52 protein-coding genes, 1 tRNA gene and 2 riboswitches (2 of these 55 cut by a window edge) are annotated in these 57671 nt (G+C 43.4%); of the genes, 9 read left to right on the top strand and 44 right to left on the bottom strand.

Annotated elements, in window-relative coordinates; translation table 11 throughout:
- The 13 genes from mgtA to purC all read right to left on the bottom strand — a co-directional run.
- Nucleotides 1-1452 carry the 5' portion of a magnesium-translocating P-type ATPase gene (gene mgtA / locus A5877_RS16105; RefSeq protein WP_005236382.1) on the bottom strand. The gene continues 1140 nt to the left of window position 1, outside the view, so 1452 of the gene's 2592 nt are visible here — the first part of the coding sequence; its start codon is at nucleotides 1450-1452; its stop codon lies beyond the left edge, outside the window.
- 187 nt (nucleotides 1453-1639) lie between these two features.
- Nucleotides 1640-1811: riboswitch (M-box (ykoK) riboswitch) on the bottom strand.
- A gap of 398 nt (nucleotides 1812-2209) precedes the next feature.
- A complete protein-coding gene (gene wecB / locus A5877_RS16100; protein WP_042890118.1) occupies nucleotides 2210-3310 on the bottom strand; it encodes a non-hydrolyzing UDP-N-acetylglucosamine 2-epimerase in 1101 nt (366 codons plus the stop codon).
- A 122-nt stretch (nucleotides 3311-3432) separates the two neighbouring features.
- Nucleotides 3433-4410 (bottom strand): GMP reductase, encoded by a 978-nt coding sequence (guaC, locus tag A5877_RS16095; protein WP_086317478.1) that lies wholly within the window; start codon nucleotides 4408-4410, stop codon nucleotides 3433-3435.
- Nucleotides 4411-4620: 210 nt separating this feature from the next.
- Nucleotides 4621-5535, bottom strand: a complete 915-nt coding sequence (locus A5877_RS16090) for an aldo/keto reductase family oxidoreductase (RefSeq protein WP_086317297.1) — start codon at nucleotides 5533-5535, stop codon at nucleotides 4621-4623.
- A 168-nt stretch (nucleotides 5536-5703) separates the two neighbouring features.
- Nucleotides 5704-6990, bottom strand: a complete 1287-nt coding sequence (gene purD / locus A5877_RS16085; RefSeq protein WP_086317295.1) for a phosphoribosylamine--glycine ligase — start codon at nucleotides 6988-6990, stop codon at nucleotides 5704-5706.
- A 16-nt stretch (nucleotides 6991-7006) separates the two neighbouring features.
- Nucleotides 7007-8542: a bifunctional phosphoribosylaminoimidazolecarboxamide formyltransferase/IMP cyclohydrolase gene (gene purH, locus A5877_RS16080; RefSeq protein WP_086317293.1), complete on the bottom strand. Its 1536-nt coding sequence runs from the start codon at nucleotides 8540-8542 to the stop codon at nucleotides 7007-7009.
- The gene (gene purN / locus A5877_RS16075; RefSeq protein ID WP_086317291.1) at nucleotides 8535-9119 is read right to left on the bottom strand and encodes a phosphoribosylglycinamide formyltransferase; all 585 of its coding nucleotides are present in this window, start codon (nucleotides 9117-9119) and stop codon (nucleotides 8535-8537) included. Before purN ends, purH begins: the two co-directional genes overlap by 8 nt.
- Nucleotides 9116-10162 carry a phosphoribosylformylglycinamidine cyclo-ligase gene (gene purM, locus A5877_RS16070; protein WP_005236392.1) on the bottom strand — a complete coding sequence of 349 codons (1047 nt, stop codon included), beginning with the start codon at nucleotides 10160-10162 and terminating at the stop codon, nucleotides 9116-9118. Before purM ends, purN begins: the two co-directional genes overlap by 4 nt.
- Before the next feature lie 124 nt (nucleotides 10163-10286).
- On the bottom strand, nucleotides 10287-11711 hold the full coding sequence (gene purF / locus A5877_RS16065) for an amidophosphoribosyltransferase (protein ID WP_016613330.1): 1425 nt from the start codon (nucleotides 11709-11711) through the stop codon (nucleotides 10287-10289).
- The gene (gene purL, locus A5877_RS16060; RefSeq protein WP_176273496.1) at nucleotides 11696-13924 is read right to left on the bottom strand and encodes a phosphoribosylformylglycinamidine synthase subunit PurL; all 2229 of its coding nucleotides are present in this window, start codon (nucleotides 13922-13924) and stop codon (nucleotides 11696-11698) included. Before purL ends, purF begins: the two co-directional genes overlap by 16 nt.
- Complete coding sequence (purQ, locus tag A5877_RS16055; RefSeq protein ID WP_086317288.1) at nucleotides 13917-14594, bottom strand: phosphoribosylformylglycinamidine synthase subunit PurQ; 678 nt, start codon at nucleotides 14592-14594, stop codon at nucleotides 13917-13919. The genes purL and purQ overlap by 8 nt, the downstream gene beginning before the upstream one ends.
- Nucleotides 14591-14863 carry a phosphoribosylformylglycinamidine synthase subunit PurS gene (gene purS, locus A5877_RS16050; RefSeq protein ID WP_005230018.1) on the bottom strand — a complete coding sequence of 91 codons (273 nt, stop codon included), beginning with the start codon at nucleotides 14861-14863 and terminating at the stop codon, nucleotides 14591-14593. The genes purQ and purS overlap by 4 nt, the downstream gene beginning before the upstream one ends.
- Complete coding sequence (gene purC, locus A5877_RS16045) at nucleotides 14854-15579, bottom strand: phosphoribosylaminoimidazolesuccinocarboxamide synthase (RefSeq protein ID WP_086317286.1); 726 nt, start codon at nucleotides 15577-15579, stop codon at nucleotides 14854-14856. Before purC ends, purS begins: the two co-directional genes overlap by 10 nt.
- Before the next feature lie 214 nt (nucleotides 15580-15793).
- On the opposite strand from purC, the gene A5877_RS16040 reads away from it, so the two are divergent.
- The 3 genes from A5877_RS16040 (at nucleotide 15794) to A5877_RS16030 (ending at nucleotide 18985) form a co-directional block, all read left to right on the top strand.
- A complete protein-coding gene (locus tag A5877_RS16040) occupies nucleotides 15794-16228 on the top strand; it encodes a hypothetical protein (protein ID WP_081118538.1) in 435 nt (144 codons plus the stop codon).
- A 101-nt stretch (nucleotides 16229-16329) separates the two neighbouring features.
- A complete protein-coding gene (locus A5877_RS16035) occupies nucleotides 16330-16935 on the top strand; it encodes a DUF1054 domain-containing protein (RefSeq protein WP_086317284.1) in 606 nt (201 codons plus the stop codon).
- Between the two features lies 1 nt (nucleotide 16936).
- Nucleotides 16937-18985, top strand: coding sequence for a penicillin-binding transpeptidase domain-containing protein (locus tag A5877_RS16030; protein WP_016620874.1), 2049 nt, complete (start codon nucleotides 16937-16939; stop codon nucleotides 18983-18985).
- A gap of 45 nt (nucleotides 18986-19030) precedes the next feature.
- On the opposite strand, the gene purB is transcribed toward A5877_RS16030, so the two are convergent.
- The 9 genes from purB to A5877_RS15985 form a co-directional block, all read right to left on the bottom strand.
- Complete coding sequence (gene purB / locus A5877_RS16025) at nucleotides 19031-20329, bottom strand: adenylosuccinate lyase (protein ID WP_086317282.1); 1299 nt, start codon at nucleotides 20327-20329, stop codon at nucleotides 19031-19033.
- Nucleotides 20330-20342: 13 nt separating this feature from the next.
- The gene (gene purK / locus A5877_RS16020) at nucleotides 20343-21461 is read right to left on the bottom strand and encodes a 5-(carboxyamino)imidazole ribonucleotide synthase (protein ID WP_172634721.1); all 1119 of its coding nucleotides are present in this window, start codon (nucleotides 21459-21461) and stop codon (nucleotides 20343-20345) included.
- Nucleotides 21454-21942, bottom strand: a complete 489-nt coding sequence (gene purE / locus A5877_RS16015; protein WP_016620876.1) for a 5-(carboxyamino)imidazole ribonucleotide mutase — start codon at nucleotides 21940-21942, stop codon at nucleotides 21454-21456. Before purE ends, purK begins: the two co-directional genes overlap by 8 nt.
- Before the next feature lie 331 nt (nucleotides 21943-22273).
- Nucleotides 22274-23578: a nucleobase:cation symporter-2 family protein gene (locus A5877_RS16010; RefSeq protein WP_016613324.1), complete on the bottom strand. Its 1305-nt coding sequence runs from the start codon at nucleotides 23576-23578 to the stop codon at nucleotides 22274-22276.
- Complete coding sequence (locus tag A5877_RS16005; RefSeq protein ID WP_016613323.1) at nucleotides 23578-24159, bottom strand: xanthine phosphoribosyltransferase; 582 nt, start codon at nucleotides 24157-24159, stop codon at nucleotides 23578-23580. Before A5877_RS16005 ends, A5877_RS16010 begins: the two co-directional genes overlap by 1 nt.
- Before the next feature lie 76 nt (nucleotides 24160-24235).
- A riboswitch (purine riboswitch) is annotated at nucleotides 24236-24333 on the bottom strand.
- An 82-nt stretch (nucleotides 24334-24415) separates the two neighbouring features.
- Nucleotides 24416-25093: a hydrolase gene (locus tag A5877_RS16000; protein WP_008381475.1), complete on the bottom strand. Its 678-nt coding sequence runs from the start codon at nucleotides 25091-25093 to the stop codon at nucleotides 24416-24418.
- A 20-nt stretch (nucleotides 25094-25113) separates the two neighbouring features.
- Nucleotides 25114-25719 carry a glycoside hydrolase family 73 protein gene (locus tag A5877_RS15995; RefSeq protein WP_005236425.1) on the bottom strand — a complete coding sequence of 202 codons (606 nt, stop codon included), beginning with the start codon at nucleotides 25717-25719 and terminating at the stop codon, nucleotides 25114-25116.
- Entirely contained in the window at nucleotides 25716-26726 is a 1011-nt protein-coding gene (locus tag A5877_RS15990; protein WP_086317476.1) for a M15 family metallopeptidase, read from the bottom strand. The genes A5877_RS15995 and A5877_RS15990 overlap by 4 nt, the downstream gene beginning before the upstream one ends.
- A 32-nt stretch (nucleotides 26727-26758) precedes the next feature.
- Nucleotides 26759-27262 (bottom strand): hypothetical protein, encoded by a 504-nt coding sequence (locus A5877_RS15985; RefSeq protein WP_086317279.1) that lies wholly within the window; start codon nucleotides 27260-27262, stop codon nucleotides 26759-26761.
- A 123-nt stretch (nucleotides 27263-27385) separates the two neighbouring features.
- Here A5877_RS15985 and A5877_RS15980 point away from each other — a divergent pair, with 123 nt between their 5' ends.
- Nucleotides 27386-28342 (top strand): Gfo/Idh/MocA family protein, encoded by a 957-nt coding sequence (locus tag A5877_RS15980; protein ID WP_086317277.1) that lies wholly within the window; start codon nucleotides 27386-27388, stop codon nucleotides 28340-28342.
- Nucleotides 28343-28375: 33 nt separating this feature from the next.
- Here the strand turns inward: A5877_RS15980 and A5877_RS15975 are convergent, their stop codons facing one another.
- Nucleotides 28376-29338 carry an aromatic acid exporter family protein gene (locus A5877_RS15975; protein ID WP_086317276.1) on the bottom strand — a complete coding sequence of 321 codons (963 nt, stop codon included), beginning with the start codon at nucleotides 29336-29338 and terminating at the stop codon, nucleotides 28376-28378.
- A 98-nt stretch (nucleotides 29339-29436) separates the two neighbouring features.
- Between A5877_RS15975 and A5877_RS15970 the strand changes: the two genes are divergently transcribed.
- Nucleotides 29437-30036 carry an aromatic acid exporter family protein gene (locus A5877_RS15970; protein ID WP_005231932.1) on the top strand — a complete coding sequence of 200 codons (600 nt, stop codon included), beginning with the start codon at nucleotides 29437-29439 and terminating at the stop codon, nucleotides 30034-30036.
- A gap of 44 nt (nucleotides 30037-30080) precedes the next feature.
- On the opposite strand, the gene A5877_RS15965 is transcribed toward A5877_RS15970, so the two are convergent.
- The 5 genes from A5877_RS15965 to A5877_RS15945 form a co-directional block, all read right to left on the bottom strand.
- Entirely contained in the window at nucleotides 30081-33503 is a 3423-nt protein-coding gene (locus tag A5877_RS15965) for an FtsX-like permease family protein (RefSeq protein WP_086317274.1), read from the bottom strand.
- Entirely contained in the window at nucleotides 33504-34205 is a 702-nt protein-coding gene (locus A5877_RS15960; protein WP_086317272.1) for an ABC transporter ATP-binding protein, read from the bottom strand.
- Between the two features lie 160 nt (nucleotides 34206-34365).
- A complete protein-coding gene (locus A5877_RS15955) occupies nucleotides 34366-35205 on the bottom strand; it encodes an SDR family oxidoreductase (RefSeq protein WP_086317269.1) in 840 nt (279 codons plus the stop codon).
- Nucleotides 35206-35327: 122 nt separating this feature from the next.
- Nucleotides 35328-36473 (bottom strand): N-acetylglucosamine-6-phosphate deacetylase, encoded by a 1146-nt coding sequence (nagA, locus tag A5877_RS15950; RefSeq protein WP_005236444.1) that lies wholly within the window; start codon nucleotides 36471-36473, stop codon nucleotides 35328-35330.
- Between the two features lie 68 nt (nucleotides 36474-36541).
- Nucleotides 36542-37387 carry a helix-turn-helix transcriptional regulator gene (locus A5877_RS15945; protein ID WP_086317267.1) on the bottom strand — a complete coding sequence of 282 codons (846 nt, stop codon included), beginning with the start codon at nucleotides 37385-37387 and terminating at the stop codon, nucleotides 36542-36544.
- A 160-nt stretch (nucleotides 37388-37547) separates the two neighbouring features.
- Here A5877_RS15945 and A5877_RS15940 point away from each other — a divergent pair, with 160 nt between their 5' ends.
- A complete protein-coding gene (locus A5877_RS15940) occupies nucleotides 37548-37727 on the top strand; it encodes a hypothetical protein (protein WP_005236448.1) in 180 nt (59 codons plus the stop codon).
- Nucleotides 37728-37782: 55 nt separating this feature from the next.
- Here the strand turns inward: A5877_RS15940 and A5877_RS15935 are convergent, their stop codons facing one another.
- The 4 genes from A5877_RS15935 to A5877_RS15920 all read right to left on the bottom strand — a co-directional run bounded on the left by A5877_RS15935 (nucleotide 37783) and on the right by A5877_RS15920 (nucleotide 42378).
- Nucleotides 37783-39000, bottom strand: a complete 1218-nt coding sequence (locus tag A5877_RS15935) for a pyridoxal phosphate-dependent aminotransferase (RefSeq protein WP_086317265.1) — start codon at nucleotides 38998-39000, stop codon at nucleotides 37783-37785.
- A gap of 168 nt (nucleotides 39001-39168) precedes the next feature.
- Nucleotides 39169-40044, bottom strand: a complete 876-nt coding sequence (locus A5877_RS15930; protein ID WP_086317263.1) for an ABC transporter ATP-binding protein — start codon at nucleotides 40042-40044, stop codon at nucleotides 39169-39171.
- A 10-nt stretch (nucleotides 40045-40054) separates the two neighbouring features.
- On the bottom strand, nucleotides 40055-41269 hold the full coding sequence (locus tag A5877_RS15925) for an ABC transporter permease subunit (RefSeq protein ID WP_005236453.1): 1215 nt from the start codon (nucleotides 41267-41269) through the stop codon (nucleotides 40055-40057).
- The gene (locus A5877_RS15920) at nucleotides 41266-42378 is read right to left on the bottom strand and encodes a hypothetical protein (protein WP_016621170.1); all 1113 of its coding nucleotides are present in this window, start codon (nucleotides 42376-42378) and stop codon (nucleotides 41266-41268) included. Before A5877_RS15920 ends, A5877_RS15925 begins: the two co-directional genes overlap by 4 nt.
- A 196-nt stretch (nucleotides 42379-42574) precedes the next feature.
- Between A5877_RS15920 and A5877_RS15915 the strand changes: the two genes are divergently transcribed.
- The 3 genes from A5877_RS15915 (at nucleotide 42575) to A5877_RS15900 (ending at nucleotide 45769) form a co-directional block, all read left to right on the top strand.
- Nucleotides 42575-42657 (top strand) — tRNA-Leu (locus tag A5877_RS15915).
- A gap of 404 nt (nucleotides 42658-43061) precedes the next feature.
- Entirely contained in the window at nucleotides 43062-44297 is a 1236-nt protein-coding gene (locus A5877_RS15905; RefSeq protein WP_086317261.1) for an Ltp family lipoprotein, read from the top strand.
- 200 nt (nucleotides 44298-44497) lie between these two features.
- On the top strand, nucleotides 44498-45769 hold the full coding sequence (locus A5877_RS15900) for a hypothetical protein (protein WP_086317259.1): 1272 nt from the start codon (nucleotides 44498-44500) through the stop codon (nucleotides 45767-45769).
- A 92-nt stretch (nucleotides 45770-45861) separates the two neighbouring features.
- Here A5877_RS15900 and A5877_RS15895 read toward each other — a convergent pair whose 3' ends face one another.
- From A5877_RS15895 to A5877_RS15840, 12 genes are all read right to left on the bottom strand, one after another.
- Nucleotides 45862-46089: a hypothetical protein gene (locus A5877_RS15895; RefSeq protein WP_005229963.1), complete on the bottom strand. Its 228-nt coding sequence runs from the start codon at nucleotides 46087-46089 to the stop codon at nucleotides 45862-45864.
- A 64-nt stretch (nucleotides 46090-46153) separates the two neighbouring features.
- Complete coding sequence (locus A5877_RS15890; protein WP_086317257.1) at nucleotides 46154-47026, bottom strand: VOC family protein; 873 nt, start codon at nucleotides 47024-47026, stop codon at nucleotides 46154-46156.
- Between the two features lie 165 nt (nucleotides 47027-47191).
- Nucleotides 47192-48025, bottom strand: coding sequence for a sugar phosphate isomerase/epimerase (locus A5877_RS15885; RefSeq protein ID WP_176273494.1), 834 nt, complete (start codon nucleotides 48023-48025; stop codon nucleotides 47192-47194).
- A gap of 149 nt (nucleotides 48026-48174) precedes the next feature.
- Nucleotides 48175-49668, bottom strand: a complete 1494-nt coding sequence (locus tag A5877_RS15880) for an extracellular solute-binding protein (protein WP_086317253.1) — start codon at nucleotides 49666-49668, stop codon at nucleotides 48175-48177.
- 3 nt (nucleotides 49669-49671) lie between these two features.
- Nucleotides 49672-51264, bottom strand: coding sequence for a glycoside hydrolase family 43 protein (locus tag A5877_RS15875; RefSeq protein WP_086317251.1), 1593 nt, complete (start codon nucleotides 51262-51264; stop codon nucleotides 49672-49674).
- Entirely contained in the window at nucleotides 51261-51707 is a 447-nt protein-coding gene (locus A5877_RS15870) for a DUF4064 domain-containing protein (protein WP_086317248.1), read from the bottom strand. The genes A5877_RS15875 and A5877_RS15870 overlap by 4 nt, the downstream gene beginning before the upstream one ends.
- Nucleotides 51704-52621, bottom strand: a complete 918-nt coding sequence (locus A5877_RS15865; RefSeq protein WP_086317246.1) for a pectinesterase family protein — start codon at nucleotides 52619-52621, stop codon at nucleotides 51704-51706. The genes A5877_RS15870 and A5877_RS15865 overlap by 4 nt, the downstream gene beginning before the upstream one ends.
- A complete protein-coding gene (locus A5877_RS15860; protein WP_086317244.1) occupies nucleotides 52582-53472 on the bottom strand; it encodes a dienelactone hydrolase family protein in 891 nt (296 codons plus the stop codon). The genes A5877_RS15865 and A5877_RS15860 overlap by 40 nt, the downstream gene beginning before the upstream one ends.
- Nucleotides 53469-54785, bottom strand: a complete 1317-nt coding sequence (locus tag A5877_RS15855; protein WP_016613304.1) for a glycoside hydrolase family 28 protein — start codon at nucleotides 54783-54785, stop codon at nucleotides 53469-53471. The genes A5877_RS15860 and A5877_RS15855 overlap by 4 nt, the downstream gene beginning before the upstream one ends.
- On the bottom strand, nucleotides 54782-55903 hold the full coding sequence (locus A5877_RS15850) for a glycoside hydrolase family 105 protein (protein WP_016613303.1): 1122 nt from the start codon (nucleotides 55901-55903) through the stop codon (nucleotides 54782-54784). Before A5877_RS15850 ends, A5877_RS15855 begins: the two co-directional genes overlap by 4 nt.
- A 166-nt stretch (nucleotides 55904-56069) precedes the next feature.
- The gene (locus A5877_RS15845; protein WP_086317242.1) at nucleotides 56070-56747 is read right to left on the bottom strand and encodes a YesL family protein; all 678 of its coding nucleotides are present in this window, start codon (nucleotides 56745-56747) and stop codon (nucleotides 56070-56072) included.
- Nucleotides 56748-56762: 15 nt separating this feature from the next.
- Nucleotides 56763-57671, bottom strand: the 3' portion of a protein-coding gene (locus A5877_RS15840) for a sugar ABC transporter permease (protein WP_008381525.1). It continues 60 nt past the right edge of the window; 909 of the gene's 969 nt are visible here — the last part of the coding sequence; the start codon falls outside the window, past its right edge; its stop codon occupies nucleotides 56763-56765.

Raw genomic sequence — 57671 nt, 5'->3', positions numbered from 1 at the left:
ATCTCGTTTTACAGCAACAGTCAACACGCGCATTCCTTGTTTATTCAAGCGCAAATTCACTTGACGCAATTGTTTTCTCAATTGAGGAGTCAATTCCATCACTTTGCCATCAACTTCTACGTACTTGCAGACTTGTTCCATTTCCTCGGCGGCACCTTTAGTGACCATCAGTTGATGACCATCTGCATTGACAACAACCGTCAAGCGGCGACGTGAGAAGTCAAACGGAATCTCATCGATTTTTGTCACATCGTTAAATGGCGCTGCCAAGCCTTCTTCTTCATAGTAGTTTAAGACAGCAATATCCATCAGGTTTTTCCACCCTGTTTGATAGTAAGAATTTAAATACGTCATATCAAGGACTTGTTTATCTTCTACGCCAAATGGGTTTAAATGCTGTACCAGTACAACACGATCTTCGGTGATCGTACCCGTTTTATCGGTACATAGTACATCCATTGCACCTAAGTTTTGAATCGAAGGCAATTCTTTGACGATCACTTTTTCTTTTGATAAAGAGATCGCCCCTTTGGCTAAGTTACTGGTGACGATCATTGGTAGCATTTCTGGCGTCAAACCAACTGCTACTGCAATCGCGAAGAACAACGCTTCGCCCCAATCACCCTTGGTCAAACCATTGATCAATAAAACGATTGGGAAAAGAACCATGACCATTCGCAACAATAGCTTGCTAACTTTTGTTAAGCCATCTTCAAAGGTTGTTTTGCCCCGTTTCGTGGTCGCATTTTTGGCAATATCACCGAAGAAAGTACTTTGACCGGTTTTCAAAATAATGGCTTTTCCTTGACCACTTAAGACATCGGTACCCATGAAAACAAGATCTTGCATATCTAGTGCAGAAATTTGTTCATCGCTTTCTTTGATCCCAGCATCGACAAATTTTTCAACTGGCATTGATTCGCCTGTTAATGAAGATTGATTGATAAATAAATCTTTGGTCCAAATCAAGATCGCATCCGCAGGAATCATGTCGCCGGTTGCTAAGGTGACGATGTCTCCTGGAACGACTTCATCCATCGGAATTTCTCTCGTGATTCCATCTCGGGTTACGGAACAAGTATTTTCAATAAGTTCTTTTAACGCTAAGCTTGCTTTTTGGGAACGGTATTCTTGGACGAAAGTAATCATGACACTGGCTAAAATCATGATTCCCATCACGATCACTGCTTCAATATCGCCTGTTACAAAAGAAATAACCATTAATAATGCCAAAACTAACACAAAAGGATCTTTGAAAGCACCTAGGATCATCAACCAAGCAGGTGTTGGTTTTTGCGCATCCACTTTGTTTGGACCGTACTCTGCCAAACGTTCTGCAGCATCTTCTTCCGATAGCCCTTGGAAGGATGTCCGCATTTCCATCAGCAGTTCTCTTTCGGTCAATTTTGCCAGTAATTTTAGTTCTTGATCTTTCGATAGTTTTTTTAACATCTTTTTTTCCTCCTAGCACTTAGGAGTTGCTTACGCCACCCCTAGCGATTCGATAATTACTCCGCTGTTTCATCTGGGGACTGGGGTATTCCATGTGAATCTTCCTTTCTTTTTATTAGGTAAGTCACTGTGGAACATGCGTAAAAGACACAAAAAAACGCACGCTCCCAATAAGCATGCGTAAAAAACTCATGATCATTGTAGAGCTTTAGCACTATAGGGCGTAGATAGCAAATCTGCTATCAGCTACTTTGGGTTTAACCTTCACGATTAGACCTGTCCTACCAACTAAGTATCTCTCGATACTTTTGCGGCAGCAGCTTGTGTCCATATAGGAGCCTCACCTAACAATTATTTGTATAAAATGTCAGTTCGCCGGAAGTCTATCTTCCAACTACCCACATAATAACTGCTATCCTAGCCAATGTCAACCGCAACAATGGAAAATAGCACCCTTTTTTCATAGATTTTCGTTGGTTTTCAAATGAAAGGTCTTACAATAAAATAACAACGTTAAAGAACTGCTGTGATTTTATATGTGACAAAACTTCTTTTACACGAATAGATAGAGAGAAATCCTCTCAGGGCAAAACCCAGAATCCATCAAGTCACTTCGGCTATCTCATTGAAGGAGAGAATGTAATAAATTTCCAAACTCGAATAAAAAATAGACAGCCATTTAAATAAACAGCTGCCTATTTCTCTTTCATATCCGATTCTGAAAAATGATTTTTTCTATATTCTTTCGATCCAGCTCTCACGAAAAATGATCTGCTAAAATTTTCAAGATTCGCCGACTAGCTTTCCCATCGCCATAGGGATTTTCTGCATGTGCCATGGCATTGTAAGCTTCTGGATCCTCTAGTAGTCGCTTCGTTTCTTGATAAACCGCAGCTTCAGACGTACCGATCAGTTTTAACGTACCTGCAGCAATTCCTTCTGGGCGCTCTGTTGTATCTCGCAAGACCAAAACAGGAACGCCTAACGACGGTGCTTCTTCTTGGACACCACCAGAATCCGTCAAAATCAATGTGCTTTGATTGGCAACATTGTGAAAATCAATGACATCTAAAGGCTCAATCAGCGTGACATTTTCTAGTTCCCCAAGTATCTCCATAGCAATCCCTCGGACTTGAGGATTTTTATGCATAGGAAAAACCACTTTGATGGTTGGTTTCTCCTTAGCGATCTTCGCTAAAGCGCGGAAGACTTGCTTCATCGGAACACCTAAGTTCTCGCGACGGTGCATTGTCAGAAGAATCATGGTTTGATCTGCTGCAGAAAGTTCTGGATGCTGATAGTCCTCCGAGATCGTATAACGCATCGCATCAATGGCGGTATTTCCCGTTACAAAAATTGCAGCTTTATTGCGATTTTCCGCTAATAAATTTTCTTTGCTTTGGACAGTTGGCGCAAAATAAAAATCCGCTAATACATCGATCAGCTGACGATTGGCTTCCTCCGGATAAGGAGATTTTTTGTTCCATGTACGCAAACCGGCTTCCACATGCCCCACAGGAATCTGCTGATAGAAAGCTGCCGTCGCGGCTGCATAAGCTGTGGTCGTATCCCCGTGAACGAGTACGATATCAGGGGTTTCTTTTTGCAAGATAGGTTCCAGATCCAGCAAAACTTTGGTAGTGATTCCTGTCAAAGTTTGCCCTAAAGTCATAATATCCAGATCATAATCTGGTATGATTTCAAAAACCGTTAAAACTTGATCCAACATTTCTCGATGCTGCGCCGTCACCACAACGATCGATTCAAAACGCGGGTCGTTTTCCAATTCCTTTACTAGTGGCGCCATTTTGATGGCTTCCGGTCTGGTACCGAACACAGACATCACTTTGATTGTCATTTGGTCACCCGCTCCTCTACTTCTCATTGCTTCTATTATAACGAAGAAAACAGAAAAACAAAATGGTTGTTCCAACAAAAAAAAGAAACGACCGCTAAAAGGCCGTTTCTTCAGTATCCAGCTTAAATAGTATCTCCATTGAAAATCGAATTTTTCACGATTACGTAATCCACTTTACGAATCGATTCTAAATCTTTTCCACCTGCATAAGAGATCGATGACTGCAAGTCTTGCTGCATTTCAACTAACGTATCTTTTAAAGAACCTTTGTATTGAATCCAAATTTTCTTTCCTTCTACGTTTTTCTTTTCACCTTTTTGAAATTCTGATGCAGAACCAAAGTATTCTTTCATTACAACGCCATTTTCTACCTTGGTTTCTCCTGGTGATTCTTCATGCCCAGCAAACAATGAACCGATCATGACCATGGTTGCACCAAAGCGGACAGATTTAGCGATATCGCCGTGTGTCCGAATGCCACCATCTGCAATGATTGGTTTGCGAGCAGCTTTGGCACACCAGCGTAATGCTGCCAATTGCCATCCTCCAGTCCCGAAACCAGTTTTGATTTTTGTGATACAAACTTTCCCTGGTCCAATACCGACTTTTGTTGCATCGGCGCCAGCGTTTTCCAATTCACGAACTGCTTCTGGCGTTCCAACATTTCCAGCGATCACAAACGTTTCTGGTAAATGCTTCTTGATGTGTTGAATCATATTGATCACGGCGTTTGAGTGACCATGGGCAATATCGATCGTGATAAAATCAGGAACAAGCTCTTTCTCAGCTAGTTCTTCTACAAAGGCATATTCATTTTCTTTGACACCCACGCTGATTGAACTAATCAAGCCGCGGCTTTTCATTTTTTTGATGAATGGAATCCGTGCTTCTTCATCAAAGCGGTGCATAATATAAAAATAGCCATTTTCAGCTAAAAATTCTGCGATTGAATCATCAATAATTGTTTGCATATTTGCAGGAACAACAGGCATTTTAAACGAGTGTCCGCCTAATGTCACCGTGGTATCACATTCTGAACGGCTGTTCACGATACACTTGTTAGGAATCAGTTGTATATCTTCGTAATCAAAAACTTTCATGTCAAACATAAAAATATCCTCCAAATCTTACTAAGAGTGAAGCAAGCATCAAATGGCATCAGCCTATTTTTAACGCCCACAACAATTTAAACCACCTGGAAATGAAATACAAGCTTTTTAGAAATACTTTTTGAAAAAAAAGGATGAATGTTCGTCTTTTACGAACATTCATCCTTATAAGTACTGAAAAAAACGGAATTTACGTATAAATTACGGCAAGATGTTCCCTGCTGCTTTATACACCTCATACCATTCATGGCGGGTCAATACGATCGAAGATGCTTGCGCGATTTCTTCGATCCGATGTGGGGTCATCGTTCCAGCAATCACTTGCATGTTTGCAGGGTGACGTAAGATCCACGCAGAAGCAATACCTGTCGGTGTCGTTTGATACTTGTCCGCTAGTTCGGTCAATTTTTCGTTCAACTCTGGGAATTTCTCGTTACCGATAAAGACCCCTTCAAAGAAACCATACTGATACGGAGACCAAGCTTGGATCGTCATCTCATGCAAGCGAGAATATTCTAGAATTTCTCCATCATGATCGACACTACCAGCATCCGTCATGTTGACATGAATTCCTTGATCGATCATTCCCGTATGCATGATCCCGAATTGCAGCTGATTCGCTACTAAAGGTTGGGAAACATATTTTTTCAACAATTCGATTTGACCAGGTTTTTGATTGCTGACACCGAAGTATTTCACTTTACCGTCTTTTTCTAATTGGTCAAAGGCTGCTGCCACTTCTTCTGGTTCAAACAAAGTGTCAGGGCGATGCAATAATAACGCATCTAAATGATCAGTTTTCAATCGTTGCAAACTACCTTCCACAGAAGAGATAATATGCTCTTTCGAAAAATCAAACATTTCACCTGGAACGATGCCGCATTTTGATTGAATAAATAAATCTTCTCTTTTAGCTGCCGTTTTTGCTAACGCTTCTGCAAAAATCGTTTCACATTCACCGCGACCATAAATATCCGCATGGTCAAAGAAGGTAATGTCATTTTCAATCGCAGTCGTCAAGACCTTCACAGGATCTTTGGCATTGTTGATGCGCATCAAGCCTAAAATCACGCTGGATACTTCTAAATCAGTGGGACCGAATTTAATTTTTTTCACGTAAAGTTCCTCCTTATTTAAACTACATTCCTATTTTATCACAACAAGATGAAAACGCTATACAAACGTCAAAAAAACCTCCCATAAAACGAAAACCACCAGCACAACCGATTGGTTCTACTGGCAGCCCTCCTTTTTTTCAGGTTGTGTTATGCACAGAAATATTCTTTACTTCATCGCCTTTGATGAGTTGCTATATTGCAAGGCTTTATCGCCGATATCGTTTCGGTAATATAAGCCAGATAAAGACAACCTGCTGATTGCTTCATAGACGTTCTTTTGTGCAGCAGCTAAATTCTCAGCTGATGCTTCCACAAGAAAAACGCGCCCACCAGCTGCCGTCAAACCACCTTGGTCGGCAGCTTCATCCACTCCTGCATAAAAGAATTGCGTTCCTTCTCCTTCTGGGCTTGGGACAGGCATTCCTTGCTGATACTTGCCTGGATATCCTTGAGAGGCAATCACGACACCGATCGAAGCCGATTGATTCCATTGGATCGTAGGTACTTGGTCCTGTAAGAGATCATCAATGATCTGGGCTAGACTGCTTTCTAAGCGACTTAGCACGACTTGTGTTTCTGGATCGCCAAAACGCGCATTGAATTCGATGACTTTCGGTCCATCATTGGTAGCAATCAGACCTGCATAGAGAATCCCCGTAAACGGTGTATTGTTGCGAATCATCCCTTTTGCTGCAGGAAGTAAAACTTCTGCTACCGCTTGATCGACCATTTCTTGCGGAATCTGCGGTACCGGCGTATAAGCCCCCATACCTCCTGTATTCGGACCTAAATCGCCATCGAAGGCACGTTTATGGTCTTGGGCAATGACCATTGGATAGACGGCTTCGCCCTTCACAAATGCCAATAGCGAAAACTCCTCGCCAGCCAAAAACTCTTCGATCACCACTTTTGCACCACTTTCACCGAAAGCATTTTGCTCCAGCATCGCTTCGACTGCTGCGTTTGCTTCTTCAATGGTTTCCGCGACAACCACGCCTTTGCCCGCCGCTAAACCATCTGCTTTGATGACGATTGGCGCACCTTTACGTTGGATATAGGCTTTTGCCTGGGCACTATCTGTAAAGCTTTGATAGTCTGCTGTTGGAATGTGATTGGTTCGCATCAATTCTTTGGCAAACTCTTTTGATCCTTCAATCATCGCTGCTTGGCGATTGGGGCCAAAAATTTCCAAGCCCGCCCCCTGAAAATCATCTACGATGCCATTTAGCAACGGAACTTCCGGACCAACGAAGGTCCAATCAACCTCCTGCTCTTGAGCAAAAGCAATTAGACTTTCATGATCGGACTCTTCAATTGCGACTGTCTTGATCCCGTCTTTTCGCATACCGGGATTGCCCTTCGCACAAAAGACTGTTTCCACTTGAGGATCCTGCAGAAACTTTTTTGCGACGGCATGCTCTCTACCGCCACTACCAATAACAAGTATTTTCATCGTCTTCTCCTATTTCTTAGTGTTTAAAATGACGAACACCAGTAAAGACCATCGCCACACCGTATTTATCTGCCATGTCGATCGACTCTTGATCTTTGATACTGCCACCAGGTTGAATAATCGCTTTGATTCCTTGTTGCGCTGCATATTCAACACTGTCATCCATTGGGAAAAAGGCGTCGCTTGCCAGCACTGAACCAGCCAGTTTATTGTTTTCACGGGCTTGTTCGACGGCGATTTTCACCGAACCCACGCGGTTCATTTGACCAGCGCCGATCCCGACGGTTTGCTGTTGATTGGCTAAAACGATGGCATTAGATTTCACGTGTTTCACCGCTTTCCAAGCAAAAACCAAAGCTGCGCTTTCTTCTGTTGTTGGCTTTCTCTTTGTCACCACGGTCCAATCTTCTGGTGTTTCCATTTGATCATCTGGTTCTTGCACCAATAAGCCCCCAAGGACAGAGACAACTTCTGGCTGTTTGGCTGCTTTTTCGAAATCAACAACCAGCAGGCGCAGATTTTTTTTCTTCGTTAAGATTTCTAGTGCTTCTTCTTCAAATGCAGGTGCAATGATGATCTCAAGAAAAATCCGCTGCAGTTGCTCCGCAGTTGCCACTTCAACTGGACGATTCAAAACAATGATCCCGCCAAAAATCGACACTGGGTCTGCTTCGTAAGCTTCTTGGAAAGCTTCAGCAATCGTTGCTCCACTTCCGATTCCACAGGGATTCATGTGCTTTAGGGCTACCGCAGTTGGCTCTGTAAATTCTTCTGCGATCCGCAAGGCAGCGTCAGCATCTTTAATGTTGTTGTAAGACAATTCTTTGCCGTGGATTTGTTTTGCGCTGGCAATCGAATAGGGCACGGGTAATGCATCTTGATAGAAGGAAGCTTTCTGATGACTATTTTCACCATAACGCAATGTTTGTTTCAAAACATAAGTTTTCGTCAAGGTCTCTGTTTCTGTTTCAGCCACCGCTTTGGTCAAGTATTCACCAATCAAGGCATCGTAAGCGGCGGTATGGCGGAAGACTTTGGCAGCTAATTTCTTTCTTGATGCCAACGTCGTATTGCCTTCCTTCAGCTCAGCTAAAACCCAGTCGTAATCGTTGGGATCAACGACAACAGTTACTGAGGCATGATTTTTCGCCGCAGAACGTAGCATGCTTGGTCCGCCGATGTCGATATTTTCGATTGCGTCGGCTTCTGTGACGTCAAGCTTACTGATGGTTTCTTTAAATGGATAAAGATTGACGACAACAAGGTCGATCGGTAAAATGCCATGCTCAGCCATTGCCTCCATATGAGAAGGCAGATCACGCCGTCCTAACAGACCACCATGCACCCTTGGATGTAGCGTCTTGACCCTACCATCCATCATTTCAGGAAATTCTGTGACCGCTTCGATGCCGATCGGTTGAAGCCCCGCTTGTTCCAAGGCCGTTTTTGTCCCGCCAGTTGAGATAATCTCAAATCCTAAATTGGTCAATTCTTGGACAAATGGTACGACTCCTTCTTTGTCAGACACACTGATTAATGCACGTTTATTCACGATTCGATAGCCCCTTTTCCACGATTTCAGCTAAAACAGCTGGATAGATTTGATGTTCTACTTGATGAATTTTTTCTGTCACATTTGCTAATGTATCGTCGGTGTCGATCCGAACGATTTCTTGGGCAATGATTGGCCCTGTGTCAATGCCGGCATCGACATAATGAACCGTCACTCCCGTCACTTTCACGCCGTAAGCGAAGGCATCGGCGATCCCAGATTTACCTGGGAAACTCGGCAACAAGGAGGGATGGATATTGATGACTCTGCCTTCATAAGCGGATAATAGAGTGTTGCCGATGATTCGCATATACCCTGCTAAAACAATAAAATCGATGGCATGATCCTGCAATTCTTCGATCAATTTATTTTCAAAGGCTGCTTTTGATGCAAATGCCGCTGGCTCTATGACAAGCGTTTCATAGTCTCTCGCGCGGGCTTTTTCTATTACTGGCGCTGTAGGTTTATCGGAAAAGACCAACCCGATCTGCGCTCCTTTGATTTTATTTGCTTGGATCGCATCGGCGATTGCTGTAAAATTGCTGCCCGTTCCAGAAGCAAAGACGGCGATCCTCATCGGACTGCCTCTTTGAAGCAAACGGCTTCGTTGTTACGTTTGGTCACTTTACCGATCCGGTATGCTTGTTCTTCATTGGCGGATAGAAGTGCCATCACAGCCGCAACATTTTCTGGCGCAACGGCTAAGACCATACCGATACCCATATTGAAAATCTCGAACATTTCTTGATGAGGAATCGCGCCATGAGTAGCGATCATATCAAATATTGGCAACTGCGGCCAAGTGTCTAAGGCGATTTCTGCCGCCAGACCTTCAGGCAGCATCCGTGGGATATTTTCAACAAAGCCGCCACCAGTGATATGAGAAATTCCAGCTAACAATCCTTCTGTCAATAAAGGTTTCAGTGCATCAACGTAAATTCTCGTTGGCGTCAATAAACTTTCTGCAAGCGTTTGGTTACCAAGTTCCGCAAACGTTTCTGCTCCTGTATAGCCATGCTGTTCAAAAAAGATTTTTCTGACTAAAGAGTACCCATTGGAGTGAATGCCTGAAGAAGGCAAACCAATCAGCTCATCGCCTTCTTTAATGGTTTCTCCAGTGATCAAGCGACTTTTTTCGACGATCCCTACGGCGAAACCAGCAAGATCATATTCTTCTGGCTGATACATCCCCGGCATCTCAGCGGTTTCCCCACCAATCAGGGCAGCCCCCGCTTGCACACAGCCCTCTGCGACACCAGCAATGATTTGTTCGATCTTTGCCGGATCGTTTTTACCAACTGCAACATAGTCAAGGAAGTAGATAGGTTCTGCCCCTTGAGCGACGATATCATTCACGCACATCGCGACGCAATCAATGCCGATCGTTGTGTGCTGTTCTTGTTGGATCGCCAACAAAAGCTTGGTTCCTACACCATCTGTCCCAGAAACGAGTACCGGTTCTTTCAATTGGTACGATGATAAGTCAAAACAGCCACCAAAGCCCCCGATTGCCCCCATCACGCCTAGCCGTTCTGTTCGTTTCACATGCTTTTTGATCCGTTCGACTACTTCATAACCGGCTTCGACATCGACACCGGCTTTTGCATATGCATTTGCCACGTTCGTTCCTCCTCAATCATTCATCCGCTTTTCTTCATTCAGCTCATTCGTCGTTAACGCAAGTAAACCAGCGGTCCTTCACTGCTTCGTTTGAAAAACCATTTTTGCCTACTATTTATTCAGCTTATTCAGCTAAAGACGCGAGATAGTTTTCTTCATAATCATACAAAGGGGTTGGATAATCGCCATTGAAATAGGCCATACACAATCCTGAGTAAGGTGCGTCGAAATCTAAACCGATCGCTTCGATCAACCCGTCTTCACTTAAAAAGGCCAAAGAATCTGCTTCGATTTTTTCACAAATCTCAGCTTCCGTATATTTGGCTGCGATCAATTCTTTTCTCGTTTGAATGTCGATCCCGTAAAAACATGGATAGCGCAAAGGCGGCGAACCGATACGCACATGAACTTCTTTGGCACCTGCCTCTTTTAGCAGTTGCACGATACGGCGGCTGGTGGTTCCTCGGACGATCGAATCGTCGACTAGAATCACTCGTTTGCCTTCGACTACGCCACGAACAGCTGAGAGCTTCATTCGCACGCCTTGCTCTCTTAACTCCTGTGTCGGTTGAATAAACGTTCGTGCAATGTATTGATTTTTTACTAAGCCCAATTCATAAGGAATACCTGAAGCTTCTGCGTACCCGCTGGCAGCAGATAAGGATGAATTCGGTACACCAATGACCATATCCGCTTCGATCGGCGCCTCTTTTGCCAAGCGACGGCCCATATTTTTACGGGCACGATGAACATTGACGCCAGCGATGTTGGAATCAGGACGGGCAAAATAAATAAACTCCATCGAACAAATCGCCGGTTGTACTTCTTGGGTATACTGCTCGATTTGAATGCCTGCATCATCAATGATCACGACTTCGCCCGGTCGGACATCACGAATAAATTCCGCACCGATGACTTCCAACGCACAGGTTTCTGAAGCCACCACATAAGCACCATTGACCATTTTCCCGATTGACAATGGCCGAAAGCCATTGGGGTCTAGTGCTGCGATCATGGCATTTTCCGTCAGTAAAAGGTACGCAAATCCACCTTTAACTTGATTTAATGCCTCCTTGACCCGATCCATAAAAAGCGGTTCTTCGCTGCGACGGATCAAGTGCATGAGAATCTCTGTATCGGAATTCGAGTGGAAAATCGCACCAGCCTCTTCTAATGATTTCCGTAGACTTTTCGCATTCGTCAAGTTGCCGTTATGAGCTAAGCCAATCTGCTGATCAAAAAATTTGAATAAAAATGGTTGAATATTATCAACGCTACCATTACCAGCAGTTGCGTAACGAACGTGACCAATGGCAGCATCTCCTGTCAGACGCTGGAGGACACGTTCATCCGAAAACACTTCCGCTAGCAAACCTAAATCACGGTGACCATTGAGTTTTCCCGCATCATTCGTGACGATCCCAGCACCTTCTTGGCCGCGATGTTGCAAACTGTGTAGTCCGAAGTAGGTGACACGAGCGGCATCTGGATGACCCCAAACACCAAAAACCCCACATTCCTCGTTGAGGCTCTTTACTTCATTAAACATGGAATGGCTTCCTCCCATTTCAATTTCGCCTCAGTAAGGGGCATCTCGATCGTATCATCTTGTGCTTGCATGCGAATCTGGCCATCAGCAGTCACTTCCCCGATCGCTATTGCAGCAGCACCTACCAGTGCTTCAAAAGCTGCTTGCTTATCAGGTGCGACTGAAAGCACAAAACGGGATTGGGTTTCTGAAAACAATTGTGCTGCTGGCAATGACACGGTCACATTTAGACCAAAGCCCTTGTCAAAAGCGGATTCGGCTAAAGCGATCGCTAAACCACCTTCGGCACAGTCGTGGGCACTTTGAACAAGACCTGCTTGGATCGCTGCGGTAACCAAATGTTGGTTCGTTTTTTCTGTTTCAAGATCAAAGGACATTAAACGCCCAGCGATCTTTCCTGTCTGCAGTTTTTGCAATTCAGACCCATTGAAATCAGCATGGGTTTCCCCTAGGACATAGATCACATCCCCTGCTGCTTGGAAATGCTGCGTCGTGATATGCGCCAGCTCTTCGATCAATCCGACCATCCCAATTACAGGCGTTGGATAGACCGATTGTCCGTCCGTTTCGTTGTATAAGGAGACGTTCCCAGAGATTACTGGTGTCTCTAGTACACAACAAGCTTCTGAGATCCCGTCAGCAGCCGTAGATAACTCCCAGAATCCTTCTGGTTTATCTGGCGAGCCGAAGTTAAGGCAGTCAGTGATCGCCAATGGACGCCCACCGGAAGCGACGATATTTCGAGCAGCTTCTGCAACTGCGATCTGTCCGCCGACTTCAGGATCTAAGTAAAGGTAACGAGCATTACAGTCAGTCGTCATCGCCAAGGCTTTATTGGTTCCCTTGATTCGTAAAACGGCCGCATCACTGCCGGGTCCTACCACGGTATTGGTACGAACTTGCGAATCGTAGGTTTCAAAAATCGAGCGTTTCGAAGCGATCGTCGGCTGCTGCAGCAGATCCGCAAATACAGACGTTGCTGAATGAATCACTGGAACAAAGTCCGGTGTTTCCTTAAACACTTTGATCCGTGCTGGTTCTGCCATCTCTTTGTAGTAAGTCGGTGCATCTTCAGCTAACGCATCCACTGGTAAATTAGCGACTTCCTGTCCATGATGGAACAAACGATAGTTGCCATCATCCGTCACTTCACCGATCACGACTGCTTCTAGATCGTATTTCTTAAAGAGGGCTTCCACTTCAGCTTCATGCCCTTTTTTGACACAGATCAGCATCCGCTCTTGGGATTCTGACAACATCATTTCATAAGGCGTCATATTGGTTTCTCGTTGTGGAACATCATCTAACGTTAAACGCAACCCTGATCCGGCTTTTGATGCCATCTCGGCACTAGAAGAAACCAATCCAGCAGCACCCATATCTTGAATTCCGACTAAAATGTCCGAATGATCCACGATCAATTCCAAACAAGCTTCCAACAAAAGTTTTTCCATAAAAGGATCACCGACTTGTACGGCGGAACGTTGTTGTTCTTCTCCTTCGACAAATTCTTCCGATGCAAAAGTCGCCCCGTGTATCCCGTCGCGTCCTGTTTTTGCGCCGACATACATGATGGTGTTTCCAACACCTTTGGCTTGCCCTTTTTGAATATCCTTGTGAGCAATGATCCCTACACACATGGCATTGACTAATGGATTGCCTTCATAACAAGGATCAAATGCCACTTCACCACCGACGGTCGGAATCCCAATACAGTTGCCATAGCCACTGATCCCAGCAACGACTTCTTCCAAAAGATATTTCGTTCTTGGATTATCTAACTCACCAAATCGTAAGGAGTCTAAAACAGCAATCGGTCTTGCTCCCATACTGAAGATGTCGCGGATGATTCCACCAACACCAGTTGCTGCTCCTTCATAAGGTTCCACCGCAGAAGGATGATTATGGCTTTCCGCTTTAAATACGACAGCTAGATCATCGCCGATATCCACGATACCCGCACCTTCTCCCGGACCTTGCAGTACTTGCGGCCCATCTGTCGGGAATTTCCGCAAAACAGGTTTGGAATTTTTGTAAGAACAATGTTCACTCCACATCACTGAAAAGAGTCCAGTTTCGGTATAGTTTGGTAAACGTCCCAAAATATCTTCTGAGATCATCCGATATTCTTCTTGGGTCAATCCCCATTGCTCGTATAATTTCGTGTCTTTGATTTCTTGTGGTGTAGGTTCTTTTACGATCATTTTATCCATTTACCGGCACCTTCCCAAAATTTTTCAATAATGAAGCAAAAAACTTCTTGCCATCTTCTGAGCCTAATAAACTTTCCATCGCTCGTTCTGGATGAGGCATCATGCCTAGGACATTGCCTGCTTTGTTGCAGATACCAGCGATATTGTGTAGACTGCCGTTGACGTTATCTTCATAACGGAAAACGATTTGATTGTTGGCAACCAATTCCTGATAAGTCGTTTCATCACAATAATAATTGCCCTCACCATGAGCGACAGGAAGCGTAATGACTTGATCCGTTTCATATTCAGAAGTAAAAGCTGTTCGATTATTCACTTGCAGACGGACCGGCTTGCAAATAAAATGCAATGATTCATTTCTTTGTAAAACCCCTGGTAACAAGCCCGCTTCCGTTAAAATTTGAAACCCATTGCAGGTACCAAAGACAGGTTTGCCTTCATTTGCCAAACGAATGACCTCTGACATGATCGTAGAAAAACGGGCAATCGCTCCGCATCTTAAGTAATCACCATAAGAAAATCCTCCTGGAAGCAAAACACCGTCAAAACCGGCTAAGCTTTCTGCATCATGGCGCACATATTCTGCTTCTACCCCCATGATATCTTTGATTGCCCACATCAAATCAACATCACAATTTGATCCAGGAAAGACGATCACTGCAAATTTCATAGGGCTGCTTCCTCCATTTGAACTATTTCATAACGGTAGGTTTCCATATTGACGTTTGCTAAAAGTTTGTCACAGATCGCTTCAATCTCCTCTGCTACTGCTGCTTGTGTTTGATTGTTGGAAGGTGTCACTTTGATTTCAAAGTATTTCCCGATGCGAATATCACTGACATCTTGATATCCTAAGCGATGAACAGCTCCTTTGACGGCTTCTCCTTGAGGGTCCAAAACAGATTCCTTATAAGTGACGTAAACTTTGACTAAATACATGTTGAATTCTCCTTTTCTAAACGATTTAAAACTTCTTCATAAACAGGAACGATGTCCCCTAAATCACGACGATAGACATCTTTATCAAGATGTTCATTTGTACCCATATCCCATAAGCGGCAAGTATCTGGTGAGATCTCATCAGCCAGGAGCAACTCGCCCTTCTTGGTTTTGCCGATCTCGATTTTAAAATCGATCAGTTGAATCTGGATACTTGCAAAGATTTCCAGTAACGCAGCGTTGACTTGTAGTGCCAGTTTTTTGATCAGGTCCAGTTCCTCTTTTGTGGCAAGACCCAAATAGAACACATGATCGTCATTGATAAACGGATCATCTAAGCGATCCTCTTTGTAGTAAAACTCCACGATCGGCTTTGGCAGTTTGGTTCCTTCTTCGATGCCCAAGCGCTTTGAAAAACTACCAGCAGCCGTATTGCGAACAACGACTTCTAAAGGAATCATGGTGACAGCTCGAATTAATTGTTCGTGTTTAGACACTAATTGAAGAAAGTGACTTGGGACATTTTTATCAGCTAAACGCTGAAAAAGATGCGCAGTGATCTGATTGTTTAGGGCACCCTTCCCTGCGACTGCATCTTTCTTTAAACCGTTCAGCGCAGTTGCTTGGTCCAGATAAAGGACTCTCAACACATCTTCTTCGTTGGTTTTAAACAATTTCTTGGCTTTTCCTTCATAAAGAAGCACTTCTAATTCCATAATCCACCTCAGTTAAGTATTATTTTTCACATAGCGATGACACACATCTTTATTTGTTTATTATTCTAACAACGCTGAAAAAGCGGGTCAACGATTATCTGTACATTTACACATTAATAAACACGAATGTTCGCCTTTTATCCCGTCAAGCAAGTTTACCTCTCCCGTTTGACTGGCGAAGGGTTTTATAAAGCGTTTACAACATTCTATTTTCATGCTATATTTAGGTCGTATTGTAGCTACATTCAAGGAGGAGTACTATATGTGGTCGCTAAAGAATCGTGCTGAACTTTTTTTAGCTCATTTATCAGACAAAGAAAAACAACAGCTCCATAACGAATTATTGGCCGTGCAGCAAATCCTTTCCATCAACCAACAAACAAGTTTCTATGTATTCAGTCCCTTCAAAAAAGGGGCACGTCCTCACTATGCGGAAGAACAAAAAAGAGTCTTACAATTTCAAAATGGCCGCAATGACGAATTGATCATTCACCAGATTCATCGTCAAAGCTTATTTAAACATACGTATTCTTTCCGTATTTATTTTAACTTAGAAGAAATGGATTTTTCTTTCTTGGATGATCTTCTGCATCTTTTGAAGGAACAAAGCCTTGCCCCTACCTTTAACTTAAGTCCCGCTGCGAATTAGCTAGTGATCACTAAATAAAAAAAAGATAAAAAAAACAAAAGCCCGAAATTTTACGGGCTTTTTTTGTTATACTGTTTTCAGACAAAAGAAAGGACACGATTATGCTATTTACAAAACAGTCATTTGATGTTTTTGCTTTAGAAACATTAGAAGAAAGAATGGAAAAAATCCGTTCAGAGATCCAGCCAATTTTCCAAACCATCGGCGAGGCAGCGATCCCATTATTTGAAGAAAGCTGTCACGAACCTTTTTATTTGCATATTGCTCAGCATCGGCGTAGAACCGTCTACCCTCCTGCCGAAACGTGGGCGGGGATCGGCCCTAACAAGCGTGGTTATAAAATGGATGCCCACTTTCAAATTGGGATCAATCAAGCGTATGTCTTTGTTTGGCTCAGTGTGATCGATCAACCGAAAAATCAAGCAACGATCGCGGAATCTTGGCTGGCTCAAAAAGAATTATTTGATCAATTGCCAGCAGACTTTACGCTATCTCCTGATCATACCAAGTATGACCACTCTCCAATCGCTAAATGGCCAACCTACTTAGAACGATTACAGAAAGTCAAAAAAAGTGAACTTCAGATTGGCAAGATTTTTCCGAAAAAAATGATCGAAGACGTTGAGATGGCGGATATTTTAGCAGTTTATCAAACGCTGTTGCCGCTTTATCACGCCCGTTTGTCGGCACTAAAGGAGGAACAATAATATGTCAGAAAACCGGCGCTCTCGCAAAGAAAAACCAGCGAAAAAACCTAAGCGTTTCGTCTGGCTGGCACTCCCTGCCGCCTTATTAGTACTTGGTGGCGGTTATTATGGCTATACAGTCTATCAAAATCGACAAGAAGAAGCAGCAGCAAAAAAAGTCCTCAATTCCTTTATCGGTGCTATATCTGATCAGAAGTACAGCAATCTATCTGCTTTACTGACCGAAGAAAGTTTGGAATCAAACGGCTTTACCGCAGACGAAGTCTCAGCAAAATACGAAGCGATTTTCACTGGTATCGGTGCCGAATCATTTAAAGCTTCAGGAATTGAGGTAACGCCCGATGATAAGGATTCCGATCAATTCAATTTCCAATACAACGGTTCCTTAACCACCTCGTTAGGTGAATTAACCGAGCTGTCTTATAGTGGCACGATTACTCTGGCTGATGACCAAGCCAAGATCGATTGGTCGCCTCAATTGATTTTTCCGGGAATGGAAGGACAAGACAAAGTTAGTATCTCTGTAGATAATGCCACACGTGGAGAAATCTTAGACCGAAACAACGAACCGCTAGCAGAAAATGGCACGCTCTATCAACTAGGCGTCATTCCAGGACAGCTGGGTACGGGAGACGAAAAAACCGCCAATATCAAAGCAATCGCGGAGCGTTTTGACCTAACAGAAGATGCGATCGATCAAGCATTGGCTCAATCGTGGGTCCAAGATGAGTTGTTCGTTCCCTTGAAGATTATCGAACCAACCGATGAAATGCCAACTGGAACAAGTTTAAAAGAAACGACGGGACGGACTTATCCTCTTGGAGAAGCCGCTGCCCAGTTGATTGGTTATCTAGGGAACGTGACTGCAGAAGATATCGAAAAGGATGAAACGCTAGCAAGCAACGGACAAATTGGTCGTAGTGGTCTGGAAGCTGCCTTTGACAAAGAGTTGCGGGGCGAAAATGGCGGAAAAATCGCCATCACAGATGAAGACGGTGCTGAAAAATCGGTTCTTTTAGAAAAAGAACGGGCAGATGGTAAAGATATCCAACTGACCATTGACGCACAAGCCCAAAAGACAGCTTTTGACGCCTTACAAAATCAGGCGGGGTCCACGGTCGTCACAGAACCAAAAACCGGTGATCTGCTGGTATTAGCCAGCTCACCGAGTTATGATCCCAATAAAATGACCCAAGGGATCTCCCAAGAAGACTACGATGCGTATGAACAAAACGAAGACTTGCCTTTCATCAGCCGCTTTGCTACGGCCTATGCACCAGGTTCGACCTTTAAGACCATCACGGCAGCGATTGGCTTAGAAAATGGTACGATCGACCCTACCCAAAGTATTGCGATCGATGGATTGAAGTGGCAAAAAGACAGCTCGTGGGGGGACTACTTTGTCACCAGAGTCAGCGACGTAGCTTCTGTCAATCTAAAAGATGCACTGGTTTACTCTGATAACATCTATATGGCACAACAAACCTTAGCTATGGGTGAAGATGCTTTTCGTAACGGTTTGTCGAAATTGATTTTTGGTGAAACGTTGGATTTACCGATTGCGATGAATCCTGCTCAAATTTCCAATGAAGACTCCTTCAACTCAGAGATTTTACTGGCAGATACCGGCTATGGACAAGGAGAACTGTTACTGAATCCCATTCAGCAAGCTGCTGCTTATTCGGTCTTTGCCAATCAAGGAAAACTGGTTTATCCTCGTTTATTGAAAGAGGCAGAGCAAAAAGACAAAGAAGTCTTTAAACCAGAGACGATTGAGCAAATCAATCAAGATTTGACAGCTGTTGTCTCAGATGCCAACGGAACGGCACACTCTTTGGCAGCGCTGAACATTCCGCTAGCTGCCAAAACAGGAACTGCTGAAATCAAAGAAAAGCAAGATGAAAAAGGCCAAGAAAACAGCTTCTTATTCGCCTTCGATTCGCAAGATCAAGGATTTCTGATGGTTTCCATGTTAGAAGATCGCCAGGAAAACCAATCAGCAACTGGTTTAGCACCTGATCTATTGACCTACTTAGCTGAAAATTATTAAAAAAGCCGCAACCTTAAGACGGAGGTCTCAAGGTTGCAGCTTTTTTTATTCGGCTAAACCGACACGTTCAAAGATCGTGTCAACTTGTTTTAAATGATGGTTGTAATCAAACGCATCATCCAAATCAGCTTTGGTCAAAACATCCGTGATTGCTGGATCAGCTTCTAACAATGGGCGGAAATCCGTTTGTTCATCCCAAGCTTGCGCTGTTTTCGGCTGAACCAAGTCATAGGCTTGCTCTCTGGTCATCCCGTGATCGATCAATTTCAACATCACCCGTTGGCTGTAGATCAATCCAAAGGTCGCATTCATATTGCGCTTCATATTCTCTGGGAAAACGGTCAGATTTTTGACGATATTGCCAAAGCGATTCAGCATGTAATCGATCAAAATCGTCGTATCCGGAATAATGATCCGTTCTGCCGATGAATGTGAGATATCCCGTTCATGCCAAAGGGAGACATTTTCATAAGCCGTCACCATATGACCGCGAACGACTCTTGCAAGTCCGGCCATATTTTCAGAACCGATTGGGTTACGCTTATGGGGCATGGCAGAAGAACCTTTTTGTCCTTTGGCGAAGAATTCTTCAACTTCCCGCGTTTCTGATTTTTGTAGTCCACGGATCTCGGTGGCGAATTTCTCAATGCTGGTTGCGATCAATGCCATTGCTGAAAAATATTCTGCATGTAGGTCACGAGGCAATACTTGCGTGGAAATATCTTGCGCACGAATCCCTAGTTTTTCACAGACATACTCTTCGACAAATGGAGGGATATTTGCAAAGGTTCCAACAGCACCACTGATCTTTCCAGCTTCGATCCCTTTTGCTGCCCGCTCAAAACGTTCAACATTGCGTTTCATTTCTGAATACCACAAGGCTAATTTCAAGCCAAAGGTCGTTGGTTCCGCATGAACACCATGGGTACGTCCCATCATCACGGTATGCTTGTATTCTTTGGCTTTTTCACCAATGATCGTCACGAAACGGTTCAAATCTTCCCGAATCAAATCGTTGGCCTGTTTCATCAAGTAACCATACGCCGTATCAACAACATCCGTCGACGTCAAGCCGTAGTGGACCCATTTACTTTCATCACCCAAAGATTCAGAGACTGCTCGGGTAAAAGCAACCACATCATGTCGCGTTTGCGCTTCGATCTCTAAGATACGGTCGATATCAAAGGATGCTTTTTCACGAATCAATGCAACATCCTCTTTCGGTATCTCTCCTAATTCCGCCCAAGCTTCGTCAGCTAAAATCTCGACTTCTAGCCACGCTTGGTAGCGATTTTGATCGGTCCAAATAGCACCCATTTCTGGTCTTGTATAACGCTCTAACATGTTTTTATCTCCTTTAATCCCAAATATTGGTTTGATAGATTTCTTCAGTGGTTTCTGCAATGTCTTCCGTCAAAATAGTGATATGTCCCATTTTGCGACCGGTTTTTGCTTCTTCTTTGCCATAGTAATGAAATTGCCAAGCAGGTTTTGTGGCAATCAGATCATAGGTTTCTGTCAATTCATCTCCTAAGACATTGACCATGACTGCTGGTGAAAGCAAAGAAACTTCCGGCAACGGCCAGCCACAGATGCCGCGGATATGAGCGTCAAACTGACTCATGGAGCAAGCTTCGATCGAATAGTGACCCGAATTATGCGGACGTGGCGCCAATTCATTGACATACAAGCCGCCGCTTTTGGTCAGGAACATTTCGATGGCTAAAACGCCTTGCAGATCCAAAGCTTTTGCAATAATGTGAGCGATCCGTTTGGCTTCTTCGGCAACTTCTGGATCAATGTGCGCAGGAGCGATCGTTTGATGCAAAATATTGTTACGGTGGATGTTTTCTACCACTGGGAAAGTGGTAAAGGTTTCTCCATTACCGGCAACTAAAATCGATAATTCTTTTTCAAAAGGAATCCATGCTTCTAATTCGCAAGTTCCTTCGCGAAGTAAATTCATGGAAGGCGCCAAATCAGCCGTACTGTAAAGCACGTGCTGTCCTTTTCCGTCATAGCCGCCTCTGGTGGTTTTTAATACACAAGGGTAACCAATGCTATCGATGGCATCTTGGATGTCTGTCGGGCTGATGATCGTGGCATAAGGTGCAATCACGATATTGTTTGCCTCTAAAAATGACTTCTCTAACAAACGATCTTGAGTGATTGCTAACAGATCGGTGCCTTGAGGGATATGTGAGTAAGGCAAAATAGAGTTCAATGCTTCAACACTGACATTTTCAAATTCATAGGTGATTACATCGGCACGTCGAGCCATTTCTTCTAAAGCAAACACATCATCATAGGCAGCAACAATATGCCAATCAGCGACTTGGGCTGTTGGACAATTGGCAGTAGGGTCTAAAACGCCAACCCGAAAGCCCATTTCTTTGGCACTCATTGCCATCATACGACCTAGCTGTCCTCCGCCAACGATTCCGATCGTTGCGTTGGGCATTAAAGGTTTAATCAAGTTGATCACTACTTTCCAATACGATTTCTTTTAATGTATTTCTTCGTGCGTCTAATTTCTCCGCTATCTCTAAATCATACATGGAAAGCATCTGGGCTGCAAGTAGTCCTGCGTTAGTTGCGCCAGCTTTTCCGATCGCCGTTGTTGCTACTGGTACACCACCCGGCATTTGCACGATCGATAAAAGGGAATCCAAACCGTTTAATGCGCGTGATTGGACGGGAACACCAATGACCGGCAATGTTGTTTTAGCTGCCACCATTCCCGGCAAATGGGCAGCGCCACCCGCTCCTGCAACAATGACTTTAATCCCTTTTTCTCGGGCTGTTTCTGCAAATTCGAACATCAAATCTGGTGTACGATGTGCCGAAATGACTTTTTTCTGATAAGGTATCGCTAACTCATCTAAAATCAAGCAGCACTCCTTCATTGTTTCCCAATCTGATTGACTTCCCATAATCACTGCAACTGCTGGTTTCATTCAATTTTCCCTCCAACGATTCTTTACGATTCTCTTCTGAATAAACCTCAGAAGTATTTTTCTTACGAAAATCATTTTGTTAGCAACCTTTTGTCGCTACGTCTGAGATATCCCGAAGTCACATGGCTCTGCTAACAATCACTTTCACCTCTAAATAGTAACGAGTAGCCCGTGCAATGTCAAAATATTTTCGAACTATTAACAAATTTTACTTTTCATTGTTCGCTTTTATCTCAAAGATATGTATTCAACACGTCAGATAACCGATAATAAGACAAATAAAGGAACAATACAAAAAATCCAGACGAATCCTCGTCTGGATCAAATAAACTTACTGTTGCAAGCGCAATTCCGTCACTTCGTCTGTTTCTTTCGGCAGCCCATTAAAGAACAGATTCAAAACAATGGCAGTCAAACTACTCATGACGATCCCATTGCCTGTAAACATTTGAACGGTTTCAGGCATTTGACTGAATAAAGTGGGCATCATATTGAACCCTAAACCAAAACCGATTGATACTGCAATCACTAACAAGTTCTTGTCATTCATAAAATCAACTTTGCTCAGCATTCTCATCCCTTGAACAGCCACCATGCCAAACATCACTAACATGCCGCCGCCAAGCACTGCCTCTGGAATGATCTGTGCGATGGCACCGACTTTTGGAAACAACCCTAATACGATCAAAAAGATTGCTGAAAAGAAAATCGGACGGCGCGTCTTAATGCCTGAAAGTTGAACCAAACCTACGTTTTGTGAAAATCCAGTATAAGGAAACGTATTGAAGATCCCACCAAGGATCACCGCCAAGCCCTCCGCACGATAGCCGCGCTTTAAGTCATTGCCTGTAATCGGTTTTTCAGTAATGTCTCCCAGTGCAAAATAAACGCCTGTGGATTCTACCAAACTAACGATGGAAATAATGATCATCAAGACGATCGACCACAGATCAAAGGTTGGTAAACCGAAATAAAAAGGCTGTGGCAAATGAAACACAGGTGCATGAGTGATGGCAGAAAGATCAACCAAGCCTAATAATGCTGCTAAAATAGTCCCACCGATCAAACCGATCAGTACGGCAATCGAGCGAATAAAGCCTTTGCCAAACACTTGCACGCCAATGATCAGCGCAATCGTCACAAAGCCTAACAATAAATTCGTTGGATCACCAAAGTTAGCAGCTGCGGCATCCCCTCCACCGATTTTGGTGATGGCGACTGGAATCAAGGTCAAGCCGATGACGGTAATCACCGTTCCTGTCACCAATGGAGGGAACAAAACTTTGATTTTCGAAAAAATGCCGGCGATCAAGACAATGAAAATCCCAGCAGCAATGATCGCTCCGTAAATCGCACTGATTCCTGATTTGGTGCCAATCAAAATCAATGGGGAGACAGCTTGGATGGCACAACCTAAAACGACTGGTAGGCCGATCCCAAAAAAGCGGGTGACGACTAATTGCAAAAGCGTAGCGATTCCGCACATGAAAATATCGATCGAGATCAAATACGTCATCTGCGCTTCATTAAAGCCGAGGCCTGTTCCAATCAACAAAGGGACGGCAACAGCTCCTGCATACATCGCTAGCAAATGCTGCAAGCCTAAAACTGCTGAACGGCTATTCGTCTCTTTCATTAGGCATCTCCTTCTAAAAAGCTAACTTGGCCTTCCGACAATGAGGCGATTCGTGCTAAGGAAACAACGGGGATTCCCATTTCTTCAAGCAATTGTCGACCAGTTTGGAATGATTTTTCAATGACGATCCCAATGCCAACGACTTTTGCTCCTGCTTGCTGACACAATTCGATCAATCCTTTTGCAGCTTGTCCGTTTGCTAAGAAATCATCAATTATTAATACCGTATCATCTGAAGATAAGAATTTCTTAGAAATCGATACTTGGCTGGTCACTTGCTTAGTAAAGGAATAGACCGATGCGGTCAACAACTCTTCATCCATCGTCAGACTCTTTGCTTTTCGAGCAAAGATCATTGGTACCTGCAACTTTTCTGCAGTATAAAGTGCTGGTGCGATCCCTGAAGCTTCGATGGTCACTACTTTGGTGATCCCACTTTCTTGAAATCGTTCTGCAAAAACTGTACCGATTTCTCTCATCAACTCATAATCCACTTGGTGGGTCAAAAACTGGTCCACTTTGAGAACCCCTTCACCCAAGACGTTCCCGTGTGTTTTGATACGCTCAACTAATTTATCCATCCTAGCTCTCCTCGTTCCTTTCTATTCCATCCTGAAAAAAAAGACACTCTTTTTGCCAAAGCAAAAAAAGTGTCTAACAGGCACGATTTTTACTTATAGTCCGATATTTACGGTATCGGGTAGAGACTGTCGACCATATTTCGACGATATACAAGTAATTTTTAAATGATAGATTCGATTATGCCTGTCTTTGATTAAAAACACAAGCATGGAATGCCCTTTATAAATAAAAATATTCTCATTTGTGGATCATTTGCTACTCTGGTTTCTCCATATCACGATAGTGCTCCATCTTTTTACTGAAAAGCTCCCCGTTGGAAGGCGGCGTGTAAGTGATCGCATTCGCACCTGCTTCAATCGTTTCTAAGATGCTCTCCTCAGTTGGACCACCCGTTGCAATGATCGGCAGCTTCGGATATTTTTTACGGAAGAAAGCCACGGTATCCGCTGTGTCCTTGCCGGCACTGATATTGATGACCTTCACACCAGCTTCAAGTTTGGCATCAATTTCAGTATACTTACTCGTTACGGTACTGATAACGGGAATATCCACGACTTTACAGACTTGCTCCACAGTTTTCAATGGCGTGGGTCCGTTTAAGACGACCCCGATCGATCCCTGAGCTTCAGCAAACATGCTCATATAAGAAGAGCGGAATCCTTGGGTCAAGCCGCCGCCGACACCAGAAAACACTGGAATATCCGCTGCTTCGATAATTGCTTTCGTAATTGCTGGGTGCGGTGTAAAAGGATAGACCGCTATCACAGCGTCCGCATTTGTATTACGGATGATCGCAATATCCGTAGTAAAAATAATGGAGCGGATTTGTTTCCCAAATATTTGAATGCCGCTAGCCTCTCGAATAACTTTAGGCACTTTGACGATATCTTTGCGTAAATCAGTGGTGATTTTTGGCATATATTTTTCTTCCATAAGCAGCCAACTCTCTTTTCTTATTGATCAAATCGATTCAATTGGTAGGTTTCAATGACTTGAATGATTTTGCTGGCATAATCTGGATCCGTTGCATATCCTGCATCTTGTAAGGCTTGTGCGGCACTGCGGTAGTCGTTTGCTGTCAAGACATCTACATAAAGCGCAGGATTCCAATCAACACCATTTACAAACAACATCGTATGATCATCCATTGATTCTTCCCAAGTATCATAGACACGAAAATCTCCTTGAATCGTGACCCATTCTCCATTATAAAACTCTTGGGTATCTAATGTCACCTTTTTTGAATGACCAAATGACTTGATGCCAAATAAATTATTGTATTTGCTGGCTAGAGAACTCTGGCCCCAATCTGATTCAAGAATCGCCTGACCTATAATGATACTTGGTAAAATCCCATAGCCTTTTTGCAGTTCTTGCGCGTAAGGAGCAATGCGATCGATAAATTCTTCATGAGAGATCGCTTCAGTATTTGTTTCTTCCTCTTTCGGAAGAGGATCCGCCAAACTATTTAAGGAAAAAATAAAAGCAATCCCAATTAAGAATAACCCTAGAAAGACTAATGGGAAACGAGTCTTCTGTTTTTTTCGTCTTGCGCTCATTTTTTCACTTCCTTTGTCTGACTAAACACGTTCTTAGCGAACAAATCGCCTCCACTCATCAACAACTCTTCTTGTGCTCGTTGACTATTTTCTTGATTTCTAGTAAGAGAATTAGTAAAGATCCAGTCCTCCTGCAAAGGATCTGCCACTTCGTGATACGACAGTTCTGCTTCTTTACGAGTGATGTGTTCTTTTGCCTCATCAAGAAACTCTTCGAATGTTACCTCATGTTCTTCAATATATGTCGCCACTTCGACGCCTACATAGCGTAAATGCCATGGTTCATAATCGATTTGGGTAATGTCATGTTTCCCTTTCGGATAACGGATGATGAACCCATACTCTCTCGCATGGGCTTGTAGCCATTTTCCACCGTCTGTAACGCCGAATCCCTCATTGAGAAGTTCGCCTGTATGATTTTGATACCAGTCTTCATCGATTACGTCAATCGCAAGACCGGTATGGTGCTCACTATATCCCGGTTCAGTAAAGGTCAGTTTCGTGATACGAATTGCTTCTTCTTTTGTATTCCCTTGGCGGATCAAGCTATTGACATTGGCATCGAATATTTCCTGTTGATACTCTACCGAACGGTAAGCAGAGACCATGACTAAAGGATATCCAGCCACCTTTGCTGCGTCAGCTAGTTCTTCGTATGCCGAAACGATTCGCTTGTCCACAAGGTAGCCATTTGATAATTTCCCCAAATCTTCTTGCGCGATTTCGCTGACGATTTTATTTTTTGGTCCTACCAGAGCCAATGACCAATCATCCAATGAGACAGTTGGGAAATCATCTTCGTTCACTTCATCACTAACAGCTGCTTGTTCTTGCGCATCCTCTGAGTATTCCGTCGAAGTTTGACTGCTGGATTCAGTTGTTGCGCTCGTCACTGTTTGAGTAGTAGAACGAGCGATACTTAGATTCTTTATTGGGGTGACTGCGGTCACTCGGTTCACTTGAATGGTTAAAAGAACCAGAAACAAGAATCCTGCTGCCGCAGCCATTCCATAATACTTTTTCAAAAAATACCCTACCTTTAATTATAAGTTTCTTCCAGATTTTCTTTAACCCACTCTAACAACTCGATTTTTTCATTGCGGATCTGCTGCTGAACAACAGCGGGCAATCGGAAGTTTAATATATCATCATAACCCCACTCATCATACGTAATACTGACTCTCAAATCAAGGTATTGGGCTGTTTCTTCAGATTCTGTTAACAATTCGACTTTTGCTAAATCGCTACCTAGCCACGTTCTGGCGATTTGGGTTTTCATTTTTTTGAACTCGACGACCGCTTGATTGCGTTTTTCTGGATAAATGACGGTCTGGCGAATGATTTTTTGGATCAGCATCCATTCATAATCCGAAAACAGCAGTTTCACTTTCTGATTTTCAGCAGGCGATAAACTCATTGTGCCGCTTTTCCAAGCTTCCCATTGCTCCTCAGTGATTCCTAAATGTGTCTCATAAAACTGTTTTTCTGATGTATATTGCTCGATAATCGTATTTAAAATAATGGCTATTGATACATTATGCATATGTTATCCCTCCTCTTCTATATTTTACTGAAAGTCAGCCGTAATGGAAACTTTTTGCGATTGTTTTTGATTATTTTAAAGAATTCATTTCTTTTGTTATACTAAATATGAAGGAGATGATCAATGATGAAAAAATACCGTTGGGGAATGATTGGACTTGGAGACATCGCGACACAATTTGCCGCTGGTTTTTCCAATGAAGCAAGTGAACTGTATGGAGTCAGCGCCCGCAGTTTGCCAAAAGTCCAGGCCTTTGCCGAAAAATACGCTATCCCCCATGCTTATGAAAGCACAGATGCTATGCTGGAAGATCCGCAAATTGATATTGTGTACATTGCAGTACCTAATGATCTTCATCACGAATTTATTATGAAAGCTCTAATGGCCGGAAAACATGTCCTCTGTGAAAAAGCCATTACGACCAGTGCCGATGAATTAGCTGAAGAATTGACCTTAGCCAAAGAAAAAAATCTGATCTTAGAAGAAGCTATGACGATCTTCAATATGCCGGTTTATGCACGTTTGAAAGAAGAGATCGATGCTGGACGCTTAGGAAAATTAAAAATGATCCAAGCACCATTTGGCAGCTATAAAGATCCTGATCCCACCAATCGTTTCTTCAACCCAGATTTAGGTGGCGGTGCGTTACTGGATATTGGCACATATGCCGTTTCATTTGCTCGCTTTTTCATGACGGATACGCCAGAAGTGGCGTTTAGCAGCATGAAGCCCTTCTCTACTGGTGTAGACGAACAATCTGTAACGATCCTCCAAAATCCAGCTGATGAAATGGCTAGTGTCACGCTGACTTTTCAAGCGAAAATGCCTAAAACCGGTATCGTCGCTTTCGAAGAAGGATACATTACCGTAGATGAATACCCTCGTGCGGACAAAGCCGTGATCCATTTCCGAGATGGAACAAATGAAGTGATTGAAGCTGGCGACAGCAGTCAAGCCCTTAATTATGAAATTGCCAATATGATCAAAGCCATCGATGGCGAGATCGAAGGATCGATCCATTTGACCACCGATGTCATTGACGTTCTTGATCAAATGCAAGCTTTTTGGGAACAACAGTAAAAGTGAAAAGACTCCTTTGCAGGAGTCTTTTTTTTAGCGCTCCATCGTCTGAATCTGTTCAGAAAAGTCGGCTTTGATTTCAATAAAACTTTTAAAGGTTTGCAGAAACTGAAACAGCTGGGCCCGATTTTCAAATTCTGCTCTTGTTTGCGGCAATGGTTTTTGTCGATAATCTTCGTATAAAGCTGCAATTTTTGCCAAGATCTCTTTTCCATCGTTATTTTCATGAAAGGACTGGGCGGTAAAGGATAGCAGCTCTTGAAACGCATTTGTATAGGCTTCTTCTACCCAAAACAATTGTAATAGATCAACCATTTCCAAGAGTAAGCGCGCTTGACTTTGCCGCATGGTGAAATACTCTTCATAATAAGAGGCTTCTCCTCGCCACTGGTTTTCACTATGAACCATCGCTTGCTGTTTGCCTTGCTTGATTTCTCCTAACAATGCTTGGCAAACATGAGGGAGCGTCGCCTTTTCTTTTTCTGTTAACGCGATCGACATGTCTTTTAAAAGACTTTTAAACGTTTCTTCCACCAACTGCTGTTTTTCTTTCAATGCCCGTTCGCCGTCTGGCATATACAAGTTAAATAAAAGTGCAAAGCCGATGCCAATACTCATCAACAAAAAAGCATTTCCAATCAATGGCCAAGCAAAAGAACGTTCCATCATATAATGGGTCACCAAGACCGAATTGACCACGATCCCATCGGTTAATTTGAAATAGACTGCCGTCGGAATAAATAGGAAGAGAAAAAGAACAAAGCCCAGCGGACCAAAGCCTAAAAGATGAAAGCTGACAAAAGCTAGGAGCGTCGCGATCGCCAAGGAAACCAAGCGACCGATTCCTGTAAAGAGCGAGGTTTTCTTTGTATTCCCAACACTCAAAATTGCGATGATCCCTGCGGCTGGTGCATACAATAGACCGATCTGCTGAGCAAGAAACATGGACAAACCGGCAGCAACTGCTGTCTTCACTGTTCTCAATCCAATTTTCATTTTTGTCACCTCCTTTGAAAAGTATACTAAATTGTGAGGAATAAGACTAGAATTTCTCAACAGCATTGGGTATGATTAAGTAAAGGGGGCATTCTACCATGAAACTGGGGCGTTTTCGCTTAGGTATGCGAACGATAAAAACAGCCATCGCTGTCATGCTTTGTATTCTGCTCTTTCATTTCCTTGATCGCGGCCAGCCTTTGATTGCTGCCTTGTCTGCTGTCTTTTCATTGCGACAAGACCTGACAACAACAATCTCTTTTGGGAAATCACGGGTACTAGGAAATACGATCGGCGGCGGTACAGCCATTTTTTATTTTTTGACGAAGCAATATTTTCAAAATGATTTTCTGATCGAATTGTTTGTCCTGCCCGCACTGGTCATCTTTGTCATCGTTTTTTCAGATGGCATCAATAACAATTCTGGCATCATCTCTGCCATTGCGACGATGCTGTTGATCACTTCCAGTGTCCCACAAGGGGAATCGATCATCTTTGCATTGGACCGTGTGCTTGATACCTTTATCGGTACCTTAGTTGCCCTGTCAATCAATTTTGTTATTCGACCACCTGAGGAAGAGAAAAAAGATGAGATTCAAGAAGATTTGGTCGTGCTAAGGCAAAAAGAGCTTGAACTAAAAGCCATGCTAGAAGAAGTCCAAGGGGAAATCTCTGAGCAAGAAAAACAAGAAAAATAAAAACAGCCTTTTTCCAGAATGCTTCTGAAAAAAGGCTGTTTTTGTTACTCATTGGCTTTCAAGGCATCGATCATATTGACATGTTTCAACTTGAAATACATCGCGATCCCTACCACGCCTGAAAACAAGCAGGTCAATCCCGCTGCATACACATAGCTCATTGGTTCGACTGTCGGTGAAAACATGGCGATATCAACTTCGATGGTCTGTAAGACAAATTGATGCTGAAGCACCCCTAATAACAAGCCAAAACCAATACCGAAAATCGTTAAAAAGATATTCTCACGAAAGACGTACATCGTCACTTCTCGATCATAAAAGCCTAATACTTTGATAGTCGACAACTCGCGGATCCGTTCCGCTATATTGATATTGTTCAAGTTGTACAACACGATAAAGGCTAATGCTCCTGCTGACGTGATCAAGATCCAAATGACGATGTTCAAGGTTGCTGTCGTGTCATCTAAGGCATCCGCTGAAGCTGAGAGGAAGGAAACATTGATGACATTATCTTGTGCCATCAGGTCAGCTGCGATCGCTTCTTCATCTGTTTTGCTTAAGCGCTGATTGAATTTCAATAACTCACTATTGTAAGCAGGCGTTTCCTGAAAGATCTTTTCGTACGTTTCAGGTGTCAAATAAGCAAAATGGCCCGTGTAGTTTTCTGCGATGGCAGCTACCTTCAGTTGAAATTCCTCGCCGCTTTCATTCGTCAACGTTATCGTATCACCCACCGATAATCCAAACAACTTAGCAAGCTTTTCATTGATGATGGCACCCTCTCCTTCTAGCTCGTAAGCTTCTCCTGAAACCCGATCATTCAAGTGGACAAATCTCGATAAAGCCGCAGGATCTTCTGGCACGGTGACGGTTACTTCTTGCTGCGTGACCCCCGATTGAGCCAACGTCAGACTTTCCGTATGCAAGAATAACCCTGCTTCAAAGCCTTCAATATCTTCTGCGGCGGCTTTTGTTTCACTCATTGCTTCCGAATCCTCGTCATCAAAGGTAATCACCGCCTGATATTGCCAGATTTTCTCAAACTGCAAAGGAATGATATTGCTGATGGAATCTCTCAGGCCAAACCCAGTTAAAATCATCGACGTGCAACCAGCGATTCCTAAGATGGTCATGAGCATTCTTGACTTGTAGCGAAACAGGTTTCGCATTGTAACTTTTTGAATAAAACTTAAGTGCCGCCAAAAAAAAGTGATTCTTTCTAAGAGAATTCGTTTCCCTGTTTTTGGGGCCTTTGGTCTCAACAAGGAAGCCGATGACTGTCTTAAATCAAATCGTAAAACCAGCAGCGCAATTCCGATGGTGCAAAGCAAGCTAACACCCACAGCAATCAATGAAAGCCGTAAATACCATGGGGTGTCATACTCCGTGAGATTGTAAAGCGGTCCATAAGCTTGAATGATGATTGCTGGAAAAAAGGAAAAGCCTACTGCTAGGCCCAATACAGCACCTGTGATGCCTGCTGCAGAGGAATAAAGCAAAAATTTCTGTCCAATCTCCCAGTTGCGATAGCCTAGTGCTTTCAACGTTCCGATCTCACTGCGTTTTTCATCGATCATCCGCGTCATAGTGGTTAGACTCACTAAGGCTGCGATCAAAAAGAAAATGACTGGAAAAATCGTCGCTAACGAAGAAACGCGTTCCGCATTGTCTTGGTATTCTGAATAACCAGGATTCGCATCGCGGTTCGCGACACGATAAACTGCCGGTTTTAGCTCCAACAATTCCTGCTCTTTTTCCGCAACTTCTTTTTTGACATCTTCAAGCTTTTCGCGTTCTTTTGGTGCTCTTTCTTTAAATTCGGCTAGCTTTTCTTGAAGGGTTGCTTCGTTTTCTCGGTATTCCAGCCAGCCCTTGTCTAGCAAAGACTGACCATTAGCTTCCTCAGAAGCTAAAGTCTCACGAGCAACACTCAGCTGCGATTCTCCTTGAGTGATCTGGGTCTGAGCCTGTGCCAATTCTTGGCGTCCGGCACTGACCTGGCTCCAGCCAGCGTTGACTTGCTGTTGCGCCCGTTGAAGTTGCACTTCTTGTTCATTGATTGCAGCCAGTTGTCCGCTTAATTGGGCACGTTGTTGCTCACCTTCAGCAATGAGTGGATTCAATGTATCTTCAGCTGCCGTCAGCATAGTAGCAATCATCGTTTCATCGATTTCCTCCAGATCAGGAATCGGACCAAGGACATCTGTCGGTAGGTTCAACTGTGCCAGAGCGGCTGTTACTTGTGCATAGACGGTAGGCAGCTGGGCCATTTGCTCCTCTGCAGAAAGTTGACCCACACTTCTGATTTGATCCATGCCTTGGTATGCCAGCGCAAGTTGCTCCTCCACTTGTTGGGTGCCACTTTGTAGTTCTGACTTTTGTGCCGAAATGGGCGCTAACTGGGCTTGGGCTGATTTTACTTGGGCTTCTTGCTGAAGCAACGCTTGTTCGCTTTGATCCAGCAGTCGTTGGTTTTCCGCCAACGCTTGCTTACCCTCAGCTATTTTTTGTGCTTCACTATTCAACTGCTCTTGGGCAGCTTGAATTTCTGTTTGGAAAGCTGCTTCTTGTTCCGTCAGTTCCCGGTGCGCCTGCGCTAATTTTTCTTGTGCGTCGTCGAGTTCCCTTTGTGCTTCTTGCAGAGCCGTTTCTCCGTTGCGGATCTGTTCTTTGGCTTCGTCAATGGCTGGTTGTGCTTCATCGATCAGCTCTTGTCTGCGTCCTTGCGCCCGAGGAGCCAACTTTTTCTCAACTTCAGCACTTATTTGATCTCTTTTCGTCTGATACGCCACTGAATAGCTTTCCATTTGAGATAAGTCATCAAAGCGAACTAAAAATCGGGCGTACGCACTTTCTTTAAAATCCTCCTCAGGAATCACCGCAAAGTAATCCACTGTCCCATTACCAACGGTACTGTTCCCCCGATGAAAGTTCTCAATATATTCAGGACTATTGACAAAGCCCACGATCGTGAAGGTATGGGTTTTTAATTGATTTTCGCCACTTTCTGGCAACTCAAAGGATTCATCTAATTCGAAACCACCACTATTTTGTGCCGCTTGATCTAAGGCGATTTCCCCTGATTTTTGCGGCAATCGACCAGAAGTCACCTCATATTGATTGACAGGTCGATCAGTTGAAAGAGAGAAGACACGAATCACAGCACGATGATTTTCGGCATTGATATCAGCGATCTGCTCCGTCTCAACCGCTGTGACGCCAGGCATTTCCTCAATGATTTGCCGATCGGTATCCGACAACCCCAAAGTTGAAGCAATTGTAAGGTCGGCTAATTGTTGGCGAGAAAAGTAATCTTCAGCAGCTTGTTTCATATTAGGGCCGGTGGCGCTGATCCCGACAAAAAAAGCGACTCCTAAAAAGATAATGCCTAAAATGGACAAAAATCGCCCGGGTGCTTGCCTAATTTCACGTAAACTGGAACGTAATAATGTTTTTTTCATAGGCATTTACCAAGAAATAGAGGCAATTGGAATCGGATGAGTATTTTTTTCCATCTTGCGAACCTTTGCGTCATTGATATGGATCACGCGATCCGCCATGGGAGCCAATGCACTGTTGTGTGTAATGATCAAAACGGTCGTCCCAGTCTCGCGAGCTGTTTTTTCTAAAATAGCCAAAATCTGTTTTCCCGTTTCATAGTCAAGTGCCCCAGTTGGTTCATCACAAAGCAGCAGTTTGGGCTTCTTGGCTATGGCACGAGCAATCGTGACCCTTTGCTGTTCACCGCCAGACAATTGTGCAGGAAAGTGATCCAAACGATCACCTAATCCAACTTGGGTCAAAATCTCAGCTGCATCAAGTGCTTCGGGTACGATTTGTGCCGACAGTTCCACATTTTCTCTAGCCGTCAAGTTCGGCACCAAATTGTAAAATTGAAAGACAAATCCGACGTCTTTGCGACGATAGGTCGTTAGTTGTTTAGCATCAAAACCAGCAATATCCGTTCCATCGACAATCACTTGGCCGCTGTCACATTGATCCATCCCGCCTAGTATGTTCAAAACGGTGGACTTACCGGCGCCACTAGGACCAAGGATCAGCGCGATCTCGCCTTTCTCTACGGAAAAAGAGACGCCATCATTGGCAGCAATCATCGTATCGCCCATTGTGTATTTCTTCACTTCTTTCACTACTTCAATATAACTCATTTTATTCCTCCAAGAATTCCAGCGCCGCATGCGCTTTCTCGCTTAACAGTGTATCACACTTTTTCCCTTGAAAGAAACCGCAAAAAAGCAGCACAAGGTCGTGCTGCTAAAAAACAAGTCATTTATTCAAAGTGATCCAGATTGGCAAAAGCAAAACAAATCATTTTGTGTGGTCCGCAATTCTTTGTTGCGTTTCTTGCCATAGTTTCTGTGCTTGTTGCTGCTCCTTCGGGATCTCGGTTAGGACTGCTTGACGATCAACAAAGTAGCGGCCACTGATATCCGCAACGTCTGGACTTAGCGCTAAGTAAATCGCTGTATCTGCCCCTTCTTCGGCTGTTTTAAAAAAAGGCGTCAACATTTTATAAATAGATTGACCAAATCCTGTTTGTCGACTGACCCCTAAGCTGGTCGCCACAGCTCCCGGATGCAAGGAATTAGCAGTAACGGTCGTATTGCGTAGCTGGAACGCAAGCGCATCCGTAAATAAAATCAGGGCTTTTTTTGAGCGGCCATATTCCCGCCAAGGGAAAAAATCCGGTACATCGAAAAAGCGCTGATCCTTTTTCTTTACAAATTTGTAGGCGCCGGATGACACATTGACGATCCTGCCGGCATCGGCACGTTTTATTAGCGGCAATAACTGACGGGTCAGTTCAAAATGCCCCACGTAGTTTACGCCCAGCATTTGTTCAAATCCATCGGCTGTTCGCTCTTTTTTTAAATTGACGATGCCCGCATTATTGATCAGTACATCCAATTTCTCAAAGCGGGCGTTGATTTCAGCGGCTGACTTGCGTACGCTAGCCAACGACCCCAAATCACCGATCACTAGATCGATGCTTGGATTGCCTGTCTCTTCCTTCAAACGTTGCTGTGCTGCCTGCCCTCGTTCAGCAGAACGGCAATACAAAATCACATGCATCCCCAATTCTGCCAATTGTTTGGCTGTTGCAAAGCCCATACCGGCATTGGCGCCGGTAACTAAAATCGTCTTCAAATCCCCATCATCTCCTTCATAGGATGTCGTTTTCTTTCATCATAACTGAAAACAAAAAAATCTGCTCAAAAAACAGATCAAGAGAAGCTCTCTTCTTGTTTCTTTAAGCAGATTGTTTTATTTTACGCCTGGTAGCGGCAGACGCCATCTAAATAGGTGGCTGTTACATTCATTTCTTGATCCAAAACAATAAAGTCAGCTGGGCGACCTTGTTTGATCATGCCGCAAGCATGGTCAATTTTACAGCTGATTGCTGGAATCAAGCTGGCCATCATGACCGCTTCTTGAGGGGTAGCGATTCCCCAGTCTACTACATTTTTCACAGCTTCTTTTAGTTTCAAAATACTACCAGCAAGATTGCCAGTTTCCATTCGAGCCGTTCCGTCTTTCACCACTACTGGAAATTCACCTAAAATATAATCACCATCTGGCATGCCGCCAGCCATCATACAGTCAGTGATCAAGGCAACATGGTCGTGACCAGCTTTTTCCATCAAAATCTCAGCTGCTTGAGGATGCACATGGTGGCCATCACAAATCAACTCTGAAAAAACTTCTTTTAATGAAAGTAGGGCACCAACCATTCCAGGCTCGCGATGGTTTAATCCGCGCATACCGTTGAATGCATGAACAAAAACGCTAGCACCAGCTTCAACTGCTGTTTGCGCTTCTTGTAATGTACCGTTACTATGGCCTAGAGCAACCACTACGCCTTCTTCCGTCACTTGCGAAACAAACTCACTCACACCTTCTCGTTCAGGAGCCAAGGCGATTTTTTTGATAATTCCACCAGAAGCTTCTTGCCATTCATGGAAGGTATCGATATCAGGATCACCAAAATAAATTGGATTTTGTGCACCTTTATGTTCTTCAGTAAAGAATGGGCCTTCAAAATAGATCCCTTGGATTTTTGCTCCTGTAACTTCGTCTTTGACTTTCCCAACGGTTTCAGCAACATCCCGCAACCGTTCTTTGCTGGATGTTAAGGTTGTTGGCAAGAAGGAAGTCACACCACATGATAAAAGGCCTTCCGACATGGCTTTAATGCCTTCTGCATCGTTGTCCATCACATCATGGTTCATAAATCCGTGGATATGAGTATCCACAAGACCCGGTGCTACCCATTTGCCTGAATAATCTTCTACGTCTGCACCAGAAGGGACTTCATCGACGATCGCTCCGAATTTCCCCTCTTTGACCTCCAGGTAACCAGGGCCATGAACCGCTGATTTTAGAAAGAATTTGTCTGCGTAAATATATTTATTCATCTTGATCGCTCCTCTATTTCTTTTCTTCCTTAAAAGTACTCTTATTTAGGGAAGAAGTCAAGAAAGGTCTACACCACTTTGTCAGATTGGCGAATATCCATGACAGCACGATACAGCTGAAAACTTTTTTCGGCTGCATTTTCTTCTTTCAGTCTATAAAGTAAGTGTCCCTTCAGTTCAAACAATTCTTCTAGAAAATACAAACTGTTCTTTTCTCTGGCTAAGGAAATGCCTTCGTTCGTTACCTTTAGCGCGAGGCAATCTTCTTGTTGCTCCTTTAAAAAGACCGCATAATTGTAGTAAATTTTGGTCAATGATGTGGAGAGACGTTCCGGTGGCAATGCGTGCATGGCATCGTATGCTTTTTCTAAGTAAAAACGAGCTTCACCCAGTTGCAGCAAATCACTATAGACGCGACCCATGCAGCTCAGGATACGAATTTCCATCACCGACACATTGGTCTTATCCTGTTGATAGGAGTAGGCCAATCCTTTTTTCAGCGCCTCAAGGGCGGCATCATAGTTTTGATCGAGGAAATAATCACAGCTGCCTAGATAGTAGTAATACATTTGCATATCTGAATCCAGATACAAATAATCCTTGATCGCCTTATCTTCCATTTTTTCCCGCATTTCTTGAAACTGCTTATGGACAAAATGTGATTCGATTTCGGCAAAGATTTGATTGGTTTTGTTGATCTCTTCCGAATGAAGCATCATTACTTGATCTAAGGTGACTCCTAAGCGTTGGCAGATTTGATACATCACCCAGACATTCGGCAACTCTTCGTTGTTTTCAATACGGCTTAAAACACTTTGCGAACAAATATCTTCCGCTAACATCTTCTGTGTCATCTTTCGTTTCAACCGAATCGAACGGATATTTTGACCAAAAGATTCTTCTTTTTCCTTCATAATCGTCCTCCAGGGGGAATTCTTATAAAAACCGAACGTTTCTTGTCAAAAATGCGAATTCGCATTTTTAATTTTCTTTATTTTAGCACATAATGACAAAAAGGAAAGCAATTTCAAGAATGTCTTGTTATTTTTCCACAATTTCAAATGAGGTGTTAAGATGACGATCGACAGTACGATCTTTTTTACATGGGATGGCAAGAAGTATCAAGGGATCATCGAACGAGAATATGAGAACTCTGTTCTGGTTCAAGTCACCGATCCTAGTGCTGAAATGCTGGATAAATTTACCAATCGAATGATTGTGAGCAAAAAAATTTGTCAACCAGTTGCCGAATAAAAACATAAGCACCACTCCCTCACGGTTGTTGAAGGAGCGGTGCTTTTTTATATTCTTATTTCTGACGATAGGACGCCAAAAATTCTGTCATTTTTTTAGCAGTCGTTTTTAAGTCTTCCATATTAGGAAGATAAACGATTCGGAAATGATCTGGCTGTTGCCAGTTGAACCCACCGCCGTGAACCAGCAAGATGTGGTGCTCGTGTAAAAAGTCTAAAACAAATTGTTCATCATTGGTGATATTAAAGCGTTGAATATCAATTTTAGGGAAAATATAAAAGGCGGCTTTCGGTTTCACCGCTGACAATCCCGGAATGTCATTGATTGCCTTGTGGATAAACGCTCTTTGTTCATAAATACGACCACCTGGTAATAGTAACTCATCAGAACTTTGATAGCCTCCTAATGCGGTCTGAACGATTTGTTGCGATAAGACATTCGAACACAGTCGCATCGAAGATAGCATATTCAAGCCTTCGATATAGTCTTTCACATGGGACTTGTCGCCACTGAGGACCATCCAGCCCACACGGAAACCTGCCACTCGATGAGACTTAGACAAGCCACCTAGCGTCACAACGAATCGATCTGGCGCTAATGTAGCAATCGGCACATGGACATAATCATCCATGACTAATCGGTCATAGATCTCATCAGAGAAAATGATCAAGTCATGCTCACGAGCAACGTCGACGATTTGCTCCAAAATTTCTTTTGGATAAACGGCTCCTGTTGGATTGTTCGGATTAATAATGACGATCGCTTTGGTTTTGCTGGTGACCTTGGCTTTGATGTCCTCGATATCAGGATTCCAATCTGCTTGTTCATCACAAATATAATGGACGGGCTTTCCGCCAGCTAATGAGATCGAAGCAGTCCACAAAGGATAGTCAGGCATCGGCACGAGCACTTCGTCCCCATTGTTGCACAAACCTTGCATGCACATCGTGATCAGCTCGGAAACACCATTACCTGTGTAAATATCATTGATGGTCACATCAGGAAATTTCTGTAATTGATAATATTGTTCGATCGCTTTACGGGCAGAAAAAATCCCTTTCGAATCAGAATATCCTTCCGATTCTCGCACGTTCATAATCAGGTCTCTAACGATCTCATTTGGGGCTTCGAACCCAAAAGGCGCGGGATTCCCCGTATTTAATTTCAAGATACTGATGCCTTCTTCTTGCATCCGATCGGCTTCTTCTAAAACTGGGCCGCGCACATCATAACTGACCCCTTCAAGTTTTGACGACTTCGAAAATTTCTTCATATTCCATTTCTCCTTTAACCATAGGTCAACGTCAGGTTATTGGTTCTCGTCGTTGATCTCTTTTCAGATTGAACCTATTATAGCAAAAAACTTTTACCTATGGCGAAATTTTTTTGCTTCTCCTTCATCTGTGCTTGTCCCGCTCTCATCTCGTAAATAGTGCGACAGTCAGTAATTTTCAGGAAAATACGTCAAATACAATTCATTTAGTGCCAAGTGCCCCACAGAAAAATCAGTGATCCCTGCAGCGATAAACCGTTGCGGTAGCTGAGGATCGCTGATTTCTATCAGATAGATCCGTCCTTGCAGATCGATGGTCACCGTCGTTAATTCTGGAAAAGCCACCAAAAAATCTACCGAGTCCGTTTTTAAGTACAACGGTTGATTGACTAACGACTTGCGACCAAAGTATTCGTGAATGATCTTGCCGTCTTTTAAAAACAAGACCCGATCCGCGTAGGAATCCAAATTCGTCAAAATATGCGAAGCAATCACGATCGCTTTCTTTTGCGCTCGCAAGGCTTTTAATACGTTAGAGATCAATTCCACATTGGTCGGATCCAAGCCATTCATGACTTCATCCATCAGCATATAAGGCGTATCCGTCACGATCTGCATCGCAAAACAAAGACGTTGCCGCATGCCCAGCGAATAGGTACCCACAGGACGTTTGATATAGTCACTCATCCGCAAACGATCAATCGTTTCTTCCACTAAGTGTTCCTCTGAACGCCACATTCGCTGATACAGCTTGAGATGCTCGAAACCACTCAAATCATTGTACAAATCATTTTGGTCAGGAAAAAACGAAATTTGTTGATGCGCTGCCACTTCTGATTTTTTGGTCACATATACTTGACTGCCATTCAAAAATACTGCGCCTTCATTCGGCTGGATGAAATTCATCGCCACATTCAATAGCGTGGATTTCCCGGTGCCGTTAGGGGCGACTAACCCGACGATTTCCCCGGGAGAAAAGGCAATGGAAAGCTGATCCAATACTTTTCTCGTATACGTGACCGTCACATTTTTCAGTTCTAACATATCGTTCCTCCTATGCCAAATGAAATTTTTTGCGTTGGATCGTCACGAAGAAACACATTTCGATCAGAAGCCAAACGCCTCCTAATAAAAGCAACCCTTTTTCCATCGTAAACCCTGCAGAACCAAAATAAAAACGTGTCCAGCCTGAAAGGACTTGTCCCACATTTTGATACAGATAGACATACAGCGTTTTATCAAGGTAAGCACTGAACCAACGTCTTTGGAAAATATAGGGTGAAAGCAAGCAAAAACCAGCCAAAAGCAAATTAACCAGTTCTGAGCGAAACAGGGCACTGAACAACAAGATGCCGCGACAATAAATAAACTGCAAAAAAAGCGTCGCAAGAAAACATTGGCCTATAAAAAGACCGATGGCTTGTGTTTCAAAAGCGTTGAAATCTGTGATCGGGTAGCGGGCATCAAAGGTCGGTGATAAAATCGTGACCGGTAGTTCCAGGGAACCAAAGCCGAATTGAATGCCAGAACCCAACCAGAGAAAGAACATGGTCCCAAGCGTTGCAATTGCAGAACCGACCATCAATACTGCCGTTTTGCTCCAAAGGATCTCTTCTGCCGATAATGGCAGTGAAAGAAATAGGGATTTATGTCTTCGTTCTTTTGGCAAACAATCGATCGCCAAAAATAAAGAAACAGCAAGCAATAGAATCGGTAAATATCCAGTAAAACTTCGCTGCAATGCCTGTATCCCCGTTTTTTGCTCCATGACTGCTTGCGAGAGTTTCTTATTCGGCAACTGGCTGAAGGCTTCCATAAGCTTAGCGGTTGAAGCATAACCAAAGCGACCGTCATAGGCAGCGTAGTAATTTTGAAACGTATAATAATCCGGTGTATAAAAAACATTTCGTTCATCGGTAAACTGCAACGCCAACTGGTACCACGTAGTTGTTCCTCGTGCATAAGCTTGCCAGTTTTCATCAGCTAGTGCATCTAATCGTTGTTTTTCCGCTTCGTTCCATGGGGTAAACATTTCAACTGCTAAGCTTGCCGACCAATGGTCAGAAGGATTGGCTGCTTGTTGATCAAGAAAATCTTGTCGCACAGTATAGCGTTGTTGCATTTCTGTTTTATCTACTCGTTCAATCGGGCGAAAATCTTTTTGCCAAAAACTGTAAACGCCGCTATAGATAAGAAGCAAGCAAAAAAGACCAATAGTTTTCTTGCTCTTTAAGAGTTGTCGTAATTCAAATAAAAAATAGTCTTTCATCCTTTGCCTCCTCTCAACAAGCGATTCTGTTTATCCGCAACGAGCATCAAAGCTATACAAAGGAAGATCCACACCACCGTCAGCAGCCAACTAGCATAGACTCCCCAAGAAGTACCAGAACCCGATGCAAAGGCGCCCGAATAAAATTTATCCATAGCAGCTATATGAACTGGTAACAGTGGGATCTTTTGCAGCATCGGAATCAAGCCGAGCCCATAAAAAAGCACCAGCAAAAAGAAAGAGACGTATCGATTGGCTGCGATCATGTTCATGACAAAACCTAAGCATTCGATCAAACCAATCAGCAAGCCAAAAGAAACCAGGCTATATAAAACGCTCTGCCAAAAAGGTAAGGCTACCCAATCCCCATTGAGATAGACGGCTACTGGATACTGCCAATCCCCGAACTCCCCCAGAAGGCTCATTGAAAGAAAGACGCCTAAGAAGAACACAATCAAAACGCCTAAATTTGTAATCCCTTTAACCACAATTTTACTTAACATCCGAATCGGAAAAATCTGCGGGTACGAGCGAATCAAAGAGAAGTGTTCTCTTTCTTCTATCAAATTGTCACTGGCAAAAAAAGCCCAAAAGAAGAAGCCAAAATTCAGCAAAAACGTTATTGCCAAAGCGACAGCGGTCTGGGCATTGGCAGCAGTGAGGACCGGCTCTTTTTCTTGCTCGACTAAAGCTTGATAGACCTTCTGATCTTGTTCGATTGCCCATAAAGGTGGCAAAAATCCTTTGTCATCAACTTCTGACGCCCAAATCTGCTTTTTTAGTTCTGCAATTTGAATACTCGTTTGATTAAATCGTTCGTATTCTTCCATAATCAAGTTGGATAACTGTCGCGAAGTCAGTGTATTGTTTTCAAGCAAAAGTTGATACACCTCTTGTTCAGCAGGTGAACCCGACTGATTGGCTTGGTAGCGATCAACAAGCCGTGAGGCTTCCGCTTTTTCTGCAGTGATCGTGGCGGGTAAGTTGATGGGTTCCATCAGCTTCAAATAAATGGAAAAACAGCAACCTAAACTAAAGGCACCAATGAGCAGGAAGAGGAACGTTTTCTGTTTGACAGATTTAGCTAACTGGTTTTTAAAGTAGTTCATTTGCTCTCCTCTCAAAAAAATAATTATTCATTCTTTTAGCATACCTTTTATGGAAAAAAATGCAATCTAAAGTCTGAAAATTCTTTCAAATAGCATTAGGAAAAGTTATTGACAAACCTGTTGAAAATCAGGTAAGATATTTTCTAGACGCGGCGTGACAGAACTACCTCAGCCTGCGTTTCCTTCTATAGTATTTGCGGAAATGACGGAATGGCAGACGTGCAAGATTGAGGGTCTTGTGAGCAATCGCTCGTGTGGGTTCAAATCCCATTTTCCGCATCCTTACAGCTTCCCCATTATGGGAAGCTGTTTTTTTGTTTGCTCAAAAGATTCCCCATGGCGATCCTTCGATGAATTCTTTCGATCGCTTTGATCTTGAGCGTCTACTCCTAGAAAGTTGATACGAAGCTTCCTTTCCCAAATGTAAAAATCGATAAAAACTCTTTTATCATTGCATTTCACACTATTTTTCACATAAAATGAATAATATAACAATTATTCTCAAAAGCTGGTTCGATGCTCCGCTTTTTCTTATTGGCGGATCAGAAACAGTTTCCTGAATTTACTGGTGATGAAAAATCTTTTCAGCATTTTTCCCATTCACCTTCTCTCCTCCTTCCCCCAGATAAACAAACCTCTTCCGACCGTTTTCTCAGTTACTTTCGATAGAAAGAAGGAGCCTAATGAAAAAAAGAGTACTGATCACCCTATTGTCATTCGTTATTTTACTTATCGGTTGCGCAAAGGCAGATGAAGAACTGTCAGAGACCGTTGCACTTGGCATCGACGCACGACTGGAATATACAAACCAATCCGGAACGGGCTGGGCCTATTATCACCCAGCAACCTTAGAGTTGTTGATTGCCGGCAGTCAAGCCGAATTGGCTATTTTGGAAGAGCTTGATTCTTCCGACGAAGATCTTTATCAGTTAATCAGCCACACAATTGATTTGATGGCAACCGCTGAACGAGCGTTAGTGGAGCGTCGGATCGATGTCCCTGCTTGGTTTGCTGCCCGCATTGGTTATAGCCAGGCTCTGGCTGCGATTCATGAACGGAGCCCTATCATTCTCAGTAATCATGACAACCTCAACAGTCTACTAGAGGTAGCAAACGAAACGATTCCTGAAGCCGATCCACGGGAAAAGCTGGGGCTTTTGGCAGACGATATCGAGCAGCTTCAGCAGCTCACAGAAGATGCGCTTACTCTTCATCGCACAATCGAACTTGACGATGGACTCACTGCCACTGTTTACCACACAAGCGAAACGAATGTTGACGTCTTCGTTTTTTCGAAGCCCGAAGAGGAGTACGCATCTGGATTTACTGTTCTTAATCGGGAAACTGCCGACGAGCAAAAAGCTGCATTCTATGAAACGATTTTACGAGGGCTGGTCGTAAATATTCCTCGTGAATCGTTGATGTTTATGAATCGATTCGATCAATCTTCAGATGAATATCAGCTGGCGGTGATGACCTATGGCTTTGATCATGACATTGATCAAGACATGGTCACTACCGTGTATCAACAGCTTCAAGAAGCAAACGCAAAACAAGAAGCAGCTACGGCTTTGCAGCAAGAGCAAAGCCAGCAAAACCAGGACGAACAAACTCAGACCGAGAATGAAGGAGCTTCAGAACAAAGACGAACGATCGCTCGTGCCGAATCCTATACGAACCTCATGGCTTTCTCACGTGCACGATTGATACAACAATTAGAATTTGAAGGGTTTACCCATAATGATGCACAATGGGCAGTTGATCAGCTCACGATTGATTGGAACGAGCAGGCGTTGAAGAAAGCAAATAGTTACCATTCCTTGATGAGTCTTCCTCCTGACAACATTCGCCGGTTATTAACTTTTGAAGACTTTTCAGAAGAACAAATCGACTACGCGATGACAAACATAGGTAACTAAAAGCTAGCGAAGAAAAGGGCATCGCGATGCCCATATGCTGTTGTAGTGACCCCAAAAAGTTAGGTTTTTTGGTCTAACTTTGGGGGTCAGTTGATGTCCCTTATATTGTGACTATGTTTATACTCAAGAAAGTGCTCGATCTGATGCGTTCATTCGTACAAATTGGCGAGGTTTACTAGAGTCTCACGAGGAGGAGAAAAATGAAAAAACAAGTTTTGTTGCCTTTATTACTAATACTGTCCCTGCTTTCAGGATGTGGGACGATAAATTCAGCAAGTCCTGAGGAACTTTCTGAGCGCATCGGTGCAGCTTTAGATGCTGGTTGGGAACATACCTATCATGCAGAAAATCTGACTTATGAGTTAAGTATTGAAAATCTCGAACTGATGATTCGAGGCAAAGAAGCAGAATTGGCCTTTCTAGACCAGGTCAATAGCAACTCAAAACACAAGGCGGCATTCATTGAAAACACGGAAACAATGATCGCACTCGCTCAAGAAGCGATCGAAGCTCGCTATCTGGATATGCCCAGTTGGGTTGCCGCTCGCAATGGCCGTATCGAAGCCTTACTTGCCATCCATGAAGAGAGCCCGATCATCGTCAGTAGACGAGCAAAATTGCAAGAATTATTCAACGAATACGAAGAGGATTTGGCACTAGTGACCGCTGGAGCAAACAATCCTCTTGCCGATGAAGAAGGAATTAATGAAGATACACGAGAAAAGCTTGGTTTGACACCTGATACACTTGAACACTTACACCAACAAAGCGAAGACCAAGAAATCGAGTGGCAGAGTGCTATTGATTTGGCGAACGGTGTGACCATGAATGTCTTTTCAACAAAACATGAGCCAGTGGAGATTCTCACATTTACGAATGCTGGCGAAAAATACCCTGCCGCAATCACTTTGTTTAATGGGCAAATGACGGAAATCGTTCCCGAGATAATGACTCCTTACGAAGCCGTTTCCGCTTATTTTTACGAAATTGCCGATGCAGTTTATGAAACGATTCCAGTCGGTTATCGATTTCTGGTTGAATCCCTATGGCTTGAACTGGAAAACGACAATCGTTTTCAATTTAGAACCTACGTGTTTGATAACGAAGTGACCGAGGAAACGATTTTAGCAGGGTTTCATTTCGCCCCGACTGTAGCAGCACGCTATGAGCGCGAAAACAATGCGACAGAACGAGAACGTGAAGCCTTTTTCCTCGTTAGAGCGCAAGGAAATCGTCGCTTTTATTCAAAACAAGAGATGGCAGAACTGTTAGAAACAGAAGGTTTCACTGCGGAGGAAACACAATGGGCACTAGAGACCCTTGACGTAGATTGGTATCGCCATGCTTTAGGGCGCGCCAATCAATCCCGCCGGGTGTTAGGGATCCGTCAAAGAAATATGGCCGCTCATCTTGAAGGGAACGGCTTCTTACCTGATGAGATCGAATTTGCGATTGAAAACATGGAAAATTAGTATGTAGTGGACGAGACAGATCCCATTCCCCATTTTTTCTTAGCGTAAACAAAAAACCGACCAATCTTCCTGTTTAAGATTGGCCGGTTTCTTTATTTTTTGGTTTTGATTGGTACCATGGCTTTGCGCCGATGCTGTTTCATTATTGCTTGAAGACCATAGACACCAACTCCGATAATTCCTGCAAAAGCCGAAAAAGCAATAAAAATCACAGGAGACGCCCCACTTTCTATTAATTGTTTCCCTTGGACAAAGAAAAATAAGCCCATGCTGATCAATAATGCTAGAAATAGTGATTGTCCCGCCCCGTTTTTTTTCATGCTTGCTCTCCTTTTACTTGATTATAGGTTATTCTCTCATTTCATGAATGAAAAAACCTCCATCTTAAGGCTGATTCTTTCTTTCGATGATCAGATTGATCCCATTCGGATCAGTCAAATGCAAGCGGCTGTCTGTTTCTAACTCATAAGAAACGCCACTTGCCTTTAGATGACTTCGTAACGTAGAAAAAGCAAAAGCTGGCAAAACGATCGTAAAGTACGCTAAGCCTAGATCCTTTTCCTCCATAGCTGGAACATTTCTTCCCATCCAAATATTCGATCCGATATGGTGATGATACGAACCAGCAGCAAAAAACTTTGCTTGGCTACCAAAATCTGAAGTCAAACGCATGCCTAAAACTTCGGTGTAGAATTCTTCTGTTTTTGCCAGATCCGCCACTTTCAAATGGACATGCCCCACCGTGGTGCCAACTGGAAAAGTCGTTTGTGATCGGTCAGCGGCTCCCAGCACGCCTTGCGCGTCCATTTCGATAGTAACGCCCACGATCTCACCGTCTGCTCGAATATCCCATTCACTCTTCGGTTTGTCACGATACACTTCGATCCCGTTTCCTTCTGGATCGGTCAGGTATAACGCTTCACTATACCCATGATCGCTAGCACCATCCAGAGGGGCTTTGGCCTCCAAATAATGAATCAGCATATTTCCTAGGTCTTTACGGCTAGGCAAAAGAAACGCCGTATGGAAAAGGCCTGTTTTCCGTGTCAAAGGCAACGGATCACTTACCTTCTCTAGGACTAAAAGCTCTTGTGTCCCCACGCCCAATCGCGCGTGATCTACACTTTGCTCCAATAAAGTTAGGCCAATCACGTCCGAATAAAACCGGCTCATTTTTTCCATATTCGCTACTTTTAAAACGACTTTGCCAATTGCGGCTGTTGCATCGATTTGATAGGTTGATTGAATCATTGTCATCGCTATTTCCTCTTTTCTAAACAGTTAAGTTCACTTGTACCTTTAAGTATAACACTAACTTTTAGTAAGTAAATAAATCTGCTTGTTGAGGAAAGGATTCCTTGATCTCCCGTGACTCCTTGTAACAAAGCTTTTCCTCATCAGTCACAATCAAAGACAGCTCGCTCACCTTTGCAATGCTTCAATCAGTGAAATGGCCGGCTGCATCGCTTCTTCGGTCGTCCCTTCTAACACAACATAACAAAATGGCTTGTATTCAGCGGTGATGGCCAATAGTTGTTGATAATCAATCCTTCCTTCTCCCAATGGCACTACCTTGATTTTACCATCGATTACTTGATAGTCCTTCAAGTGCAAGCAAACGATGGCATCATCAAAGCGGGAAAAAGCTTCCCTTGTCAAAGCGACTTGCTCTTGATAGTTCTTCGCCGTAATCAGATTGGTTGGATCAAAGATGATCCCTAAATAGTCAGACGGTACTCGTTCCAGCAATTCTTCGATTCGATCGATCGATGATAGTGGATGATTCAAGCCCGCTTCAATCCCTAGCATCACTTGATGTCTCTTAGCCACTTGGGCCAAACGCTTGATCACCTGAACCAAATCATCGAAAACGACGTCACTGAAATTTTCCTCGGTATACCCCATATTTGGCAAAACCGAACCAGTTTCACTTGCAACCATAGCTGCATCAAAGTATTTGGCATGTGCGAGATAGGTCTCGAATCTGGATAAAATCGCTTCCCGTTTTTCCAGATCAGGATGGATCAGATTACTATAACAACTCAATAAAGCGACCTGAACATAAGATTGACCAAAAACACGTTTGAAAAAGCGGCCTAAACCAGGGCTTAATTGCTCTGGCTCTGCCCATTGCGGGAAGGATTTATTTAATGCAAATTGAATGTTATGAATGTTTTTGGCGGCAATTTTTTGCGCTAATTCTTCTGGGGACCCATAATTCTTTAAATCATGCCCCCGAACAGTTAGTTGAAACATAGCTTCTCCTTTCTTCACTGCTTTTGAAGCAAAAAGAAGACCAAGCAGCGAATCACTTCAACTGGTCTTGGTCTTCCAATCATTCAGCAGTAGCGGCTCCTCACTTCATCCATTCCTTCTCAACAGATGATCAGAACCTTTTGTGACCTTTATTGTTGTGAACGATAATCTTCCGTGAACTCATCAATGATTTGCTGTCCACCATTTCTTAAGAAGGTTTCGATCGCTGTATCAAACCCATCGATCTCGATTTCCCCAGTCATATATTGGTAGTAAGCGTCTGAGATTCCTTCAATCAAGCTTGACCATGAACGATCATAGGTTTCAGAGGTCAGCGATTGTGCAGGATTGATCACCGCAAACTCTTCATTTTCCCGAATCTTTTCATTGGCTAAGTTGACATATGGGTTGCTTGAAGGGAAAACTGTTACTAATTCTGATGGACGAGACGAAGAAAATGGTTGTACTTCTTGTTGCCACTTCGTATCATCTAAACGGACATAGACACCCTCATCATCAATTTCATAATGGACCCCTTCGATCCCTTGCGTCATCAAGGTAAACGGCTCTTCGTCCATCAAATCGTTGATAAATTTCAAAACAACACGTAAGTCTTCTTCGGTTTCAACATTGTTTTTCGGAATGGCTAACCAACCGCCCATTCCACCATTGGTATCAGAAAGGATACGACGTTCCACATTTTCATGGACGATATCATTGATCAAGACCCATTCCATATGCTCTTCATCAGTACCAGCTGCATCATCAATGTAGTTACGTACTTCTTGCAAACCACTCAATACAATCCCACCACGACCTTGAACGATATAGTTCTTCTGATCATTTTTCGCCATTACCGCAAAATCAGAATTCATCCAGCCGTTATCATAGATATTACGGAACCATTCCATTGCTTCTTTGTATTCTGGTTGCATAAAGGATGGCATCACTTCATCATCATCCGTGATCGTAAACCAATTGTCTGCACCAAAGTAACCTGAAAGTGAACGGAACCCAACATTAAAGGACTCATCACGTTCAACGAATCCGACCGTGTCATCTACCCCATTGCCATCTGGGTCTCCTTCTGTAAAGGCTTGTGCCACAGCTGATAATTCTTCTAAAGTCGATGGCACGTCCAACCCTAAATTGTCTAACCAATCTTTTCTTACGAGGACACCATAACGAGCGATCGGTTTTAGAAACGGTACACCATAGATATGACCATCGATCCGAGAAGATTCTAAGCGATCCTCAGAAATTTCTGCCAGATTCGGAAACTCTTCTAAATAGGGTTCCACATCCCAGAACATTCCAGATGCTAGCGAACTACGGACGGTTGTGTTATTGATTTCTGTCAAACTTACGATATCTGCTAAAGAATTTGACGCTAATGCTGCATTCAAGCGTTCTGTTTTTGATGCGTCTGGCACCCATGTAAAGTCGATCTCGACCCCTGTATATTCTTCTAACTGTTGTGTTACATCCCCAGACGGAGGTGAAGCAGTATGCAGCATCGCCATCCAAGAAATACTTGTTTTTTCATCACTTTCTGGTCCATCAGATGAACCTCCGCCATCGCCGCAGCCTGCTAAAAACAGTCCTGCACATAATAATAAACTTGCTACTTTCAACTTTTTCATTCGTTACCCTTCTTTCTCTATTTTTAGGGAATCATCATCGAGCGGATCTTTCCCTTGATACTTAAAGTACGTAAAATCGGCATAGCTTCCAGCAAAGTGATCTAGATCATGGGCACTGATTCCAATGAAATTCCCTGTAAAACCACCAGACAAGAACTGGATGTTTTGCTTTTTAAAGGGATGCCACGTTTGTGATTGCCGATAGAACCATTCTGCTTCTAGATAAGAACCGACTACTTTCAATCCGATCGGCTCACTTGAAGCAGCGAGGGGCAATTTATCTGGGAACAAGTGAAATTCTCCTTCACAACACCGAATCAGACGAAGGATCTTGCCGTCTTTTTCATCATAAGTCACATAGAAAAACAAATAGTTTTCTTCGTTTAAGAACAGCGACAATCCAGCCATCTGATTAAACGATTGGGGGTGGTATTCCATCACTGTTTCAGCTTCAAAACAAAAGTCTTGTTGACGAATCGCCAATAAGTGCTTATGAAAGTTCGATTGCATCGATTCTCCGCCGATCAATCGCAAATACCCTGGTCGCTTACTCAGATTGCACCACTCTTCATTGGGCAGCAATCGCCTACCGTTCCATGCTTTTTGCAATGATCCTTTAAAATCATCCATAAAAACAGCAGGTGATGCCCTTTGCTTCTGAGCGTCGCTAGCGAGTCTGATGGTTTGATCTGGGATCGTATCATCATTGCTAAGACGCAGCCATCCTTCGTGATCCCAATAGACGGTTTGGAGTGCCGTCTCTCGTCCAAGGATCGCTGCCTCTTCTACTGGCCGAGTCATCAAATAGCTCATGACCCATTCTCCTGATGGTGCAATCGTCAAACTGCCATGACCTGTACATTGAAAAGGGGAATCTTCGCGCTGATAGGCACGCATCATGGGAAAATGCGGATCTACTTCATAAGGCCCAGTGATGGTTTTACTACGACAAACCGTTACCGCATGACCTGCACCCGTTCCTCCTTCTGCCGTCAGTAAGTAATAACACTCATTGTGGTAATAAAGATGCGGTGCTTCAGTCTTCGCCAGCTGGGTTCCAGAAAAAATTGGCACTCTGTCACCGATCAATCGGCCTTGTACTTCAGAGTATTCTTGGAGCACGATCCCCACCGATTTATTTGGTGTATCCTTACGATAATCCCAAAGCGCATTCAATAACCAGATACGCCCCTCTTGATCATGAAACAAGGACGGATCAAAGCCACTACCATTTAAGTAAATGGGCTCACTCCATGGCCCATGAATCGTAGGAGCCGTGATGAGATAGTTTCGACAGTCTTTGAAGGGACGTGTCGTGTTTCGAACATTTGTATAGACACAATAGTATTGTCCGTTTGCGTAACTGATTTGCGGTGCCCAAATGCTGCAATTTGCTGTGTTACCTAATAAATCCACCTGATTGGTCAGAATATCTGTTTCATGGGACCAATTGACTAGATCTCGAGAACAGTAGACCCGAATTCCTGGCAACCACTCAAAGGAAGAAACCGCTAAATAATAAGTATCCTCGACTTTTAAAATACTCGGATCAGGATGAAACCCTCTTAAAATCGGATTATTGATCATTGCCTTCATGCAACCCCTCCTTGTTTGCTGACTGTGTCCGTTGTTTTTTTGTTGTGTCGGTCATCGCGATGGAGAAAACAAAAACCCGCCGCTAAAAAGAAACAAAAGGCAATCGGAAAAGCGATCATTTGACTACCAATCAATGTCACGACACCAGTCAAAAAATAAATAGCACAAGATTGCTTTCGATAATTACGATAGCGAACAAGCATCGTCGCCACTGAAACCAATATCAGGAGTGCCAACAGCGTGAAGCCAAACCAAGCACCGAGTGTTTGAAATTGCACCAATGCTGCTTCTGCCGTCATTTGCTTCAGTACAGTGGGAAACACACGTTGAAAGATCTCTTCGAACTGCTGGACAGTCATTTGATTGATCGCCAAGGAAAAGCCGCCCATCAACACCAGAGCGAGAACCATCCCGATCCAGCCAGACCATTTTGCCTTGCTCATTTTTCTATCACTCCTTCGATAGTCACCCATTCAGGACGTTTGGGGCTTGTTTGGTAACAACACATTCGCTCCGTGAACGCGACCGTTTGGTGGCTTGCTGTTTTTCCCCAATCAGACCATCCGCAAGGGGCGAGCTGTTGATCAAAGCAGCAGGATAAAAAGGTGACTTTGGCGTCATTACGCCAAGGACGGCCTAAATAATAGGCTTTGTCCCCTGTCACTCGGCACCGATCGAAGGTTAACCCGCTTGCTTGTTTGCTGGTTGAGGCAGCAGTAACGTAGTTCGTTTGTGGTGTATTTTTACAATGCAAGCGACACTCTTCAAAGGTGGCGGAACCACCGCCAAAAATAAAATCGACTGTTCCACTGATCCTGCAATGCAAAAACAAACTCTGTTGTTGGTCAAAGATTGTCTTTCGCCAAGGACTGATCATTGGTTCACCTTCTTTGGTATATTTTGGCAATGGACCCAGACACAAGGTATCTTGAAAAGCATCGAGATGACAGCGTTCGAAGCGAATGTCATCCCCTTCGATATAGACGGCAACTGCTTGCCCGACTGCTTGCCCATACCCTGCGTCATTGATGATGGTCAGGTTTTTTACAAAGACTTCTCGGCTATTGATAAAGAGCGTCGCTGTTTGAAAGGTTCCTCTTTTTTGCCCATTTTCATCGGTTTGCTCGGCAGCCAAGTGGTAGCATAAGAACGTGTTAGGTTCCGCGATCAACGTAAGCTGGTTTTTATAGATTTTCACCTGTTCTTGATACACGCCAGAGGCGATCGTGATCTCACAAGGTGCGTTTAAGGCTTCAGCAGCCAACACGGCTGCTTGGATACTCGTAAAATCACCCTTTTGCGGCTCTTTACTAACCTTTAGCTTGATAGGAGGTGTTGTTTTAGAAATTCGATCCACTGCGCTCTCATCTCCTTGGTTTCTTCATGACCACCTGGCAAGCAACACGCCTGCCAATGCTCCTTGTAGCCTATTGCTTCATAATGCTGCCCGACCTGCTGATCCAAACGAGCGACACCGCTTGAGGGGCAGCCACGATCCTCTTTGCCAACCAAACTCAAACGCGGGCGTGGTGCGATCTGTTTTTGGATCGCCGCAGTCGTAAAGTCTTTCAACACATTAGGAACATAATAGTAAAACCCATGTTTGCTTAGACGGTCCTCTTCGATCAATGCTTGATAGTCCACTTGTGCTGCCATGTCCACCACCACTGATATCCGTTCATCTAGCGCTGCCAACCACCAGCTCATCAAGCCCCCCATAGAAAGTCCCAATGTGGCGATAGCGGAATGTTTCACTTCTTTACGGGAAGCAAGATAGGTTAAAAACTGTTGATTGTCATAGATTCGTTGTCCCCATAATGTTTTGCCTTGCAACAGAAACCGCTTGTAGCTATCATTCTCACCGTTTTTTCGTTCGCCAAAGCCCCACATGTCGATCACTCCAACGGTGACGCCCAGCTTCATAAATGCAGCGAATAGGCTTTCTTTTTGCATATACGGTGGACTTTGTCGCAGTTCTTCTTTCCCCATCGTGAAGTCGCCGCCATGAGAATGATTGAACAAAACGAGTGGAGCAGGTTGCTGAGAGCTGGGATAAGCAAAGTATGCAGGGACATCCTCTTCTTGATTTAATCGTAGAAGTAAATGTTCCAAGGTATAATTTTGCACCTGCTCTTTTGTTTGCTGAACCACTTGTGGTGCAACTTTCATATCAGGACCTAGCAGCTGAAGTAACTGAGGATCCCTCACAAAAAATCTCCTTGAAATGCCAGAGGCTGACGATTCTCAAATGACTGTGTGACGGTGATTTCCCGGCTATTCTCGATATGGAACGCTTCAGTTACACCTTCCAAATTGATACGATCAAACTGAATATTCCGTCCACAGCCAATATAAAAACCTTGTTTTGTCATCTCTTCGATACCTGTCATCATCGCAGGCTTTCCTGGAATTGGGTGCTCAGCCATAGAGACGGCAATATCTTGGAAAGTGATATCTGAAATAAATTGTTCAGCCAAGCCATAAACAAACCCAGCGGCCGCATGGACATTCCGAGCCGAGATATTTGCAAAATGAATTCTCCGGAAATGAGGGGTTTCCTCGGTGATCGGGTACGGATTTTTATCCCAAACATACTTTTCTTTGCCTTTCGGTCCACAGAAATAGTAAAGATTTAAAGTGAATGGACAGATGACATTATCCATCACAATGTTATTCACTCGAATATCTTCGATCGTTCCGCCACGTCCACGACGTGATTTCAAACGAACCCCACGATCGGTATCTTGAAAAATACAATTACTAATAGTGACATTACGAATATCGCCGCTCATTTCACTCCCTAGAACGACGGCCCCATGCCCATGAAGCATATGGCAATTTACGATCGTGATATTCTCACAAGCGACCCGTTCTTTAGTGTCCTCCGTTCCTGATTTGATGGCGATGCAATCATCACCAACATCGATATGACAGTTACTGATGCGGACATTTTTACAAGATTCAGGATCGATCCCATCCGTATTTGGCGAATCCGCTGGATTTTTGATGCGAAGATTATCGATCGTTAGATTTTGACAAAGAATCGGATTGACGGTCCAACTGGGTGAATCGACAAGACGGATATCTTTCAACGTAATTTGCTGGCAAGAGTCAAAACTGATTAATTTTGGTCGTGGATAAGCAAGCTGTTCACGATTTTCCCGAAAGGTCTTCCACCATCTTTGCCCTTGCCCATCAAGCATTCCTAGTCCTGTGACAGCGATATTTTCCGCATTCTCGGCATATAAACAAGAGGCATAAACTTCCCGTTTGACCCCTTCCCAGCGAGACACGACGACGGGATAGTCTTTGGGATCATCAGAAAATACTAAGGTCGCCCCCAATAGTAGGTGCAGTTCAATGTTACTTTTTAAAAAGAGCGCACCCGTCGGATAGCGTCCTGCTGAAAAAGTGATTCTGCCTCCTCCTTGTTGATGCAATTCATCAATTTTTTCTTGAATCGCTTCTGTCAACAGACCTTCTTTTCCTTGTAAATCAGCTGTAGTCAATTGGATATTCATTTCTTGCTTCCTTCCTCCGTTAATGGTTGCAGCAGTAAACTCGCTTGTAAAAAGGCACCGTATCCTTTGAAATCATTCGTGATAACGGGTTCACTGATATAGTAAACAAACGTACCATCCCGATTATCTGGTCCACCAAGACCAGCAACTTCACAGTTTCTGATCAGATTCAACCAACCTTCTTTTGTTAAAAAGACAAACTCATCCAGCAATCCTTGATAGGTCTCTTGGGCAAACACTTGCCATTTTTGATCGATGATCCCTGCTTTGACCGCTTTCGCTGTTGCGTAACAAATCATTGAAGAAGCGGATGCTTCTAAATAATTCCCACGCTCCCTGCCTTTATCTAAGACTTGATACCACACTTTTTTCTGGGGATCTCTTACTTTAGCAAGAGGTTCTAGACAGGAGACAAACATGTTTTCTAATGGATTCTTCAGCTCTGATTCCCCTAATAGCACCATCGTATCTGTGAGAGCCATCATGAACCATCCCATTGACCGTCCCCAGAAATTTTTTGAACAACCGGTCTTGGGATCTGCCCACGGCTGGACTTTTTGTTCATCCCACGCGTGATACAAAAGACCCGTTTTTGGATCTAGGGTATGCGTAAAGCATAAGGTGAATTGCTTGATTACATCTGCCAATGCTTCTTCTTTATCAAATGTCAGTGCGTATTCTGTCAAAAATGGGGCCCCCATATATAAGCCATCTAACCACATTTGATACGGATAGATTTTTTTATGCCAGAACCCGCCTTCGCTCGTTCTTGGCATCTGCTGTAATTGTTGATACAGCGTGTCCAAGGCGATCTTGTATTTTGACGCTCCTGTTTCTTTGTATAGCAAGAATAAACATTTGCCATTATTGATGTAATCGATATTCATCGCATCCATCTGATAGTTTTTGATACGACCGTCTTCGTCAATATAAACATCCATCGTGTTTTGGATATAGTCGAAATAGCGTTTGTCACCAGTCTGTTCATAGGCTTCTTTCACGCCTTGCAAAACGACCCCGATGTCATAGGACCATTTTCCGTGATAAATTTTTTCTTTGCATAAGTAGTCATAGCGCTCAAATAATGTGTTCAAAGCAATTTCCGAATAGTTCTTCATGTACGATACTTCCTTTTATTGTAGTCTCCTCAATTCATAGAGCTGTTTCAATGAATCCGTTTTACTGGCTGTATTTCATGAGGGTTCAACTTGTTTTGCTATTTTTCAGGTGTTCTCTAGTGACCGTTTTGTTCACGGACTAGTAAAAGTCTTTGAGCCGTTTTCTTTAGATAATGACCTCATCTCCTTTACTGGCAACGGTTTGCTCCGTAGTCGATGCCGTTTTTGAAACCACCTGATCTGTATCAATTGGGTGGATATCTTGAAGAATTTTTTTACCAGCAAGGGCAAAAACACCACCAACTAAGCTGCTCCCCATCAAAATGAGGCCGATCAAGAAATAGCTGCCAAGAACTAAATAGCCAACGATCAAAATCGACCAACTAATGATCGAATAATGCAGATAGCCTAAACCTAACAACGCACTCCCTCGCAGGATCTCAAACACGGTCACAAAGTTAGTGGCTGCCATGACGGTATACACGTGCATGAATAAAAAGAGAAACGCAATCAAAAAGAGGACATTCGCTACTTGGATAAACCATGGAAATGGCGCAAATATGTTGGTGATCACGATCGCTGCAATGATGAGAAACAACCAACTGATCAGCACCGATTGTCGGAACCGTTCTTTACTATAGTAGAAAAAAATTTTGATCAAAGGCGGTCGTTCGTGAAGACGAAGCCAGCGATCATAATATTTCATCATGGCATACGAGGCTGGTCCGATTCCCAAAAAGATTCCCCCCAGAAGTGTCACACTTAGCCAAAGAAAATGAAGGGCGATCAGGGTCAAAAACGCGGTTAGCCCATCGTTGATTTTCGTGATTTTCTCAATCGTCATATGATCCCCTCTTTCTTAATAGATACCATCTTCCCCAATTTTTTTCGCCAAACGATTCGCAAAGACAACGAGGATCAAACCTACAAGACCTTTAAACAGCCCAACAGCTGTCGAGTAACTCAATTGACCATTTTGAATCCCAGCGGTATAGACAAAGGTATCAAAGATTTGGGCAACCTCACGGTTCATTGAGTTCATTAATAGGAACATATGCTCAAAGCCCATATCTAAGATCGAACCGATTTTTAAAATCATTAAGGTCACAATCGTCGGACGAATACACGGCAACGTGATGTGCCACATTTTACGTAGTTTGCCAGCCCCATCCATATCCGCAGCTTCATAAAGCTGTTCATCAACATTGGTAATAGCGGCTAGATAGACGATCGTCCCCCAACCGGCACCTTTCCAAAGATCTTGGAAAATGTACATTGGACGTAGCCAAGTACGGCTAGTTAAGAATGGGATACGTTCCCCACCAAGACTTTCGATCATGTTATTGATCACACCGCCTTCAGTCGTCAACAGGACGTAGAAGATTGAAACTACGATCACCCACGACATAAAATGAGGCAAATAAATAATCGTCTGGATACTTTTTTTCAAGCGACGGTTATTTACTTCATTTAACATAAGCGCCAATAAAATAGGAAAAGGGAAGGAAATCGTGATATTTAAGAAAAACATGATCAGCGTGTTGCGCATCAACATCACAAAAGTATCTTCAGTAAAGAGCCGAATAAAATGAGTAAACCCAACAAAGGGACTGCCTAAGATCCCTAAGAATGGCTGGTAGTCTTGAAAAGCGATGACTAAACCGCCCATTGGAATGTAACGAAAGATAATAAAATATAAAATACCTGGCAATACCATAATATAGAGCGCACGATTTTTTCTGATTTGCGCCCATTTTTTCTTTTTCAA

The sequence above is a fragment of the Enterococcus sp. 3C7_DIV0644 genome, assembly GCF_002141235.1.
In the GTDB taxonomy this organism is placed as follows: domain Bacteria; phylum Bacillota; class Bacilli; order Lactobacillales; family Enterococcaceae; genus Enterococcus_D; species Enterococcus_D entomosocium.
This window is presented reverse-complemented; position numbering and strand designations above follow the sequence as displayed.

Excerpts from the sequence above, each read along its gene's own strand:
- wecB (WP_042890118.1), bottom strand. The coding sequence starts at position 3,310 with ATGACAATCAAAGTGATGTCTGTGTTCGGTACCAGACCGGAAGCCATC.
- guaC (WP_086317478.1), bottom strand. The coding sequence starts at position 4,410 with ATGAAAGTTTTTGATTACGAAGATATACAACTGATTCCTAACAAGTGT.
- purD (WP_086317295.1), bottom strand. The coding sequence starts at position 6,990 with ATGAAAATACTTGTTATTGGTAGTGGCGGTAGAGAGCATGCCGTCGCA.
- purN (WP_086317291.1), bottom strand. The coding sequence starts at position 9,119 with ATGAGGATCGCCGTCTTTGCTTCTGGAACGGGCAGCAATTTTACAGCA.
- purF (WP_016613330.1), bottom strand. The coding sequence starts at position 11,711 with ATGTTTAATGAAGTAAAGAGCCTCAACGAGGAATGTGGGGTTTTTGGT.
- purL (WP_176273496.1), bottom strand. The coding sequence starts at position 13,924 with ATGGATAAAATGATCGTAAAAGAACCTACACCACAAGAAATCAAAGAC.
- purQ (WP_086317288.1), bottom strand. The coding sequence starts at position 14,594 with ATGAAATTTGCAGTGATCGTCTTTCCTGGATCAAATTGTGATGTTGAT.
- purS (WP_005230018.1), bottom strand. The coding sequence starts at position 14,863 with ATGTATTTAGTCAAAGTTTACGTCACTTATAAGGAATCTGTTTTGGAC.
- purC (WP_086317286.1), bottom strand. The coding sequence starts at position 15,579 with ATGGAATTAGAAGTGCTTCTTTATGAAGGAAAAGCCAAGAAATTGTTT.
- A5877_RS16040 (WP_081118538.1), top strand. The coding sequence starts at position 15,794 with ATGCTATATTTAGGTCGTATTGTAGCTACATTCAAGGAGGAGTACTAT.
- A5877_RS16035 (WP_086317284.1), top strand. The coding sequence starts at position 16,330 with ATGCTATTTACAAAACAGTCATTTGATGTTTTTGCTTTAGAAACATTA.
- A5877_RS16030 (WP_016620874.1), top strand. The coding sequence starts at position 16,937 with ATGTCAGAAAACCGGCGCTCTCGCAAAGAAAAACCAGCGAAAAAACCT.
- purB (WP_086317282.1), bottom strand. The coding sequence starts at position 20,329 with ATGTTAGAGCGTTATACAAGACCAGAAATGGGTGCTATTTGGACCGAT.
- purE (WP_016620876.1), bottom strand. The coding sequence starts at position 21,942 with ATGAAACCAGCAGTTGCAGTGATTATGGGAAGTCAATCAGATTGGGAA.
- A5877_RS16010 (WP_016613324.1), bottom strand. The coding sequence starts at position 23,578 with ATGAAAGAGACGAATAGCCGTTCAGCAGTTTTAGGCTTGCAGCATTTG.
- A5877_RS16005 (WP_016613323.1), bottom strand. The coding sequence starts at position 24,159 with ATGGATAAATTAGTTGAGCGTATCAAAACACACGGGAACGTCTTGGGT.
- A5877_RS16000 (WP_008381475.1), bottom strand. The coding sequence starts at position 25,093 with ATGGAAGAAAAATATATGCCAAAAATCACCACTGATTTACGCAAAGAT.
- A5877_RS15995 (WP_005236425.1), bottom strand. The coding sequence starts at position 25,719 with ATGAGCGCAAGACGAAAAAAACAGAAGACTCGTTTCCCATTAGTCTTT.
- A5877_RS15990 (WP_086317476.1), bottom strand. The coding sequence starts at position 26,726 with ATGGCTGCGGCAGCAGGATTCTTGTTTCTGGTTCTTTTAACCATTCAA.
- A5877_RS15985 (WP_086317279.1), bottom strand. The coding sequence starts at position 27,262 with ATGCATAATGTATCAATAGCCATTATTTTAAATACGATTATCGAGCAA.
- A5877_RS15980 (WP_086317277.1), top strand. The coding sequence starts at position 27,386 with ATGATGAAAAAATACCGTTGGGGAATGATTGGACTTGGAGACATCGCG.
- A5877_RS15975 (WP_086317276.1), bottom strand. The coding sequence starts at position 29,338 with ATGAAAATTGGATTGAGAACAGTGAAGACAGCAGTTGCTGCCGGTTTG.
- A5877_RS15970 (WP_005231932.1), top strand. The coding sequence starts at position 29,437 with ATGAAACTGGGGCGTTTTCGCTTAGGTATGCGAACGATAAAAACAGCC.
- A5877_RS15965 (WP_086317274.1), bottom strand. The coding sequence starts at position 33,503 with ATGCCTATGAAAAAAACATTATTACGTTCCAGTTTACGTGAAATTAGG.
- A5877_RS15960 (WP_086317272.1), bottom strand. The coding sequence starts at position 34,205 with ATGAGTTATATTGAAGTAGTGAAAGAAGTGAAGAAATACACAATGGGC.
- nagA (WP_005236444.1), bottom strand. The coding sequence starts at position 36,473 with ATGAATAAATATATTTACGCAGACAAATTCTTTCTAAAATCAGCGGTT.
- A5877_RS15945 (WP_086317267.1), bottom strand. The coding sequence starts at position 37,387 with ATGAAGGAAAAAGAAGAATCTTTTGGTCAAAATATCCGTTCGATTCGG.
- A5877_RS15940 (WP_005236448.1), top strand. The coding sequence starts at position 37,548 with ATGACGATCGACAGTACGATCTTTTTTACATGGGATGGCAAGAAGTAT.
- A5877_RS15935 (WP_086317265.1), bottom strand. The coding sequence starts at position 39,000 with ATGAAGAAATTTTCGAAGTCGTCAAAACTTGAAGGGGTCAGTTATGAT.
- A5877_RS15930 (WP_086317263.1), bottom strand. The coding sequence starts at position 40,044 with ATGTTAGAACTGAAAAATGTGACGGTCACGTATACGAGAAAAGTATTG.
- A5877_RS15925 (WP_005236453.1), bottom strand. The coding sequence starts at position 41,269 with ATGAAAGACTATTTTTTATTTGAATTACGACAACTCTTAAAGAGCAAG.
- A5877_RS15920 (WP_016621170.1), bottom strand. The coding sequence starts at position 42,378 with ATGAACTACTTTAAAAACCAGTTAGCTAAATCTGTCAAACAGAAAACG.
- A5877_RS15905 (WP_086317261.1), top strand. The coding sequence starts at position 43,062 with ATGAAAAAAAGAGTACTGATCACCCTATTGTCATTCGTTATTTTACTT.
- A5877_RS15900 (WP_086317259.1), top strand. The coding sequence starts at position 44,498 with ATGAAAAAACAAGTTTTGTTGCCTTTATTACTAATACTGTCCCTGCTT.
- A5877_RS15895 (WP_005229963.1), bottom strand. The coding sequence starts at position 46,089 with ATGAAAAAAAACGGGGCGGGACAATCACTATTTCTAGCATTATTGATC.
- A5877_RS15890 (WP_086317257.1), bottom strand. The coding sequence starts at position 47,026 with ATGACAATGATTCAATCAACCTATCAAATCGATGCAACAGCCGCAATT.
- A5877_RS15885 (WP_176273494.1), bottom strand. The coding sequence starts at position 48,025 with ATGTTTCAACTAACTGTTCGGGGGCATGATTTAAAGAATTATGGGTCC.
- A5877_RS15880 (WP_086317253.1), bottom strand. The coding sequence starts at position 49,668 with ATGAAAAAGTTGAAAGTAGCAAGTTTATTATTATGTGCAGGACTGTTT.
- A5877_RS15875 (WP_086317251.1), bottom strand. The coding sequence starts at position 51,264 with ATGAAGGCAATGATCAATAATCCGATTTTAAGAGGGTTTCATCCTGAT.
- A5877_RS15870 (WP_086317248.1), bottom strand. The coding sequence starts at position 51,707 with ATGAGCAAGGCAAAATGGTCTGGCTGGATCGGGATGGTTCTCGCTCTG.
- A5877_RS15855 (WP_016613304.1), bottom strand. The coding sequence starts at position 54,785 with ATGAATATCCAATTGACTACAGCTGATTTACAAGGAAAAGAAGGTCTG.
- A5877_RS15850 (WP_016613303.1), bottom strand. The coding sequence starts at position 55,903 with ATGAAGAACTATTCGGAAATTGCTTTGAACACATTATTTGAGCGCTAT.
- A5877_RS15845 (WP_086317242.1), bottom strand. The coding sequence starts at position 56,747 with ATGACGATTGAGAAAATCACGAAAATCAACGATGGGCTAACCGCGTTT.